Annotated in this window: 45 protein-coding genes, 1 tRNA gene and 2 pseudogenes (2 of these 48 cut by a window edge); 27 read left to right on the top strand and 21 right to left on the bottom strand. The window is 57.5% G+C overall.

The genetic code is table 11. From position 1 onward, the window contains the following. Positions 1-114 carry the end of an RES family NAD+ phosphorylase gene (locus Q1A52_RS03455; RefSeq protein ID WP_300010890.1) on the top strand. The gene continues 540 nt to the left of window position 1, outside the view, so the window shows 114 of its 654 coding nt (coding positions 541-654); its start codon lies beyond the left edge, outside the window; it ends in the stop codon at positions 112-114. A 51-nt stretch (positions 115-165) separates the two neighbouring features. Here Q1A52_RS03455 and Q1A52_RS03450 read toward each other — a convergent pair whose 3' ends face one another. From Q1A52_RS03450 to Q1A52_RS03430, 5 genes are all read right to left on the bottom strand, one after another. Continuing rightward, positions 166-2,778: a S8 family serine peptidase gene (locus tag Q1A52_RS03450; RefSeq protein ID WP_300010887.1), complete on the bottom strand. Its 2,613-nt coding sequence runs from the start codon at positions 2,776-2,778 to the stop codon at positions 166-168. Then, positions 2,747-3,913 (bottom strand): AAA family ATPase, encoded by a 1,167-nt coding sequence (locus tag Q1A52_RS03445; protein WP_300010885.1) that lies wholly within the window; start codon positions 3,911-3,913, stop codon positions 2,747-2,749. Before Q1A52_RS03445 ends, Q1A52_RS03450 begins: the two co-directional genes overlap by 32 nt. Positions 3,914-4,007: 94 nt before the next feature. Continuing rightward, entirely contained in the window at positions 4,008-7,085 is a 3,078-nt protein-coding gene (locus tag Q1A52_RS03440; protein WP_300010881.1) for a DEAD/DEAH box helicase family protein, read from the bottom strand. A 190-nt stretch (positions 7,086-7,275) separates the two neighbouring features. Further along, on the bottom strand, positions 7,276-7,698 hold the full coding sequence (locus tag Q1A52_RS03435; protein ID WP_300010877.1) for a tyrosine-type recombinase/integrase: 423 nt from the start codon (positions 7,696-7,698) through the stop codon (positions 7,276-7,278). Next, complete coding sequence (locus Q1A52_RS03430; protein ID WP_300010875.1) at positions 7,607-8,212, bottom strand: site-specific integrase; 606 nt, start codon at positions 8,210-8,212, stop codon at positions 7,607-7,609. Before Q1A52_RS03430 ends, Q1A52_RS03435 begins: the two co-directional genes overlap by 92 nt. 365 nt (positions 8,213-8,577) lie before the next feature. Here Q1A52_RS03430 and Q1A52_RS03425 point away from each other — a divergent pair, with 365 nt between their 5' ends. The 5 genes from Q1A52_RS03425 (at position 8,578) to Q1A52_RS03405 (ending at position 20,090) form a co-directional block, all read left to right on the top strand. Then, positions 8,578-9,405 carry a hypothetical protein gene (locus Q1A52_RS03425; protein ID WP_300010872.1) on the top strand — a complete coding sequence of 276 codons (828 nt, stop codon included), beginning with the start codon at positions 8,578-8,580 and terminating at the stop codon, positions 9,403-9,405. Between the two features lies 1 nt (position 9,406). After that, positions 9,407-12,064: a hypothetical protein gene (locus Q1A52_RS03420; RefSeq protein ID WP_300010869.1), complete on the top strand. Its 2,658-nt coding sequence runs from the start codon at positions 9,407-9,409 to the stop codon at positions 12,062-12,064. Next, entirely contained in the window at positions 12,061-17,511 is a 5,451-nt protein-coding gene (locus tag Q1A52_RS03415) for a CHAT domain-containing protein (protein WP_300010866.1), read from the top strand. Before Q1A52_RS03420 ends, Q1A52_RS03415 begins: the two co-directional genes overlap by 4 nt. After that, positions 17,508-18,053 carry a D-Ala-D-Ala carboxypeptidase family metallohydrolase gene (locus Q1A52_RS03410; RefSeq protein ID WP_300010863.1) on the top strand — a complete coding sequence of 182 codons (546 nt, stop codon included), beginning with the start codon at positions 17,508-17,510 and terminating at the stop codon, positions 18,051-18,053. Before Q1A52_RS03415 ends, Q1A52_RS03410 begins: the two co-directional genes overlap by 4 nt. Positions 18,054-18,134: 81 nt before the next feature. Further along, the gene (locus tag Q1A52_RS03405) at positions 18,135-20,090 is read left to right on the top strand and encodes a S8 family serine peptidase (RefSeq protein ID WP_300010860.1); all 1,956 of its coding nucleotides are present in this window, start codon (positions 18,135-18,137) and stop codon (positions 20,088-20,090) included. A gap of 8 nt (positions 20,091-20,098) precedes the next feature. Here Q1A52_RS03405 and Q1A52_RS03400 read toward each other — a convergent pair whose 3' ends face one another. Then, positions 20,099-21,286 (bottom strand): phosphatase PAP2 family protein, encoded by a 1,188-nt coding sequence (locus Q1A52_RS03400; RefSeq protein ID WP_300010857.1) that lies wholly within the window; start codon positions 21,284-21,286, stop codon positions 20,099-20,101. Here Q1A52_RS03400 and Q1A52_RS03395 point away from each other — a divergent pair. Both Q1A52_RS03395 and Q1A52_RS03390 read left to right on the top strand, forming a co-directional pair. Next, the gene (locus tag Q1A52_RS03395) at positions 21,277-23,007 is read left to right on the top strand and encodes a hypothetical protein (RefSeq protein WP_300010854.1); all 1,731 of its coding nucleotides are present in this window, start codon (positions 21,277-21,279) and stop codon (positions 23,005-23,007) included. The genes Q1A52_RS03400 and Q1A52_RS03395 overlap by 10 nt on opposite strands. Positions 23,008-23,138: 131 nt before the next feature. After that, the gene (locus Q1A52_RS03390; RefSeq protein WP_300010851.1) at positions 23,139-23,939 is read left to right on the top strand and encodes a UbiA family prenyltransferase; all 801 of its coding nucleotides are present in this window, start codon (positions 23,139-23,141) and stop codon (positions 23,937-23,939) included. Here the strand turns inward: Q1A52_RS03390 and Q1A52_RS03385 are convergent. Beyond that, entirely contained in the window at positions 23,932-24,894 is a 963-nt protein-coding gene (locus tag Q1A52_RS03385; protein WP_300010845.1) for a hypothetical protein, read from the bottom strand. The genes Q1A52_RS03390 and Q1A52_RS03385 overlap by 8 nt on opposite strands. Positions 24,895-25,192: 298 nt before the next feature. Here Q1A52_RS03385 and Q1A52_RS03380 point away from each other — a divergent pair. The 6 genes and pseudogenes from Q1A52_RS03380 to Q1A52_RS03355 form a co-directional block, all read left to right on the top strand. Next, a pseudogene (locus Q1A52_RS03380) lies at positions 25,193-25,333 on the top strand (IS3 family transposase); the annotation flags it as partial. A gap of 81 nt (positions 25,334-25,414) precedes the next feature. Then, entirely contained in the window at positions 25,415-26,302 is an 888-nt protein-coding gene (locus Q1A52_RS03375) for a LysR family transcriptional regulator (protein WP_300010843.1), read from the top strand. Positions 26,303-26,364: 62 nt separating this feature from the next. Next, complete coding sequence (locus Q1A52_RS03370; protein WP_300010840.1) at positions 26,365-27,099, top strand: DUF1499 domain-containing protein; 735 nt, start codon at positions 26,365-26,367, stop codon at positions 27,097-27,099. Continuing rightward, positions 27,096-28,124, top strand: coding sequence for a zinc-binding dehydrogenase (locus Q1A52_RS03365; RefSeq protein WP_300010837.1), 1,029 nt, complete (start codon positions 27,096-27,098; stop codon positions 28,122-28,124). The genes Q1A52_RS03370 and Q1A52_RS03365 overlap by 4 nt, the downstream gene beginning before the upstream one ends. 17 nt (positions 28,125-28,141) lie before the next feature. After that, complete coding sequence (locus Q1A52_RS03360; protein ID WP_300010834.1) at positions 28,142-29,032, top strand: serine hydrolase; 891 nt, start codon at positions 28,142-28,144, stop codon at positions 29,030-29,032. A gap of 127 nt (positions 29,033-29,159) precedes the next feature. Further along, positions 29,160-29,483 (top strand): hypothetical protein, encoded by a 324-nt coding sequence (locus Q1A52_RS03355; protein WP_300010831.1) that lies wholly within the window; start codon positions 29,160-29,162, stop codon positions 29,481-29,483. A gap of 214 nt (positions 29,484-29,697) precedes the next feature. Here Q1A52_RS03355 and Q1A52_RS03350 read toward each other — a convergent pair. From Q1A52_RS03350 to Q1A52_RS03340, 3 genes and pseudogenes are all read right to left on the bottom strand, one after another. Further along, positions 29,698-29,832 (bottom strand): annotated as a pseudogene (locus Q1A52_RS03350) (pentapeptide repeat-containing protein); the annotation flags it as partial. A gap of 11 nt (positions 29,833-29,843) precedes the next feature. Beyond that, complete coding sequence (locus Q1A52_RS03345; RefSeq protein WP_300010828.1) at positions 29,844-30,383, bottom strand: pentapeptide repeat-containing protein; 540 nt, start codon at positions 30,381-30,383, stop codon at positions 29,844-29,846. Positions 30,384-30,877: 494 nt separating this feature from the next. Then, on the bottom strand, positions 30,878-31,828 hold the full coding sequence (locus tag Q1A52_RS03340) for a tyrosine-type recombinase/integrase (protein WP_300010825.1): 951 nt from the start codon (positions 31,826-31,828) through the stop codon (positions 30,878-30,880). A 226-nt stretch (positions 31,829-32,054) separates the two neighbouring features. Here Q1A52_RS03340 and Q1A52_RS03335 point away from each other — a divergent pair, with 226 nt between their 5' ends. Continuing rightward, a complete protein-coding gene (locus Q1A52_RS03335; RefSeq protein WP_300010822.1) occupies positions 32,055-33,341 on the top strand; it encodes a hypothetical protein in 1,287 nt (428 codons plus the stop codon). On the opposite strand, the gene Q1A52_RS03330 is transcribed toward Q1A52_RS03335, so the two are convergent. Further along, positions 33,317-34,159 carry a methyltransferase gene (locus Q1A52_RS03330; protein WP_300010819.1) on the bottom strand — a complete coding sequence of 281 codons (843 nt, stop codon included), beginning with the start codon at positions 34,157-34,159 and terminating at the stop codon, positions 33,317-33,319. The genes Q1A52_RS03335 and Q1A52_RS03330 overlap by 25 nt on opposite strands. A gap of 502 nt (positions 34,160-34,661) precedes the next feature. Then, positions 34,662-34,747 (bottom strand) — tRNA-Leu (locus tag Q1A52_RS03325). 218 nt (positions 34,748-34,965) lie between these two features. Between Q1A52_RS03325 and Q1A52_RS03320 the strand changes: the two genes are divergently transcribed. Further along, positions 34,966-35,949, top strand: a complete 984-nt coding sequence (locus tag Q1A52_RS03320; protein ID WP_300010816.1) for a complex I NDUFA9 subunit family protein — start codon at positions 34,966-34,968, stop codon at positions 35,947-35,949. Here Q1A52_RS03320 and Q1A52_RS03315 read toward each other — a convergent pair. Next, entirely contained in the window at positions 35,946-36,749 is an 804-nt protein-coding gene (locus Q1A52_RS03315; protein ID WP_300010813.1) for an undecaprenyl-diphosphate phosphatase, read from the bottom strand. The genes Q1A52_RS03320 and Q1A52_RS03315 overlap by 4 nt on opposite strands. Before the next feature lie 221 nt (positions 36,750-36,970). Here Q1A52_RS03315 and Q1A52_RS03310 point away from each other — a divergent pair, with 221 nt between their 5' ends. From Q1A52_RS03310 to Q1A52_RS03270, 9 genes are all read left to right on the top strand, one after another. Next, a complete protein-coding gene (locus Q1A52_RS03310; RefSeq protein ID WP_300010810.1) occupies positions 36,971-38,404 on the top strand; it encodes an NAD(P)-dependent oxidoreductase in 1,434 nt (477 codons plus the stop codon). Between the two features lie 234 nt (positions 38,405-38,638). Then, positions 38,639-39,172 carry a hypothetical protein gene (locus tag Q1A52_RS03305; protein ID WP_300010807.1) on the top strand — a complete coding sequence of 178 codons (534 nt, stop codon included), beginning with the start codon at positions 38,639-38,641 and terminating at the stop codon, positions 39,170-39,172. After that, on the top strand, positions 39,165-39,599 hold the full coding sequence (locus Q1A52_RS03300) for a GFA family protein (RefSeq protein ID WP_300010804.1): 435 nt from the start codon (positions 39,165-39,167) through the stop codon (positions 39,597-39,599). The genes Q1A52_RS03305 and Q1A52_RS03300 overlap by 8 nt, the downstream gene beginning before the upstream one ends. Next, positions 39,596-40,030 carry a GFA family protein gene (locus tag Q1A52_RS03295; protein ID WP_300010801.1) on the top strand — a complete coding sequence of 145 codons (435 nt, stop codon included), beginning with the start codon at positions 39,596-39,598 and terminating at the stop codon, positions 40,028-40,030. The genes Q1A52_RS03300 and Q1A52_RS03295 overlap by 4 nt, the downstream gene beginning before the upstream one ends. Continuing rightward, positions 40,027-44,559 (top strand): glutamate synthase large subunit, encoded by a 4,533-nt coding sequence (gltB, locus tag Q1A52_RS03290; RefSeq protein ID WP_300010798.1) that lies wholly within the window; start codon positions 40,027-40,029, stop codon positions 44,557-44,559. Before Q1A52_RS03295 ends, gltB begins: the two co-directional genes overlap by 4 nt. Before the next feature lie 50 nt (positions 44,560-44,609). After that, entirely contained in the window at positions 44,610-45,338 is a 729-nt protein-coding gene (mtgA, locus tag Q1A52_RS03285) for a monofunctional biosynthetic peptidoglycan transglycosylase (RefSeq protein ID WP_300010795.1), read from the top strand. Positions 45,339-45,394: 56 nt separating this feature from the next. Beyond that, complete coding sequence (locus Q1A52_RS03280; RefSeq protein ID WP_299780369.1) at positions 45,395-46,060, top strand: glutathione S-transferase family protein; 666 nt, start codon at positions 45,395-45,397, stop codon at positions 46,058-46,060. Between the two features lie 9 nt (positions 46,061-46,069). Then, a complete protein-coding gene (queG, locus tag Q1A52_RS03275) occupies positions 46,070-47,122 on the top strand; it encodes a tRNA epoxyqueuosine(34) reductase QueG (RefSeq protein WP_300010792.1) in 1,053 nt (350 codons plus the stop codon). Between the two features lie 64 nt (positions 47,123-47,186). Next, the gene (locus tag Q1A52_RS03270; protein ID WP_300010789.1) at positions 47,187-49,193 is read left to right on the top strand and encodes a hydantoinase/oxoprolinase family protein; all 2,007 of its coding nucleotides are present in this window, start codon (positions 47,187-47,189) and stop codon (positions 49,191-49,193) included. Between the two features lie 4 nt (positions 49,194-49,197). Here the strand turns inward: Q1A52_RS03270 and Q1A52_RS03265 are convergent, their stop codons facing one another. From Q1A52_RS03265 to msrB, 3 genes are all read right to left on the bottom strand, one after another. Next, on the bottom strand, positions 49,198-51,255 hold the full coding sequence (locus Q1A52_RS03265) for a methyl-accepting chemotaxis protein (RefSeq protein ID WP_300010786.1): 2,058 nt from the start codon (positions 51,253-51,255) through the stop codon (positions 49,198-49,200). 103 nt (positions 51,256-51,358) lie between these two features. Next, on the bottom strand, positions 51,359-51,871 hold the full coding sequence (msrA, locus tag Q1A52_RS03260) for a peptide-methionine (S)-S-oxide reductase MsrA (protein WP_300010783.1): 513 nt from the start codon (positions 51,869-51,871) through the stop codon (positions 51,359-51,361). Further along, on the bottom strand, positions 51,868-52,317 hold the full coding sequence (gene msrB, locus Q1A52_RS03255) for a peptide-methionine (R)-S-oxide reductase MsrB (RefSeq protein ID WP_300010779.1): 450 nt from the start codon (positions 52,315-52,317) through the stop codon (positions 51,868-51,870). The genes msrA and msrB overlap by 4 nt, the downstream gene beginning before the upstream one ends. 173 nt (positions 52,318-52,490) lie before the next feature. On the opposite strand from msrB, the gene Q1A52_RS03250 reads away from it, so the two are divergent. Next, complete coding sequence (locus tag Q1A52_RS03250) at positions 52,491-52,976, top strand: glutathione peroxidase (RefSeq protein ID WP_300012155.1); 486 nt, start codon at positions 52,491-52,493, stop codon at positions 52,974-52,976. Between the two features lie 2 nt (positions 52,977-52,978). On the opposite strand, the gene Q1A52_RS03245 is transcribed toward Q1A52_RS03250, so the two are convergent. Both Q1A52_RS03245 and Q1A52_RS03240 read right to left on the bottom strand, forming a co-directional pair. Continuing rightward, the gene (locus tag Q1A52_RS03245) at positions 52,979-53,962 is read right to left on the bottom strand and encodes a GlxA family transcriptional regulator (protein ID WP_300010776.1); all 984 of its coding nucleotides are present in this window, start codon (positions 53,960-53,962) and stop codon (positions 52,979-52,981) included. A 74-nt stretch (positions 53,963-54,036) separates the two neighbouring features. Continuing rightward, positions 54,037-54,906 carry a DMT family transporter gene (locus Q1A52_RS03240; RefSeq protein ID WP_300010773.1) on the bottom strand — a complete coding sequence of 290 codons (870 nt, stop codon included), beginning with the start codon at positions 54,904-54,906 and terminating at the stop codon, positions 54,037-54,039. 176 nt (positions 54,907-55,082) lie between these two features. On the opposite strand from Q1A52_RS03240, the gene Q1A52_RS03235 reads away from it, so the two are divergent. Continuing rightward, positions 55,083-55,673 (top strand): ATP-dependent Clp protease proteolytic subunit, encoded by a 591-nt coding sequence (locus Q1A52_RS03235; RefSeq protein ID WP_300010770.1) that lies wholly within the window; start codon positions 55,083-55,085, stop codon positions 55,671-55,673. Here Q1A52_RS03235 and Q1A52_RS03230 read toward each other — a convergent pair. The 3 genes from Q1A52_RS03230 to Q1A52_RS03220 all read right to left on the bottom strand — a co-directional run. Further along, entirely contained in the window at positions 55,670-56,236 is a 567-nt protein-coding gene (locus Q1A52_RS03230; protein WP_300010767.1) for a flavodoxin domain-containing protein, read from the bottom strand. The two genes, Q1A52_RS03235 and Q1A52_RS03230, sit on opposite strands and share 4 nt — an antisense overlap. A gap of 336 nt (positions 56,237-56,572) precedes the next feature. Further along, entirely contained in the window at positions 56,573-56,860 is a 288-nt protein-coding gene (locus Q1A52_RS03225) for an HU family DNA-binding protein (RefSeq protein WP_195821270.1), read from the bottom strand. Positions 56,861-57,000: 140 nt separating this feature from the next. Continuing rightward, positions 57,001-57,671, bottom strand: the end of a protein-coding gene (locus Q1A52_RS03220) for an AMP nucleosidase (RefSeq protein WP_300010764.1). Its footprint extends 793 nt past the window's final position; 671 of the gene's 1,464 nt are visible here — the last part of the coding sequence; its start codon lies beyond the right edge, outside the window; the stop codon is at positions 57,001-57,003.

The following is a 57,671-nucleotide window of genomic DNA, read 5'->3' as shown; positions in this document are numbered from 1 at the left end:
GATGTTGTGACCCCGCCCAAGCAGGGCGATCATTTCCGGTATCACTGGAATGGGGATCGCATCGACTTTATCCAGCAACTCACCGGTGATCGTCCAATCCTGCAGATAGACTAGGTCGGTCGAGGAAGGGTCTCACGATTCCGACTGCCTTGCTGTGGTGCACCCTTAGCCAGCGCGCTGCAAGCGGACACGCAACGCTTCTTCGATTTCATCTCGAATGTCGAACTGCGTCTCAGCCTCTAATTCGAGGGTCACCGCAATCGCAAAACGTATCTCCTCATCCGGGCTGAGCCCACCACCCGAATTATCACGGCACTGAACCCGGATGGGAAGCACCGCATCCTCTGCGTAGCGCGGCACGATCGGACCACTGTGAATAAGGCGTCGCGACCAGACCGTCCCGCGCTTGATAATATTTGCGTCGAGCTCGCGCGCGCGCATGTCGAGGCTCCAGCCCTGATCCTCAATGAGATCACCAAAAAGATCGGTGCCATGGGGAACCGCTTCCAGGAGTGCAAGCCGGTATCTGGCTCGGGTTGCAAGCACCGGCGAAAACCAGGCAATCGTTACCCACATCGAACGCCCCAGGCGCTCTCCGGCAAGCGAAGGCGGAAGCGGCACGTCAAAGAGTGCCGCCCCGTCCTTGCGAATTGTTGCAGTCCCAACCAGCGTTGCGCCATAGTCCGGTGCTTCGCGCATGAAATCTTCGTTCAGCACTCCATGCCCGAAATGTCGGCATACCTCCTCGCGCGCGCTGGAATGATTGCCATTCAGCCGTGCCCGCTCCGCTTCGTAGTAAGCCGTGGCGTTCTCCGGCCACCGCGCAGCGTTCACCGAGAGAGCCTTGGTGATTAGAGCAAGATCGCGCCTTCCAAGATCAACGCCATCAAAGGGACCGTCCTCGACCATTAGCTCAGTCGCTGCATTGACGTGCGCGCGCGTCGCCAAGGCATTGCTGCAGCTGGTTCCGCGGACCCGATATTTAGAGGGCGCGCCTCTCTGGACAGTCGCTGCATAAAGGCCCGACCGCTGATATTGATTGGGAACCGTCAGCCGCAGATGCGCACCCGCTGGCGACATACGCAGCTCATGCTCCCCGCCCGTGTGAACATAATCCGGTTTGATCGACCGAAAGGCTCCAAGGCCAAGACCTGATGATACGGCGGTGCGCACGCCCTCGCCGCCCTCCAGAGACACCATCCCTGCCGGCAAAGGCAATGTCGGATCGGTCAGATCATGTGACGCCGCGCCGACGGTGACAACATTTACGGCCTCGGCCGGCGCAAGAAGCGTCCGGTCATGACGTGCTCCCCGCAAAGCCGCCTCAATATGGGCTTTCTGTGCATCCTGATCGGCATCTTCGAAATCAAGAACCCTCATATTGGGAATGACAAGATCGTCAGGCACATTGCCCGCCGAAACCATAAAGAGGATGCCCTGGTTTTCCGCCCACCAATCCAACAGCCGCGCGAGAGAACTTATGCGGCCCGCGAAATGCGACCCTCGCACCCCGATTGAGAAGTTGACGATGAAGGCATCTGGCGCCAGGGGCTCATCTCCCAAAAATGCCCGCGTCAAAGCGACATGGACCAGATCGACAAAGAGCTGATCATTCGGAGACGAGGCCCCGTCTGCCCCATCGACAAGCACAGGTATGGCAAGAAGCCGGGCCCCGCTCAGCGGCGCGCCATCAGCCACAAGATCGCCCCTGAGTATCAGTGAAGCCATAGACGTTGCATGACGGCGATGCTGAACCTGCGACAGGGGCACCAGATCATGGACATCTTCGATATCGACGCCGCCATTGAGCGCCGGGTGACCGGCAATCGGTGTGCCATCAAGCAGAACCGCACGGACGGGCGCATTGGCATCAAACTGCGTCAGCGCGCCAAAATCGGCATCCGGCTCATCATCCGAAAGATCGGGCAGGGACTGACCAATCGTCTGTGGCAATACAAATTGCAGCCCGTCGATGGTCGCAAGCCCGTTCGGGGCAAAGGGGTTTTCCAGCATGGCGCGCACAGCGCCTGACGGCATGTCGATCAGAACCGCCTCATAGATAAAGCCATCGAGATTGATCGAGCTGGTCCTGACGACCTGTCCGCCCAGAGCCTCAACGCGCGCCCGCGTGTCGTTTTGCCAACGATTTCGCTGTGCCTGGTTGGCAGTCGGCCAGATCTCCAACTCGAGCCGCACGGGCTCCGCATCATCCTCAGAAAGCTGCTTTAGAAGCTCGGCCTGTGCCTGAGGCGTCAACCTGTCTTGCGGCCCCCAGGGGCGGATATCCGCAAGCATGTCAAAGAGCTTCCACCAGGGTGCCAGCCCGTATGGCTTCTCTTCATCGTTTTGATAGGCGCGCCAGAGCTGCAACATACGCTGAAGATCGGCTGCCGATGGCATCGTGGCATAGAGCGTGGGTGCCGCGGCACCCACATATTCATCGACGAGCTCATCCGGGATCTCATATGTATCATCGAGCCGGTCCTCGATGAGAAGCTCAAAGCCGATGCGCGCTGCCGCTTTTTGGAAATTCTGAATCGGAAGCAGTGTTTCAAATACAAGCGCCCGTTCTGGCGCGATTCCGGTCGGGTCCTGGCGCAAAAGAACGTCCGGCGCATCGCCCTGAAAGGCCTCTTCCAGGCGCCTGAATGCCTCTCCAAATCGGGCATCCTGACCCTGACGACCTGCCCCACGTGGCCGCCGCCGTCTGTCAGGCACACCTGTCAGCCGAACCGTCAGTTCGGGATTAGGCAGCCGTAGTATCGGTCGATCTGTCATCCCCAGTCACACTTCCATGCTGTGAGGCCCAAGCGCTGATGCGGTCCTTGACCAATGTACGGAAGGTGACGTTGCCTTGTGCGAGCGCGCGACGTCTGTGAATATCCATAAAAAAGTCTTCGGCCTCGGAAAAGTTTTTGGGACAAATCGCGGCGCGCAGGCGCTTTGCGGTGTACCCAAAATTATCGTTGAACTCCTTCATCCGGAGCGCAAAATAATCTGTCATCTGATCGTCTGTCGGCTTCCCGAGTTCCAGCTTGATTTCAAACCGGCGCCATGTGGCACGGTCAAGCAGTTCGGGATGGTTCGTTGCGCCAACAAGCACGCAGTAAGATGGCAAATCATCAAGCTGCAGCAAAAGCGTCGTCACAACGCGTTTGATTTCTCCAGTCTCATGAAGGTCTCCTCTTTCCTTTCCCAAGGCATCAAATTCGTCGAAAAACAAAATGCACGGCTCTGTACGCACGAAATCAAACATCCGTCTGAGGCGCGTTGCAGTATCGCCGAGATAACTTGTGATAATCGCGTCATACCGCACAACGAACAGCGGAAGCGCCAACTCGTAAGCCAGACTTTCGGCCAGAGAGGTCTTGCCGTTCCCTGGCGGCCCGACGAGCAACAACCGGTGCCGCGGCTCCAGCCCTTGTGATCTGAGAACATCGGCACGGTGTTGCTCCTCAATGAGTTCACTGCAGGCCGTCTGGACCTTCTTGTCCAGAAACAGGTCCGACATTGGGCGATCAGGGTCCCGGCGTTGTATCCCACCGGAACCGTCTCGAAGCCGCATGGCCGGCTGAGAGGAGCGCCCGTTAACGCCCGGCTTTGGCGGAACGGTCAGTGCCTTGGATATCCGGTCTGCAACGCCCGTATGTTTCTTAGACCGTTCGTCCGCGGCGATCGCCTCGGCCGTCACGCGCACGGAATCAGCGTCACCGGAAACGCCGGCCTTCACCAGATCTATGATGAGATCGCTTCGCGCCACGAACTGCCCCGAATTACCATGCAAATCACTGCTCAAGCAAATCATAGACGGATTTGGAGTAAAGTCACCCGATATCTGGGTTTTCGCGCGGATTCCGGAGAAAACGTGCTGATAAGGGGGACGCTGCGCGTTGCCCCCGTTGCCCTCATCCATGCTATTTGTGGCGTTGACGCTACTAGCGGGTTCTGAATGATCCCATGTTCTAAGGCTTCTGATCCTGGGTCACCGCAAGTGAGGATATGTCTCGCTATTCGGCGCAGAAAATTCGGAGTTGAACCCCGACTGACTGGCAGGCGGAATATGTCGATAGGACCAAGTGATAGAATTGGAGAACGTGCGGCTCTGGCTGGGGTTTGGCGAATTCAACCTTAAGCTTGGCGAGCGAAAGCATCCCGCCAGAACAGACCAACCAGATCGACCGTTCGGTCGCCGGGGATGTTCGCAAGCGCTGGAAGGCGCTGCGGAAGGCCTTCGAGCCGCGTCCGTGTCGTTTGCGATCGACCGTCTGGGTAATGGGTGCATTGCGCTTTGACAGCCGCCAACGACCATCGAACCGAGTCTGGCTACCCGGTAGGGCAACCCCGTCGCTCTTCAGGTAAGCGAGATTTTTTAGACCCTGTGCGCACACGTCGTAGAACGCCGACGCCGACACTCCTGGATTGCCGCTTTTCCATTTGCCAGCGACCGCCACCGCCGCTGAACTTGCCAGTGTTTCATTTAGGCCGAGAAAGTCGCCGACCTCATCCTGAAGATCGTCGCATACCAGATCAGGAAAGCTGTGCCCGAACAGCGCAGGCCCGCGATCGGGCCTGAGCGCCCTGTCGACAAATTCAAACAGCGAGCCTTCCGCCCAACTGTCGACATGGCCGTGGACCAGCTCGCCCTTTTCTGATGTTACCGCACCGAGTCCGGGGATCGCGGTTATCAGATCGAGTACCAGACTTGCGGGGCCCTTTGGGTCGGTGAGGTGGAGGTCCATTCGGTAAAAGTCACCGCTGACATACGTGTGTGTGAGATCGCGGGTAATGATCCGGAAAGGCTGAAGCTGGTTCAAGCGACGGGTTAGTGAGATCTTCGGATTGTCTTTGGTCTTGATCCGGCTTAGTCCGGGCGACACCAGCCAGTACTTTCCCTTCTTGGCGTTCCAGTCGATCCAGACCGGATGCTCCTCTCCATCGATTTCTAAGAGAAAGCGGAAACGCGCTGGCGCCTTGGGGTCGTTGTCCTCCTCGACCGCGACACAAAGATCGTCAAACCTGACCGCCGCTGTCTCGCCCTTGGCGACGAATTGATCGTCCATCTCAACCAGATCGACGAGGATGTTAAGTGGCTCCGTGTCCGCCGGAACTTTGTCCGGAACGGCGAAGCGGGTGAAAATCGATGCGGTCTGTGCGGCGGCATCGAGCTGCGTATCCACTGCACCACACCATTCAGCATATTCCTGGGCGGTCAGCTCGTTGCCTTTACCGTCGCGTACGCGTGATCGCGAAAAGCCCACCGACCGCCGAATCCCATCTTCGCCTACCTTGTGGTGAATATGGCCGGTCGCGCGCGTTACCACGTTGAGATGCTCGCCCATAAATACACCCGACCGATCGAGCGAGCGTGCCGACAAACTGCGAGATCGCAGAGCCACCGGCCCAAGATCGGTATTTTTTACGTTCATGAATGAAATGCTGTTAGCGGTTCCGTCGGGCAGAAGTGCGCGCAAATCCTTGGCGTTGACGCGCGGACCGACACCATCGAGATCGTTGATCCAGAGCCCCGCGCTGTCGAAGAAAAAGAGGCGCTTTTCCTTCTTCGCGTATATCGTCGCCTCAAGACTGGGTGCCTGGAAAAGGCTGCCGGACAGGAACGGTGACGGCGTCAGCCGAAGTGTGATGTGATAGCGGCAATGACCGTCGATTGTCTGGCCGACGAGAGCTTCGTGGCGATCTTCGCTAGCAAGTTCGGCCTTGATGGATCTTTGCAAGTTGTCCAGGTCGATGTTCGGGTCGATGGTGAATACGACGGCCGCTTTCGGGAAGCGAAGATCGTCATGGAGCCCCGGATCGTCCAGATCGGGTCGTTCGCGGAAACGTCCCATAACGTAGTCCAGCTCAGGCAGCGCTGCGATCAAATCTTCCAGGATCGCCGCATCGTTCCGGACGAACGGTTTGTTGCCTTTTTCCATCGATGCAGCGTCAAAGGCGAGAAAACTCTTCCACTCGTCAGATATTGCTCGGCCCTTGGGTGCGAGGACATAGGCGGCCGGTACTGCGTCACCAATCGGCCCCGGATGACGGATCAGTCTTCCAATTTGCTGGACCAGCATACGCGTGTTGGTGAACGGTTCATAGAGCGCGAGCATGGTGCATCGGGGATCGTCGATGCCTTCTATCAGCATGAACTGGTGGACAAGAAAGCGTTCGGTTCGGGCCGCCAAGTTTCGTGGCACCGCGTCGAATATGCCTTCATCGTGCCGTGCCTGGAAGTTGTGATGGATGGCGATGACCCCATCGGTACGACCCGCTAGCCCGACGGTCAGTGCCTGGTGCATTTCGGTGACCGACTCCTCGCTGTCGCAACGCACTATGACCTTGCTGGCAACCGTGAAACGGCCGTCGGCCACAAGTGCGTCGACCTTGGCGATCAGTGCATGGGCATAGTCGTCCGCCGAGACGGGCAATAACTGTTCGTCAATTTCGACGCCCCGGATAAGTCCCTGATCGACAGCGTCGGCAAAGCTCAAAAAATGGATGTGGTTGTCATCGACGTCGAAGATTTTCAGATCACCCCGAAACGGCGTTGCGCTGAACAGGACAGTTGGCACAGCGAAACCGCGGACGACACGCGCCCAGCTAGGTGCCGGCTCGCGATGGCCCTCGTCGAAGAGAATTGTGCCGATCAGTCCATGAAGCTGCTCAATGTTGTCGTCGGCGTCGATTTGCTGCATCGCCTGCACAGTACTGACTACGACGATCCTCTCACCGGCATGATCGTTGAGCCGTTGAACCAGGTTCTCGATATTGCTCGGTCGAACATTCCATACACTGTCGGGCTTCCAAGCCGGGTCAGCCCCGATTTTGTCCCAGAAACGTTCAGCGAATTCGGCGGTGAGTTGCGCAACCAATGCCGCCGAAGGGCACACGACGAGAACCGGCTGGTCCTTGGCACGTTGGCACGCGATTGCGGCCATTACGCCGGTTTTTCCCGTGCCGGTCGGCATGTTGACGAGGCAGGCGCGGTTGGACTCTGACGCGAAAAACGCATCGACTGTATCGAGCGCCGCATGCTGATGTGGCCAAAGCTCAAGTGCTGTTCTAGACAATTCGGCCTTTACCAAAAGTTGTTCTCCTCAAAAAACTAAGAAATACTGATAGCTTAACTCATCCTGCGGACGAGAGAACGGAAACATTTCGCTAGTGTTCAAGATCCAGCATAGGGCTGATCTGAATTAGGCGGATTGATTGGGGCTCTGTTGCAACTCGAACAGATCCCGGCGAGGGCCATAAGGCCTTTTACGGAAGCAAATGTCAGAGCACATCGAGGACATCGACCCGCACCAGCGCTCGCCGTAGCGCGTGGTTAGAAACCCGCACGTAGATCTCGGTTGTCTTGAGGTTCGCATGCCCGAGGAGCGCCTGCACTATCCTGATGTCGATCCCTTCTTCGATTAGAAGCGTCGCAGCTGAGTGCCGAAACCTGTGCGGGGTCAGGTGTGGTTCGATCCCAAGGCGCTTAAATATCGCTCGCAGTCGCTTGCGGAAGGTGGCCGCACGGAGTCGACATCCCACTTTGTTGAGGAACGAGCAGCGGCGAGGCAGGGGAGCCGTCTTCAGAACGCACCTGGCAATAGCGCTGGAACTACCCTTGCAGCTCGCGGTTCGGCACGAAGACGCTCCGTTCTTTCCTGCCTTTGCCTTGCACGAGTATCTGGCTTCCGTCCGGCGACACATTGCGGACCGTCAGGTTCGTGAGTTCACTGATCCGCAAACCTGTAACGATCAACAGCTTGATGATCAGGATCGTAACGGCATTCTGAGCGTCCGGTATAGCGTGGCCCGCGCTAAGGCTCGACCGCGCATCGATTGCGCCTCCACCGGCCCGAAGAACCGCTTTGAGCGTGTCGCGATCAATTGGGCGCGGCAGTCGCCGCGGGATTTTCACAGAGATGTGGACGTCCGCGAACGGGGAGGGCAGGGCGCCGTTCCGCTCTGCGCGCCAGGCAAAGTACGACTTGAGGGTGACGAGCCGGCGTTCGATGGTCGCGGGCTTGGCAGCAAGCTCATCGCGCAGATAGCGGTGGTACGCGAGGATGTCGTCTTTCGACAGCGGGTCGGTGAGCCGATGTTCGTTGGTGAAGCGTGCGAAGGTTCGCAGATCCTGAGCATAGGTTCGGAGCGTGTGATGACCGAGACTGCGTTCATCGCGGCGGGAGTTGACGAAGGCGGTGTGATTGAGATGGGGCATGCTGAACTCCTGTTGAGGTGTTCAGGCAGTTCATCACGGTCTTTGAAATCGTCGAAACCGGGCCCAAGAGCGGTCACGATAATGGGACCCATTATCCTATCGGCTCGAAACCGTTACTGGAGACGGTAGCTGCCTTCTAAGTGCACAGATGCATGTTTCTTGTCCGCAAGTGTCGGCTTCAATTTCTGCGTTAGTATTCCGTCAATAAACCAACTGAATGCCAAACAGTAGTTGGAATAGCGGCGAATTGAGTCGAATTCTTCCTCAGCTTTAGAATTGATCGAGATTTGCCGTGGGTAACCATCATGACTGGGAATGGTTCAGCACCAAAATTGACGAAGCCATCACAATCTATGCTCCTTAGAATGAGAGCGGGCTTCGTTTGGTCGATTTGGCGTGCTCTTCGCCGAACTCTGTATATCGAGATACCGCGCCAGGAGGCACAGCTTCTTGCGAACTGGAAACTTGAGCACCCGATCAACGTACCGGTTTCCGAGGTGCGTTCCGCCTGCAAAACGTTGGTAGATCGTTACCGCTCCCAATTGGAAGTCGCTTTCTGGCGGTCACCTCGTTCAGATTTAACCCGGTTTCCATACCCGTCGGGCGTCGAAGATGTTGAAGCTGAGCTCTTGGCTAGCATTACAAAGCGATGGCCAACTGAATTGTCGATCGAGCCCCGCGTAGAGGCTATGACTACGCAGTTGATGGATTGTTTTCAGCGCAATCTTGGGGTGAACCTGCCGCTACAGGCAGAAATCGCGCAATTCTGTGCGGAGCGTCTCGAAGCCTCGGAGGACCGGATCAGGGCAGCAATTGATCAAAGGCAGGTACAAGAAGAGCTGCGTAGGACCCGGGAGCGGCGTTTCAGAAAGGCGAAGGCGAACGTTGACGTGGCGGTCAGGGCCGAACTCGATCATCTGAAGAATGGCTCTAACACCTGGACACGAAACCTCATTATGCAGCGAATTGAGCCTAAGTCGCTGCGTAATTTGTTCCGCTTCGCGGGCAAAAGACGGGTTAACTACGCCGATCTCGGCGCGGGATTTGTAAACAATGACTATCACCTTGAAGACCAGATGTTCTTTGGGGTCGATCTGGTCATCTCTCCTGATGGACACCTTGGTTTTGAAGTAGAGCCATCGCAGGGAGGGGGTCTCTTGAACGCGCTCCGCCGCTGGCAGGAGTGGCGTTGATATGGCGTGGTTTTCTTTTCTCGACTGGATCGATGTCTCTCAACATCTTGCCGATAAGGCGCCGCAAACGCTCGCTGTTGGCGATAGCCCGTCGCTGGTGTTCCGTGACTATGTTCGCGGTCTGAACAAGGATGCAGCATGGACAGACGCGCGTCACGACCTGGCCGTCCTCGACAGGATGGCGACGCGGGAAGATGCCATGCGGGTCGGCGTCCGGGTGGACAAAAGCGGCCTTGTCGCAATCGCCGTACAAACCACGGATGAGGAGAGAATTGACGGGGAAGAACCGGACGCGTCGGTCGCATATGTCGCATATGACGCGCGCCTGACGGCGCTGCTGATCGTCAACTTTCTATCGCGGTGCCTGTCCGGGGAGGATCGCTTGCCGATGATTGACGGCATGCCGGAGCAGAAGATTGTTGTTCCGACGACGACGGTCTGGCCGGTTCAGGTAAAGCCGAGCACAAGCAAGGCCAAGACTACGCCGGAAAAGAGCGCTGCCAGCGCGGTGATACGCCGCGCGTTGAAGGGAACGCTCACAAGCGAAATCATCACACGCGACACGCCGGGCTGGACGCCCGCGCTTCAGCAAAAACGCCCGGCGATAGACGCGCTTTCACAGCAGTTCATGTCGACCGTCGAACAGCATTATCACCGGATAGAAGGCAGCCTACGAAACGAGGCGGCAGATCGTTTCCCCCATATCGAACTGCGTACATCGGAGTCGCTTGTGAAGCGCCTTTACCATCACGTGACCAAGGTGGCGCTTTTTCTTGGCGGAACATGGCTGACGTTCATGGTGCTGACCTGGCTTCTGAAGAATGTCCGTTGGTTCTCGGTGACCTTTAACGAGCTGCTGGTCTGGACGTTGTGCCTTGTCCTCGTGACCCTGACGTTGCTTTACGCGACCCTAAAGACGCACGGACCTGATCTGGGCGGTGGCGGGTATGTCTCGCCGTTTTTCCGAAGTCCTGCAAGGTTGTGGGCGTTGGGTCTGGTCCCGCTCGTTCTCGCATGTGTTTTTGCTGTCGCGGATGTGGCAGGTCTCTTGGGTTTTGGACAGGATGGATATGGTTCAGGGTCGAACCCCAAGTCCACGGAAAGACGTGCGGACTATGGAGTTGCGATCAAGAATGTCATCTGGGTTCTGCCTGTGCCACTGCTGGTCGCGTTGCTTCAGGCGCAGGGCACGTTTGGAAGCATCGTCGCAACAGAGAGCAAGATTCAGCGCCAGCGGCGGGTGATTACGCGGCTTCAGGACGTTCTGCGTGACGGACAGCGGGCTACGAAACGGCTGGGTCTTCTTGTCGCCGGGCAGAACGGAGGCGCTTTGGCGATCTGCCCGGCGGACTTTGAAGGGCTAATGACCCGCCTTACGCGGGCGTCGAATGAGTACAAGGCCCGGCACGACAACGCGCAGAAGCGCTTTGAGGCAAAGACCGGCATGGCTGCCCTTGTCGCGTTGCTGGCGACGGTTCTTCAGGGGGTGGCCACGTTCCGACCGACCGACGAGACGACAAGCGCCAGCTTTCTTCTGAACGAGCTCAAGGCTCAATACAGCCCGCATGATGCGGATTGCCTTGTGGAGTACCCGGACACAGAGAGCCGACACGCATCGATGGTCGATGCAGTCTTCATGATGCAGGTTTTCGGATGTCTCGACGTGGCTGAGCGTAAAGCCACCGTGCGCGCCGCCGAGTCTGATGAGCGGTTTTCTCGGTTCGATATGCGACTTGCCTCGATGGAGGCCAACCTTGGCAAGCTTGTCGAAGGGCCCTGGTCGCCACCGGACGCGCCCGATGTCGCGGTGGACGTCGACGTTGAGGGTCTGAGCGACGCTTTGGAGAAAGTTTCCGATGAGCTAGCGGCGTTTCAGCAGACGCTGTCGGTTCCGGTCGCACTTGACCGGCGTCGGTTCAACGAAGATCTGGAGCAGTTGCGCCGCGAATTGGGGGCGTCGGCGACCGATGTAAGCATTGGGGTTTCGCTGTCGACGTCGGGCATCGACGATCAGATCTCCGCAGTCGAGGAGCAGCTGAAATCTATTCCTGACCGCACAGTTATGGTCACCTTGGATGACACTGCGCTTCCGGGTCAGGTGGACGACGCCAACAAAAAGATCGACGAGCTGACGGCTGCGCCCGAAGAAGCCGACAAGCAGAACGTCGCGGGAGAACCGGAGACAGTTACCCGCATCACGTACGACTTTGATCAGGTGTTGGAAGTGTGCGACCTCCATGGCGAGTATCGTTTCGACAGCGATGACCATGTGATCCGCTTTGCGGATCGGGCCGATGTTGGCTGGTTTGATGAAGGAACCCGGGACGCAGCGGGGGGCCTTCTGGATCGCGTGGTCAAGGCCCATGTCAACGGCTCTCTGATTTATGTCTTCGGCATTGCCGACCCGACCGGCTCGGCACTTCGCAATCAGCTTCTTTCAAAGCAGCGCGCCGAGGCTGTGGCGGCAGCTGTGCGGAATCACGCGAGCTTTGTTGGCAGTGACGTCGGGGGGCCGATCCCATTTGGGATCGGGGCGAATGGATGGCTGCTGGGGCTTGGATTGCCAACGTCGATTGACGACCCGCTCTACAGGTCAGCGCACATTTTCGTCTGCCAAGAGGCGATCGGAGAATTCGTGAAACTGGAGGATAGACCATGACAACGAAAGTACTTGTGCCGGGTCAGGCCCGGGGGCCGGGGTCCAAATCTGCGAATGATCTTCTTTCGGCTGGCTCGGCAAGCGTCGAGATCGTTCTGGGTGGGTCACGAGGCGCGGACGGCAGTGTCGAGGCTATGGACGTCCCCGACGAACATCTGATCGAGGTTGAACTCGACAATGGAATGGTGCTGTTCCGGCGGCTGGATACGCTGGAGGGGATGGAAGAGAGCGCATCGCGCTCGGACTCCGATCTTGCGCTGTTGCCGACGCATATTGAGTTGCAGGGCAACGCCTCGCGCGGTGAGGGGCGCGGATTGGCGGTTCGGCTGTATCGTTTTTTCACCGGCGATGCGGTCGTGAAGGCCACGGTCGAAAGCGCCGCAAGGGCAGTAGAGGGCAAGTTGGAAAGCAACGGTGTGGACGTGCTGTTTCGCCTCGGGCGCGACGGAAGCTTCACACCTGCGGACGGCCTTTCGGACGGTCAGAAGATGGCGGTTTTCATTCATGGAACCTTTTCATCCACGGCGGGAAGTTTCGGGAATCTGATCCCAACAGCCGGTGAGCCGGGAACGGACACCAAGGTCGAGCAAAAACATTGGTCCATGCTCGCAGATGCCTTTGCTGATACCGCTGATACAGCCGCCACGCATATTTACGCCTTCGAGCATTGCACCCTAACCAAGAGCCCGGTGCAAAATGCCATTGCGCTCCTAAAGGCGTTGCCGCGTAGCGCGGAACTCACGTTGTTGTCGCATTCGCGCGGCGGCCTTGTCGGCGATCTTATCGCCAGGGCAGGGCGCGTGAGCGGCGAGGCGTTTGATGAACGCGATCTCGGCATTCTTGAAAGTGCAAGGCAGAAAGCCGGGGATGCCACTCCAGCGGAGATAGAGGCCGAAAAGGCTGACCTCAAAGAACTGTCGCGTTTGATTGCCGATCGACGCCCCCGGATTGACCGTTTCGTGCGCGTTGCCAGTCCGGCCCGCGGGACGATCCTTGCGTCTGATCGTCTTGATCGCGGCCTGAGTGTGATCTTCAACCTGATGCGTTTGATTCCAGGGCCACAGCGCTACCTGCTGGAACCTGTCCGACAGCTTGCCCAAAGCGTTGCTGCACAACGCGCAGATTCGACCGTTCTGCCCGGACTGGAAGCGATGCGGCCCCAGTCGCCCCTGGTCGCACTTTTGAACCGGCCTGATGTCAGTGTGGATGGACCGCTCGCTATCGTCGCCGGTGACACGGTGCCGCGTGGCGTTCTGCGTGGCCTCGCGATCTTTGCGACTGATCTGTTCTATCGCGAGGACCACGATATCGTGGTGGAAACCACGTCGATGTCGGCGGGTGTGCAACGCGCTGGCCCGTTGCATCGGCTGATGGCGTCTGGGCCCGATATCGACCATTTCAGCTATTTTCGCAGTGCCGAGACGGCGAGTCATATCGTCCGCGCCCTTCTCGGCGACGCCGAAGAGGCTGGCTTTCGTCCTCTCAATGCGCCGGACGACCCCGAGCGGATGCCGGCGACCTCCAGTCGCGGGACGACTGTGCGCAGCCTTGGCGAGCGGCCCGTGGCGATCTTGCTGCCTGGTATTCAGGGCAGTCAGCTGGGCGAGGCCAATGGCAATATCGTCTGGCTTGATCTCCTTGAGATGGGTCTGGGCGGCATCCGCAAGATCGGCGCGCGCGGAGGCACGCCGACGCCCGATGTGCGATCCGTCCGGTCGATACCGCGTTACTATGGCTCGCTGTTGCGGAATCTCGGTCAGTCACATGATGTGATCGACTTTCACTATGACTGGCGACAATCCATCAACATCGAAGCTGACAGGCTGGCCAAGACCGTCACACAAGTTCTCGATGCGACAACGTCCAAGAGCCAACCGATCCGGTTGATTGGCCACTCCATGGGCGGGCTGGTCGTGCGGGCCATGATTAAACGCCATCGCGCGGTTTGGGATCGGATGTTCGACGGGCGCAAGGGGTCTCGGTTTGTGATGTTGGGCACGCCGAACGGTGGGTCAGCCGCGATGGCGTGGGCTTTGTTGGGTCGCGACAAGATGATCAAGCTGTTGGAGACGGTCGACGTTTTCACGTCAATGCCTCAGCTTTTAAAAGAGATTCAGCCAATGCCGGGTGCGTTGGAACTTTTGCCGACAGATGTTGGCGGTCAGTTCTTTGATGCCGAGACCTGGAAGGCGTGGAACGTCGACGGCTATCCGCTGCCCGAACAAGTCGCGTTGTCTGCCGCGCAGACGACGGTTGCAGCCCTGAAGCTCAGGTCGCAAGACCGGCAGCGGATGGTCTATCTTGCTGGCAAGGCCGATGCGACGCCGGTGGCCATTGAGGTGGTCGGGCGAGGGCGTAAGCGTCGATTGCGTCTTCTTGCCACCCGCAATGGTGATGGCCGTGTTCCCTGGCGCACCGGCATTCTGCCCGGTATCCGGTCCTGGTTTGCGCCCAGTACGCAGCATGGTGACCTGTGCCGCGACGAGCGGCTGTTCCCGGCCATTCACGATCTGGTCGTGCGCGGCCAGACGACGCTGCTGTCCCAGACGCCACCCACCGCGCGTGGTGGCGACCGGCTGATCGAGATGCCGCCTGAGAAGCCCATCTATCCGACCGAGGAAGAGTTGCAGGCCGCAGCACTCGGCGCCGATGTCCGGCGATTTGATGCGGTGTCTGCGGGGGCGCCGGTGGCAAAGATCGGCATTCGGCACGGCGACTTGCGCTCGCACAACGGCATCATTGCCCTGGGGCATTATCGCGATACACCGCTTCTCAGCGCCGAAATGGCGCTTGACCAGATGCTTGATCGCAAACTGCTGCGCCATCGGGACCTTGGGCTTTATCCCGGTAGCATAAACTCGGCGGAAGTGTTTCTGCGGTCGACCTCGGGCGATGGGCCCGATGGGGCGCTTGTCATGGGGCTTGGTATCTTTGGCGAATTGAGCAAGGCGCGGCTGATCTCGACTCTAACCCATGGTCTGCTTCGGTATGCGCTTCATCCCGACAGGGTGCGCACCGAAGGTGGCTGCAAGATCACAACCCTTCTCATCGGGCATCGCGACAGCCGGCTGTCGACACGCGACTGCGTGGTCTCGCTCCTTGAGGCGCTTCGCGGCGCCAATCGGGACCTGCCCGAGACACACCGGATTCGCGAGGTGGAAATCCTGGAACTGTACGAGGACGTGGCGATTGCGGTGGCCGAGAGTTTGGACACGGAACGAGCAAGCCATTCGTGGGACGAAGATATCCAGATCGGGTCCGTCGTGCGGACGGGCGTTGCGGGACGCCGCCGGGCCCATCGGAGCGACAACACGGCATGGGATCAGAAGATCCGGATCACGCTGGATGCAGAGAGTGCTTCGCGTTTCAGATACGAGGCGCTGTCGCAAAGCGCGCTGGTGTCGCAGGCCGACGTCACGATCGATCGCGCGACAATCGATGGCTACGTTCGCGGCGAGACCCAGAGCACCCGGGCGACAACCAATGCGGGCAAACTGCTGTTCGAGTGGATGGTCCCGCGATCCATGAAGGCGATGGCCGCTGACGGGCGTCCGTTAACCCTGATGCTTGATGCAACGACGGCGGGATATCCGTGGGAGTTGATGGAGGATCACTTTGACAATCGCGACTCGCTGATCGCGGTCGATGCCGGCGTTATGCGGCAGTTTGTGGATCGCCCGTCACCGGACCGACCGCCATTGGCGCGGACCGACAGGGTGTGCGTGATCGGCGATCCCGACAGCTACTTCAACAAGCTCAAAGCCGCCGCGACAGAAGCGGCAAGCGTGCGCGACAAGTTTCTGATGGCGGGATGGAGCAACGATGATGTGCAGACCACCATCAACGATACGTCTCGTATTGATGAACTGCTGGATCTGTCCCGGAACCGTGTCCTGCACTTTGCCGGCCATGGGGTTCACAATTGGGGTCCTGACAAGTTGACCGGGCTGGTGATCGGAAAGAACCGCATCTTTGGGCCGGACCGCGTCAAACAACTTCGCTTTGCGCCCGAATTTGTCTTTCTGAACTGCTGTCATGTCGGCAACGCCTATGATTCAATCAGCCCCGAAACGGCCGCCGACGCCAACGGCAAGAGCGCGCCACATCAGGCCCGTGACATGCGCGCAGAACTGGCGGCCAACATGGCGTTCAGCTTTATCTCCCTCGGCAGTAAGGCCGTCATCGCGGCGGGTTGGGAAGTGGACGACAAGGCGGCAGAAGCCTTTGCGGACGCCTTCTACACGTCATTTCTGGAAGGGCAGATTTTTTCGGAAGCCGTGCGGGCAGGGCGGGAGGCTGCTTACCGGTCATCACCGGGAAAGAACACCTGGGGCGCCTACCAGTGCTATGGCGACCCGCAATTCCGGTTGCGCCGATCCTCTCTTCCGGTCGACGTCAGAACATCCGGCAAGCATTTCAAGACGGCTGGACAGGTGACTTCGGTGCTCCAGTCCTTGCGAGCCGACACACGCTACGCAGCAACACAGGAGGCCCGCGACGAGCTTCAATTGCGGCTTTCAAAGGTTGAAAGGCTGGTCGACAGCAAGCCGGATTGGCAGGACGAGCCGGAACTTTTGGAAGCGATGGGTCGATGCTCGGCACAGCTTGGTAACTCTTCCGACGCAATCCGCCGTTTCGAAAGCGCGCTGAAGTGCTCGCGTCCGGGTTACTCGCAGGAGATGGTCGACAGGCTTTGGGAGTTGCGCACGCGTGTCGCGACTGCGACGCGCATTGTTGCCGAGCAGAAGAGCGGGGGCGGGGCGCGTGAATTGCGCGCCGTTGAAAAAGACACGCTCAAGAAAATGGAGGCACACCTGGCGACGTCCCTATCTCTGGCGGGCGTCTCCGGGGCGTGGCGTCGTCATGTTCGTCTGGGAGATACCCACCTCAGGCTGGCGTCTGTTCTGACAGGTGCGGCAAAATCGGCGATGATCGAAAAGGCGTATGCGTCTTACGTGCAGGCTGAAATGGCCACGCAGGAGCGCAATACCAATGCCACCGGACATGCCCGGATAAGACTGGCGTTTGCGGCCTTCCTGAAAGATGGCGCGGCAACGCTGACCGAAGATGGTGCGTCGGTCATCAAGTCCATTCTCGCCGACATTAAAGACACGACCGACGCCTCGCCGACATTTGAGAACGCCCGTCTGAGAGCCGAGGCGCAGCTTTTCGACCTGCTGGATGATGGCGGCGATACCGAAGGGCACCAGGCCATGCTGGTCGAGACTTTTAACAATATGTTCATCTCCGGCGCTTCACCGGGCCAAAGGCAGGAAACGCTGGGCGACCTTCAGACTGTAGCCGCCCTGCTGCGCGGTCGGGTTCCGTCGGTGGCCAACCAGATTGAGCGCATTATCGGCGACCTTGTCGGGACGGGCGGCACACCTGTGAAAAATGCCTCTACCCGCTCGGAGTCCACAGAACGCGAGGAAAAGGAAAAGATATGACCACAGATCAGACCGAAGGCGGCGAACGCGATATTGTCCCGGCCGAGCTCCTTGACAGTGTTCTTGGACAAAGCTTTTCCCGGGCCGATACACCTGAGATGGTCGCATTTCGCGAATTCTTCGCAGAACAATCTGCGCGCCACTTTTCGGCGGACGAGTTCATGGTTCTCGGGCCGTCGCATCACGTTCCGGGGGGCGCCTGCGAGGGCAAGAACGCTCTCGCACCCAGCAGTCTTTGGAACAATGTCGTGCCGCTGATTGCGGCGATGGATGCAATTCGCGATGAGTTGGGCGAGCCCGTCAGGATCACGAATTGCTATCGTTCATCCGACTACAACAGCTGCGTTGGTGGCGTGTCCAACAGTTATCACAAGACCTTCAAAGCCGCGGATTGGGTGTGCGGTACGGGCACAAGCGCCGACTGGGCCGCTGCTGCCGCCCGTGTCCGCGACCGTGGTGCCTTTACCGGTGGAATCGGAATTTACGAGACATTTGTGCACGTAGATGTTCGCGGGCAGAGCATCGACTGGGACAATCGTTAAGTTCGAGGTCGCACCTCGTCGGTTGACGAGTCGGCCCAATATGGTCGTCAATGAATATGACGGATGAAGTTGGAGGGAAACATGTCGGACGGTTGGTTCTGGGACGGCTATTTGCACTGGGCTTACGACCTGGAGCGGTATGATCCTGAGTTTGAATCTCGGGATGGAGACCCCGATTTATACGAGCCTATCTTTATCCGACTGTGCATTTCCGAACCGTTTGGGGACAAGGTCGAGAAGGTTAGGGCCAAGCTCGAAGATATACTGACGAATCACGATCCGGCTGACGGGTATCGAAACCAGGTCGAGGACATTCCGCTTCTGAACTTTCTGCCCGACTTTGGCTATGATCTCATCGAGCTGGTCATCGGCTTTCAGCATGCGGTGGTCGAGGGAACCCTGCCGGAGTTCTTTATCTATCGCAGGGTCGCGCGGACGCTGCGTGAGCACAACAGATACAAGAACACTTTCATGGTGCTCGACGTCGGTGCGCCCGCACGTGTCAACCTGCGCCCGAAGGTGGCCGGTCCTCCGCCGATCAAACCGGTCCTTCCACCACCTGCCATAGGCGCGGTCATCGACAATGACATCGGATACCTTCACCGGTCCCTCTGCGACGGCAACGACAGTACCCGCATCGCCGCGATCTGGCTGCAGGCCCGCGAGCAGTTTATCTATACGGCCCCCTCTCCATTTCCGCAGATCCACATCGGTCAGGTGCTGACACTCGATGACGTCACCGATCTGATCAAACGCTATGGCCGCAACGAGCGGCAGGCATATGCCACCGTGAACACAGGTTTGCATACGCGGGCAGCGTTCAAGCAGCCGCCACCGATTGCAGCACATGGCGCGATGGTGACAAATCTGGCGTTCGGAGACGGGGACAAAACGGGCACCAGCGATGTGCCCCTCCTCGCAGTACAACTGCCTCCAGAGGCCGCTTACGATACAAGCGGCACGACGAGCGAGAGCTACATTGTCCAAGGTGTACGCTGGATCTGCTTCTGGGCCAGGGTTCTCAACGAAGATGTCCCGGTCATCATCAACGTTAGCTATGGTGTCCTTGCCGGGCAGAAAGATGGCGGCAAGTTTCTCGAAGCTCAGATCGCGCGCGAGATAGAGATCGCAAAGAAATACCCCGCCAATGGCGGCAAAGGTCAAAGTGTCGAGGTTGTCTTCGCCTTTGGAAACAGCCGCAACACGCGTCAGGTCGCCGATTTCACCGTCGAGCCGGGCGCCACCGAAACGCTGACGTGGTTTGTCCCTGCCAACAATCCGGGCCCTGCTTTTCTTGAAGTACGGGCGGTTGCGTCACGGGGGCCCACACGGCTTGTGGATTTGCCGAGCGATGTCACGGTTTCCCTGAAGCCGCCCGGAGAGCCAGCCATCGCCGTCACCGGCACCGAGGGCCAAGCCGAGGTTTCGGCCGTTCCGCCGGTGAAGACTGTCGAAGGTACGGTCCCGGTACGACTCTACAACACCCCGCATCGCAAGGTCGCGGACAGGCCAGAACAACCCGGTTACACACTTGCGGCCATTGCCCCGACGCGGCCCCGGTCCCACAACCAGCCTGCGGCCAAAGCCGGGGATTGGGCGCTATCACTCAGGAACGATGGGGCCGACCCGGTTCGCATTGTCTTGCAGGTTCAGCGCGGTGATACGGCGCCGGGGTTCCGCAGTGGCTGGCGGCAGTCGCGCCTGGAGGGGCGCATGGTGTCGGTGGTAGAAGACGGCGTGGCGGGTCAAACTGTCGAGCCGCCGCTGACGAATGCTGGGACCAGCAGCGCCTACGTTAACCAGGCGTCCTTTGAAACGGCTGGCGCCGGTCGAGACGTGTTCAGCAACACCGTTCCCGCGCCATATTCCGGCGAAGGTGCGGACTGGACCCTTTCCATCAACCCCAAGGCTTTGCCGGTCGTAGATCGCGCCTTCACGCAGGGCGTAGCAACAGGCGGTGCATATAGCGGAACGCGGGCGAGACTGTCGGGGACCAGCGCGGCAGCCGCGCTGAGAACCCGAGAGCTGATCAAATGATTTAGGGACTATTCCGCCATGCTATTGGCAGCCGCCTCCAACCGTGCGCGCCGCCAGATTTCGAGTAGAATTGGATCGGGTGCCGGCGGCTTTACCGACGGTGTCCGAACAATATATGCGCCGCCCTGTGGCCTGGTTGCGAAACGCGCCGCGGTTATTGAGAAATCCACTGCTGCGAATTCCAACGCTGAAATCGTGTACAATCCGGATTGATTCTTCTCGGTCAGCGCATTGACGATGAATTCGCCAACAGCAATGCCCATGGCCGCTCCGACGAAATTATCCACCGGAAAGTGCAGGCCGGCGATCGTCCGGTTTTCAGCAATTCGATTGGCCAGCCGCATCAGGAGATAGTTGTCGAGGCCGCCGTCCCGATCAGGATTTCCGTCTTCTTCAAATGCCGCAATTGCGTTGTATTCCGATCGAGAGGGCGTATTCGTTGTAAGCGCATGCAGAATCGTTGCGACAGCAAAGGCTTCCAGCGCATGGCCGCTGGGTAATGTGCCGTGCGTCGGTGTCGGGATTGCAGGCTGCACATGTGGACTGAATTGGATCGGGCGCGGCGCATCGATGTGATGCTTAATTGGCATCTCGATATAGGTCGCCCAACTCAGAACAGCGTCTAGAAGCGCAAGCGTCCAGGGCGTGCGAAAGTCGTCGAGGAACGTCAGCGCGCCAAAGAAGGTGAGCGTGTCCGTTTGCTGGAGCATGATCTCCTCGAGACGCTCATCCCGCGTCGGCGCCCATGCTTTGACCAACCCCATCTGACTCGCGAGGAGCTTTTTGAGAGATGCGCCTGCAGGCATCGTTGCCTCGACCAAAGGACTTTTCGTGTTCGCTCTGAGCGTAACCGTTTGATTTGTTGTACCTTTTGGCGGTAGGTCCAGTGGTGCGAAAAGCCGGTTCAGAGCATTATTGACAATGTTTTCGCGGAAAAACGGTTCCATCCGCTCGAAGGCTTCGAAGCTGGGATCGGGAGGTGGCGGATTGCCAGTGCGCAACTTCTTGAACTTGAACGCCGGATCCCATGGGGACGTTATACCTTGCATCGTGGTTTCAAGAGCCGTACTCGTGACGATGTCAGTGACGCCGCCTGCATGAAACACATCGTCTAGAGCGGCGCGGCCATTTCGTCCGTTGCGACCGTTCCTGCCATTACGACCATTGCGGCCATTCCGTCCGTTCAATGAGCTCATTGGTTTTCTCCCACCGTAGTCCTGAGTTGTTTGAATGTCCCCGCTCGTCTACACTCGGTCAATATTTCATAGATTTTCCTGCGTTCAATAACGGAATACTGACGCTGAATGTAATTCTTGCTGGTGAAGTGGGTTCGGTTTTGAGTGAAATCGACGACAGTCTAGTAGTCACCCTTTTTGGGCAGTTCTCGATTATTAATTCGAGAGCGGAAGACATTACGCCGCGCGGCAAAAAGCCTGGTGCGGTAATTGCACTTTGCGCTTCGGGCCCAAACATGAAGCGGTCGCGGCGCTGGATCGAGCAGACACTTTGGAGCGATCGCGGCATTGAACAGGCAAAGGGCAGTCTGCGCCAGACGCTGTTTGACCTGCGGCGTGGGCTTGGAGCCTACTCCGAGGTTCTACGCTCGGACCGAGCGTCGGTCTGGCTAGATGTGACTAAGGTGCAGGTTATCCCCCCGGAAACAGGGAGGGCCTTTCTCGAGGGGTTTGATGCGCCGGATCCGCAGTTCCGGGATTGGCTAGCGCGAAGACGGTTGAAACATGGCAGGCCGGGCGTGGTGGATCCACTTGTTAGCGGCATGGTTCGCATCCAGTGCGGTCTGCCCTGGACCGCAAAAGAGGCCGAACCTTTAACAGCACGGATTGTTAATGATCGTGTTGGCGGGATCATTTCCGGTTTCATCGCACAGTCTACTCGCAGTGTGCTCCACGCAGATGCAGATTTGATCGTGCGAACGTCGATAGAAGAAGCTGGCAAAAAGTTGATGTTAGCCGTGCAAGTGGTAGATGCGCGACGTGACGAACTTATCCACACCGAGCACTGCATCGTCGATAATGTTGTGCAACTGCTTGAGGACAGCGTGGAGTTTGGCCGCTTCTGTTGGCAAGTGGCAGATACTGCATTGGAGCAATTGGCTCAGTTGCGTCGAAGTTCAGACGCGGCAGCTATGCGCGCAGCGTGGTCGCAGGATGCAGTTCGGGCCGTATTGACCTTTGATCATAAAGTTATGCCAAAAAGCCTCCACATATTGGACGAAGCAACAGAATTGATTGATGATGGTCTGTTCCATGCACTGAGAGCGTGGGCGCAAATGTCGCTTATCATGGAAGGGAGGTTTGAAGAAACAACTGAGACCATCTCTTCAATCCGTGCGCTGCTCGACCGGGCGTCCAAGGCGTCGCCGGGCGACCCGGTCGTAAACAGTCTTGTAGCAAACGTCTCAGCCATTCTCCTAGCTGATTTTGAAAGGGCGTCCAGTCACGCTGTCTTGGCGCTGAAGTCGCAGCCGAACAACATCTTTGCAGTTCAGGCCAAGTCCTTGGCTCTATTCCATATTGGTGCCTATGAAGAGGCATATCTGCTTTCGCGTCAGAACCGTGACGTCGCCGAACCCACAAAGTATGGAGCCATGTGCAACTTGCATCATGCGCTTCTCTGCTTGCGAACACGTCGTTCGGAAGAAGCAGTGCTTGTTTCCCGTGCTGCGGTAGAAGCTGTTCCTAGCTACCGTGCACCTAGTCGACAACTGGTGGCGCTTTATGCTGCAAGTGGAAAGCTTGAAAAGGCAAAAGCACAAGCTTCCCTACTCAAAAGCGTAGAGCCCGATTTTACGACGGAGAAGCTATTAATGGATGAAGCTTATCCGGCCAATACCCTACGAGAGGTTGGCGTGATTAACCGCGCGAAAAGGCACCTCGGGGATTTCGAGCCTGACTAAACCCGCGACGAAAAACAAGACTCCGTGCGTACCACCAGTACTTGTTCCAATGTATTCAAGCGGATAAGACTTCATTTGCAAGGTTTGTTGGCCTGTATTAGCTTGCAGTTAGGTAACGATAACTAGGAATTATGAGTTCGGGCGCGAACATACGCAGAGCATTTTCAACTGCCCGCCCGACCCGAGCATTCCTGCTTTTTGCAGCGGTTCTGCTAGGATTCTTGTACGTTCAAACGCCGCTGTTTCCTGCTACCTTCCAAGCAGCTCCGATGTTGTTGATCGCAGCCGCAGGATTTTGCATCAATGATATCTTTGATCAAGAACAGGATCGAATAAACCACCCCGAACGAGCGCTATCTGAGTATCCGGCGCTTTCACACCTGGTGACCACAACATACATCTTCTTGTTCGTAGGATCGATTATGTTGATCGCGATCCAACCGCTGCCACTCGCAAAATTTCTTTGGTCTCTGCTGTTTATCGCGCTGTCGAACTACAGCTTCATCAAACGGAATTTTCCAAGTCTGAAGAACGTTTATATTGCTTTCAGTTCCACTGTACCTCTCGCTATCATCGATTTCTCTAGCGACGAGCTGTTCAGCTCTCCATGGCTTTTCGCACCACTGGTACTGGCGGTCTTCGCGCGTGAACTTGCCTGCGATGTACCGGACATCAATGGTGACGACGCAACCATCGCTGTTCGACTTGGGGAAGGTACGAGCTCGCGATTAGTCTTCGCTTGCTATGCCGTTTCGTTGTCGCTTTTGACCTTCCTTTCAAACGGCGAGCGTCAGTTCGTGATAGCCGCCGTCGGATGGGGACTGCTCGCTCTCTACTCGGTCTTCAAATCAAAATACCGCTGGTCAGAACGTCGTTTGATCCTGTTCTCAGCTCCGCTTGTGATTTGCCCGGCCGTCCTGGTCCTCAACTAGCTAGAACGCGTGCGATCGTGACAACCAAGGCTACAGTGATCGTAAGGGCTACTGGCAGTTCACTCAGGGCAACCCTTTGACGATAACGAAATTCCTCATTCAAATACTTCTCGTAGTCTATCGAGTGCTTGTGCTTAGCGAACTCTGACTCATCAGACTCCGCCATCTGGTCGGCCAACCATTGCTTACGCTGTCGGATCGATTTCAAGTACAGCCGGTTCACGACCATCCTGGGATAGAAATTGAACAATACTACCACAGGCAGTGCGAGCACCATTGGCAAATAAACGAGTGGCGCCAGCAAGACAGCGAATTCGCTGCTCAACACGTAACCCATCCTAGCGTGAAAGTAGGTGTGTATGACGGTCATAACGAGCGTCAGGAATGTGAAGATATTCACCAGGTAGATCAAACGTGGAAAGGCCTCGGTATCGAGAAGATCGCTCTTCGGATCCACGTGTTCGATGGATCGAAGAAGGTGACCAACACACCACAGTTTTCGACCGATGAAGCCACCACATGAGTACTGAAGAGCCGTGAAGACAGCAAAAAACAAATGAACAACAGGTTCACCTTGAAATGCAAGCAGAGAGTAGATCCCGAATCCGCCGACAAAGTATGTACCAAACTGAGCCAGCCCAAGCCGGCCGCTTAGAAGCCGACCCTTCCAAAATCGGTAGTCGACTTGTTCAGAAACCTCGTCAGGTAAGGCCTGCTCAATGAGCTCCGGCACAGTTCTCAATACCAAGATCGACATCAAGAAAAGCGCTACGCAGGCTGTTCCTGCAACAAGTCCTCCATACTGGTAGACGAACACCTGCATGGTCGAACTCGCCGTGCCTTGATCATACCTGGCGCCTAGCAAAAAGTAGCCAACAGCAGCGTAAGCAATGCAAAACAGCAATGCCGCCCAAAAGCTAAATAGCACACTCCAAAAGCCGCCAGATGTCCGCATAATTCCTAGTTATCGTTACTAGGAACCTGTCGTTGATCATGCGGCAAATATTGGGGGTTTCGGATCGGTTTGTTACCTCACGCGAGCAAAGCAGACCTAAATTCCAAAAGACAACCGTGTCTGGTGAGCGGGACAAAACCGACGTTGAGTTTTTCCACTTCGCTGACGCAGCATCGCTTCGCGCTTGCCGCATGTCTGTCGCTCAGATGCAGCATACGTCGCCAATGCGGCCATTCAACCTCGCTTTTCGGCCAAGATGCCGTGCGGATTGTGTTAACCATTGGATTGACGCGCAAGCAGCTTTCCAGCTAACCGACTGTGCAGCATCGTTGGCGTCAGTCCGCGTGGATTGCGCGCCTTCCGCAGCCGTCCTGCAAGCCGCAGGCAACGGTCTGATCTGGTCACCTTGGCACACATCAAGGAACAGTCGCGTTTCGCGGACCAAGTATACATTTTTCAATGCTAAACTGCGAAAAGACGTTGGTTTTTGTATCTCGGCGGCCGTTGTATAAACAACTTCATGAACTGGAACTCAATATCGTTTGACTGGAACCAAGCCCGTGCCTTTCTGGCGGTAGCCGAGGAACACTCTCTGTCTGCTGCCGCCGAAGTTCTGGGCGTAACGCAGCCCACAATCACACGACAAATTGCAGCTCTCGAACAGGAACTCAAAGTTGTACTGTTCGAGCGAGCGGGACGCTCGGTGTCGCTAACACCAGTGGGGCTGAAACTTCTTGATCATGTGCGGACAATGGCAGGCGGTGCGAACATGGTGTCGCTTGCAGCTTCTGGTCAGGCAGAGGCCATCGAAGGGTTAGTGCGCGTTTCGGCAGCGGACATGACCGCAGCTTATGTTCTTCCGCCCATTCTCGATCAACTGAAAGAGCTTGCGCCCAAGCTCGAGCTTGAGATCATTGCAGAAAACAAGCTAAGCGATTTGCTTCTTCGAGAAGCCGACATTGCCTTGCGACATGCTCGACCGGAGCAGCCTGACCTCTTCGCTAAGCTCGCCTGCGAAGACATCGCAAGGTTTTATGCGGTCGCCAAGTACGCTGAAAACTTTGGTCAACCCAGGCTAGAAGACGATTTTTCACATCACCAGTTCGTTAGCTTCGGAGATGTCGAAGGCATGCTCGGGCACCTGACGGCAATTGGCCTGACGCTGACAAAACAGAACTTTAGATACGCGTCCCAGTCTCAGATTGTTGAGTGGGAGATTGCGCGCCACGGGCATGGCATTGCGATCATGACGGATCGGATCGCTTGCAAGTTTCCCGATTTTCAACCTGTCCTGACCGAAATTGACCCCTTTACGATCTCGACATGGCTGGTCGCACATCGCGAGTTGCAATCCAGCAAGCGGATCCGATTGGTCTTCGATCTCCTAGCGGAGAGTTTGTCGCCTTAGCCGCTCAAGCCAGATCGCTTATCCGCACGCATTAATCAAACAAATACGAAGGGAGTTTCCCTATGCATCTTGCTGTTTTCTTGCCTTACCTGATCATCGGATTTGGCCTTGCTTTGGGACAAGCACGTTTGCGTCCTGCAATGCGCCCTTGGGGCATCTGTATGATAGGTGCTCTAAGTGGGCCCGTCATCATGACCGCGCTTATCGCCGTCGACCAGATGCCGTCATGGTATCTTATCGGTTCATCGGTTGCTCCCTTCGCCGTCGTTTTCATCATGGTCGTCAGAGACTTGAGCTATCCGCCTATCAACGACGTGACAACTGACACGTGCAATCCGCCCCTGTTCACTGCTGCTCTTCGCTCAGCCGGAAATAAGGGGCGCGACATGACCTATCCGCAGAGCTTCAAATCGAAAGCCCGGAAAGCCTTTCCATCTATTCGGTCGTTGAAGTTGAATGAGCCCGCCGACCGCATATTTGACAAAATTGTCGATGTTGCAAACCGCCAACGCGGATGGCGTGTGCACTATACAGACGCTGCAAAAAGGACCATGGAGGCGGAGGCAGTGACGCCGTTCCTGGGCTTTGCCGATGACATCGTCATTCAGGTCACTGAACAAGAGGGCATGACTCAAGTCGACATGCGCTCGAAGTCCCGTGAAGGGCTTGTGGACGCGGGAACGAATGCCAAGCGTATTGCAGGTTTTCTTGAAGGTTTGCGCCAAAGCGGTGCTGGCGATCCCGAAAACGCAAATCTCTTACCCACCACCATTACAAAAGGGGGCGCTTTGTCATGAACAAGAATGCATCCAACCACATCGTCGTGCACAAGCGTGGCGGTCCCGAAGTATTGTCTTGGGAACCCGTTCAGGTCCGCACGCCCGGTGCTGGCGAAGTCCGCGTTCGCATAGAGGCGGCTGGCGTCTCCGGCTACGATCTGATGATCCGTGGCCATTGGTTTTTGGGGTTTATCAAAACGCCATATACGCCCGGCGAAGACTTTGTCGGCATTGTAGATGCCATTGGACCGGATGTGTCCAACTTCACCATAGGCCAAAGGGTTGCTGGCTGGACGTTCGGACAGGGTGGCGGCTACGCGGAGATGATCGTCCGCCCTGCCGAGACTCTGGTTTCAGTGCCGGATGGCGTTGCGCTTGTCATGGCGGCCGCGATCATAACCAACTACCTCACTGCATCGCTCGTGCTGGAGAAAACGGCCAAGGTGCGTCCGGGTGAGCGGCTTTTGATCCATGGTGCGGCCGGCGGTCTGGGTTCGGCGCTTCTGCAACTGGGCAATTTGGCCGGGTTCGAAATGTTCGGCACTGGGAGCGAGAAATCCACGGACTTCATTGCCGACAATGGCGCTGTCCCCATCAACTACAGAACCGAGAATTTTGTCCGCCGTATCCGAGAACTGACCGGCGACGGGGTGGACGTCGTGATTGATGTCGTTGGCGGGCCCTGTCAACTCTGGCGATCAAGCCGATGCCTCAGACGCGGTGGACGGTTGGTCATGCTTGGAATGGCATCCATCTATGAATCCGGTGCAGCGATCATTCCGCTCAGCCTGTTGACCGCTGGCACGGTGGCGCTTTGGCCAAATGGCGTCAGTGTGCCCATGTCGCCGAGCATGTTGAGCTTTCCGGCAAAAAACCTCGACTGGTACAGGGACACGCTGACGGACTTGCTTGAAAAGGCAGCTGCAGGCCGTCTGCGCCCTGCCATTGCAGCAGAGATACCCGTGCCCGAGGCACCCCAATCACACGCGATGCTCGAAACAGGTGGATTGGTCGGCAAAGTCGTGTTGACCAACTCAAAATGAAGTCTGGGCCAAACTCGATGAACTCACAGCCAATATACCACCACTGGATTACCACCCACGGTCGCGAAGGCGGGAATAGCCCTACCGGAGCGTTGTTTCCTTACTGGAGTTTCACAAAGACGGCCATCTCAATTTGCGCGCTGAAGCTTGTAGATGCTTGCTACTTGAGGCTGGACGCACTTGTGCCTGGTCAACCATTTACCCTTCGACAGCTGCTTCAGCACACATCAGGCTTGCCGGACTATGAGCCGCTGAAATCATATCGTGCGGCGGTTGCCGGAAGGGAGGATCCTTGGTCCCGCCAGAAATTGTTGGAAGCGGCAATGGCCCAAGGCATGCTTTTCGATCCTGATCAGGGGTGGTCCTATTCCAACATTGGCTATCGGTACGTTCGCGAACTGATTGAAGAGACCACCGGGATGCCAATTGGCAGAGTGATTTCGGACGTCATTTGTAAACCCTTGGGTTTGCAGAGCGTGAACTATTGGGAAACACCCGAACAGACGGCTTCACTGATCTGGGAAGCCGCTGAAGGTTATGATCCACGTTGGGTCTTTCATGGCTGCCTGATCGGCTCTGTTTCGGATGCAGCGTATCTTCTACACGCGCTCTTCCAAGGTGAGCTGCTTCGTGGCCAAGCCTTGGACGATATGCTTGCGCGGCATGTCATCGGCGGAACAATTCCTGGGCGACCATGGACAGAGTGTGGCTATGCGCTTGGCCTGATGTCTGGCGCGGTCGGCGAAGTCGGGCGAGCGATCGGACATTCAGGAGGGGGCCCGTTCAGCGTCAACGCGGTCTACCATTTCCCGGACAGGCCTGACCCCGTCACAGTGGCCTGTTTCACAAGTGGGCGGGACGAAGGCGTGGCGGAATTCGAAGCCGCCAAAATCGCGAAGCGGGTCTAAGGCTTGTCCATTTCGTTGGTTCGTCTCGCCATCGCTATGTGTCATGTGCCAGCTAAGGGCCGTTGTCAAAAAGCTAAAACCGTTCCCATCGATTGTGCGGCGGAAACTCCCGAAAGGTTAGAACGCGGTGAAAGAAAAGAAATCATATGATCTTGAGATCAGCACTGGTGATGAGAAGACCAAAGAAGAGATGATGGGCGTTGTAGAGCGCGCCGCGAGGGCGACGGGATTGTACATCTCTCACATCGGAGGTTATTCGCGCGTGAAATTCCCCAACTCCGTTCATTGGCACTTCAAGAGGCACAAGAAGGAGCCGGGTTTGATTGATGCCACGTTCTGGAAGGAAGGTGCGAAATTCTGGCTGATTGTCAGAAACAACGAGCCGCAATGGGTGCATGACACTGCGCCGTTGCTTCAGAAAGCATTGGATGACGAGTTGGCAAAACTCTAGTTGGAGCTCTCGATAGCAGTAGCGTTCCGCGGCACGGACCTAGCCTCAGAGGTGGTCGCGGAAAATCGGACCAGTTGTTAAGGTGGATCGTTTGACGAAAGAAGTGATCTGCAATGAAGAAACGAAAAAACCATTCTCCTTAGTTTAAAGCCAAGGTTGCGCTTGAGGCGACTTGACGTCCTTTTGCTGTGTCAAGCAGCGTTATGGTAGCCATCTAGAGAACCACTAAGCCAAGTTGGCCAAGCAGATCTGCCGCCTGCCGTTTTGAGATAATCGCACCTTTGAAACGCCGCGCATCGTGCAGTTTTACGCCACCTAAGTCAGCACCGCGCAAGTCCGCATTCTCAAACCAGCAGTCGGCTAGATGCGAATTGCTAAAGGAGCAGTCTTCAAAACAGTGTTTCTAAAATCGCAGGCTCTCATCTCTGCGTCGCTAAAGTCGACTTGATTCAATGTCTTGTTTCGGAACGAAAACCCAGGGATAATGGCCAGCACTAACAGCACGTCTTCAAATTCAATGCCCATGGACTGCACTTCGCTGAAATCGGCTCCTGTCATCTTGCACCGTTTGAGACTGGCAGTGGTTAACGTGGCTCCCCGCATATTTGTGTTGCTGAAGTCCCCACCATCGATTGTGCCGTCCAAAAACCTGGCCCCCTGAAAGCTTGCATGCGCAGCACGGCAGCCCTTAAGAACAACCCCTTCGAGAATCGTCCCGTCGAAGGATGAGCGCATCAGATTACATCGCTCAAACTGCCAACCGGACAAGTCAAGTTTTGATAAATCCAGTTCTTCAAGATTGCAGTTTATCAGAGTAAATGGCTGTCCTCTCATGCTGATACGCTCAATATCGGCCCGAGAAGGGTTAATACCTGATAATGTAGTTTCTTCTAGTGTCATGCCTTTTCCTTACGGAGTGCCTTGGACCAAATTCGACAAGCACGAACAATGATTTCGAACCGCCAATGGGTTGGAACGTAACGCGAACAAAAGCGCCTCGCAGTACTCTCGCCCCGGTGTTTTTTGGTTCCAATAAGTCATTCGTGCACCTACCTGGCCACTCACAAATCGCCCTTTTTTGGCACTCATAGAAACAGTTCTAGTGACCTGACTTCGCGAGAGCTGTAATTGGCGCAGCCACAGCGAATTCACCTTTTGTCCGCAACCTGTAAGTTGCCCCCAAAGATCGTCGCTGCGCTGGTCATCAACGACCGGTTTTCCTATTGCGCGACAGCATCCCGACCAATGCGCTTGCAGCGAGTTTCGCGCTGCAAGCGCACGCAGCACAAAAACGAGATGACAGGGTTGGGGCTCTTTCCCGCCATTTGCCGCACTGAGCACGAACGACCGCAGTCCGGATGGTTGCGCGGGCGCCGTGCTCAAGGTGGTGCGATCTAGAGTACAGTTGCGCGGTCAACCGTTGCCAACGTGTCGGCTGCGGTAACGGCAGAGCTCAACGAGTTGTCCGACACTTTGGTATAGATTTCTGTGGTAGCGATGCTTGCATGTCCTAGCAGCCTCTGGACCAAACGAATGTCGACCCCTTCTTCGATCAATAGGGTTGCCGCCGAATGCCTGAATCGGTGTGGGGTCAGATGTGGCTCGATACGAAGGGAACGTGACAGCGTCCTCAATCGTTTTCGATAGGCCTGTGCCGTTAGACGCTCACCGTTTGTGTTTGCAAATAGCCAGGCCCGCGATCCCTGTGTATCAAACTTGCATTGCCAATAATGCCGGAAATCTTTTTGCAACCGATCGTTGGCAACGTAGACAGTTCGTTCTCTATCACCTTTGCCGCGAACTCGTATCCGAGTGGCGGCACCAGTCACATCTTGAACCCGCAGTTCTGTCAGTTCGCTAATTCTAAGACCAGTCACCACGAGAAGCCGCGCCATGAGACCGGTCACTTTTGTGGTAGAGACCTCTCTCGGAACTTGGGGCCCCGCCACTGGATCGAGGTCAATTATGTGCTCGGCCGACTGGAACAATGCGCTTAGGGTAGGGCGATCCACAGGACGCGGGAGACGCTTGGGGATTTTGAGATCTAGTCGGAGTCCTTCAAACGGGGAACGCTCTTCAGAACAGACACCTTCGCACCACTTATAGTATGAACGGAGTGTAACCAAACGCCTTCGGATAGTAGATGGGCTGGCACCTTGCTCCTCTCGAAGATCCTTTTGAAACGCAATGATGTCGCATCCGGATGGTTGTTCTACTAGACCGACTTTGGCTCTGAATTTTGCGAATGCGGATAAGTCCTGCCGGTAGGCTCTTAGGCTATGTTTGCTCAGCCCGAGCTGTTCTTGGCAATACTCTTCGAATTCTTTGATCTTGATTTTGGTCATGTGCCCTCGCCATTGATTTGGGGCCGCTGTCGTGTGCCGTCAGCTTCCAACCCCATCCAGAGCGCACAGGAATCTACCAAAATTGCTTTGGCAACAGCCAGGTATGGGGCATGCTGGCCTCAAAAGCATGGTGACTTACTTTTCTTGCAACTGTAGGCTGACGGGAGATTTTAACCCAAGCAGCTACCTATTTCGGCTGCTGTAACGATAACCGAGAATTATCTTCATGTCGCTTAGTGACATTTCACGGTTTTCCAGTGGTAGCCTGGACGACCTAGCAAAGGGAAAGCGAGCAGTTCTATATGAAGAGCTTGCGGAGTATTTCTATCTATTTGCCAGACGCGGGGCCTTACGGCAGTCTTCTGTCCAGCAGGAAATTGACTACCACATCGGCAACTTGGTCTTGGTAAGCCTGTATTTCGACGTTGTCCTCATCCAGACAGCGACGATTTTCAACGCTACCGATCCGTTTGTGAGAAAGGTGGCCGACGGCGTTCTGGTTCATCCGAAGTTCCGCGAGATGTTGGATGCGAATGCTTTGAAGATTGTGGGTTGGGGCGGCAATACTCCTCGCGACATGTTTCAGGCAGCAGAGGGGTTTTCAAGGTCTGCAGCGGATAGTGCTCCCAATGCAGATCGCTTCGACGCCGTTGCTTCGGTGTTCAACTCTCAAAGTACTGTTTCAAGGACTTCAGATCAGCCTGACGCAGACATTGACGTCCTGTTTCGAAACCGGCTTGAGCAGACTACGATCATTCGCCGTCCGGAAGAGTTAGCAGCCGTCAATTCAGCGTTAGAGAAGTCCATGGAAAAAACGGGTCAACTCGTCGCAGTTTCCTTTAATCCTGAGCTGAACAAGTTGGAGCTATCTTCGCAGGGTGCGGATGCCGTAGGTGTGAGCTTCATACAATCGTGGCATGACCATCTAACTTCGGAAATCCCGGGGGTTATAACTTATGCTCCGCTTACCAACCCAGTGTTTGTTGATCAAAAAGTGGTTGTTTCACAATCTGTTATCCGCTCTTTCCTGTACTCTCCACAGATCTTCGCTTCTTTCCTTGGAGGATACTTAAGAGCGAAAGATTTCAACGAGATTCTAAAGCGGCCATACTCAGACTTGATGGTTGTCAAAAACGGTGATTGGGCACGCTTCGTTGACGCATATCATGAAGCGATTGAAGTTGTTTCCAGCAACGTGGGACATCTCACTCACGCCGAGCTTTCCGCTGATCAGTTTGGTCAAGACAGCACATGGGCAACAAACATAAGTGCTGCTGTCGACTCGAGCTCTGACCAAGCTGATGTCAACGCATTCATTGAAAGTCTCGCGATGCTTTCAGGGCTTATCTTCTCAATACCATTCCTTGGTGCTGCCGCTAAATCAGTTGGATCGTTGTTTGGCAAAACGGTGAATCAGACGTTCCATACGTTACGACAGAACGCGACACTTGAGATTTCGCCATTCATAAACAAGCTCTTGCGGCACTATCAGCTGGAGGGCGTCCGGGCTTGAAACACGAACTCGGTCATCGTGTAGAGGAATTCCGGCGAGTCGAAAATACAGTTCTCAGACATATCATCGAACAATGTGGACCATTGAGCAGCTAACTGGCGCTCACCAATTGCTGCTGTCCGGTCAGAGATCATCCGGCCGTTTTCAGCAATGTAGGTTCTTTGATGTTGATCGACCGGATGAACAAAAGAAAACGACTGGGCCAGGGTATCGAGATGCACGAAGCCGCACTCAGTGAGCAACTTTGGTAGTTGCCTCGCAAAAAATGGGTCGTAGTAGTCATCATTTGCGATTGATCCACGCTCTTGGATAGCTGTCATCAAGCTAAAATACAGGCCGCGGTCAACTGGCCAAAAGAAGTCTGAACCTAGATCACTGTCTTTAACTATGAACCTTCCACCTGGCTTGAGCGCGTGTCTAACGACGCTTAAGGCAACTTCCGGGCGATCTATGTAGCACAGTGAATTGAACGCCGTTATCGCGTCGTATTTGTGTTCCTCACGTAGGTCAAACACGCTTAACTGATCGAAGTTAACCCTATCCCGATGATGGTGTGAGTGTCGTTTGAGTTCAGCCGCCTCCAATGCAGCCTCATCCAAATCAATAGCGTCGACTGAGCCTCTGTGGCCGACCCTGTCTGCTATCAAGAACGTCCAGCTTCCTGTTCCGCAACCCAGATCCAACACACTGTCACCTGCGCGCAAGTCGATCTTTTGTACCAGTTCTGCTCTCAAGCGTGACTTGATAGCATGATGGTTCTCGAGCCATTTGTCCTCAGAGTAAGGCTTTCCAGAACTACTTTTGAAACGGTCACTCACTACTGATAATTCTCGGTTATCGTTACCCTCAGGGCATTACACCAGTCGGCTGCGAACGGTAACGTTAGTTTTCTGCCAACGTAGTGGAAAGCCTTTGCATATTGGATCTTGAGATATTCAACCGGACATCGACCGCTCGTTTTTTACAGATTTCGTATATGCATGCTTGGGTGGAGACTACCTTATCGCGCAATTCAGTGGGCAAGTGACCCTCGAGAGTCCCTAAGAAACAGTCATCCTTGTTGGCTTCCGTGATCAAGTTGGCTGCAAAGACTGACGCGCTTTAAAGTAGACAAGGGACTATGGAGTCGATTGCACAACTGAAAAAGAATGCGTTAGACGAACAAATGAATTCTCTAAATGTACGGTAACAGGTCTTTGCCATTGTCGAACATCGACAGAGCTCAGCCGCGCAGTATGGTCGAAGAATGGGGAATATTCGGGGAACGAAGGAGATTTACGCACGATATCTCGTTGATTTCGTGAGATAAACCAAAGTAATTGGTGCCCAGGAGAGGACTCGAACCTCCACGTCCATACGGACACTAGCACCTGAAGCTAGCGCGTCTACCATTCCGCCACCTGGGCAGGTGTCGTGAGGCTTGCCTTTAAGCCGATGTCGCTGGGGTGTCAAACGGAAACTGGTGATTTTGCGAACCATGCAGGTTCAACCTTGCCTGGGTCATTCGGCGGTCCCTCACGCTTTATCTGCCACTCGTCATTCGGGTGTTGTTTGCTGATTTGCGCCTTGTTTCGAAGGGTATGCGGGGGTACATCGTGATAGACGGCGTTGAAAGAGGCTCATCATGTCGAAACTGGTCACGATCTACGGAGGATCCGGCTTTGTCGGGCGTTACATCGCGCGACGGATGGCCAAGGCGGGGTGGCGCGTGCGTGTCGCGGTGCGGCGCCCTAACGAGGCGATTTTCGTCAAGCCCTACGGCGTTGTTGGGCAGGTTGAACCAGTGCTGTGCAATATCCGCGATGACAACTCGGTACGCGCGGTCATGTCCGGTGCGGACGCCGTCGTCAACTGTGTTGGTATTCTGGCTGAGAGTGGCAAGAATCAGTTTGATACTGTGCAGGCCGAAGGTGCCGAACGGGTGGCGCGTATCGCGGCAGAGGAGGGTGTCGACCGGCTGGTGCACATCTCTGCTATTGGCGCGGATGCCGCTTCTGAAAGCGACTATGCCCGCACGAAAGCCGAAGGAGAGGCCGGCGTTCTTGAGCATATGCCCGAAGCGGTGATCTTGCGCCCGTCCATTGTTTTTGGCGCCGAGGATCAGTTTTTCAATCGTTTCGCGTCGATGAGCCGTCTTGGCCCGATCCTGCCGGTTGTTGGCGCGGAGACAAAGTTCCAGCCGGTATATGTTGATGATGTCGCGCGGGCGGCCGAATTGGCACTGACCGGCCACGCGTCTGCAGGTATCTATGAACTTGGTGGCCCGGATGTCGCAAGCTTCCGCGAATTGATGCAGCAAATGCTTGAGGTGATTCACCGGCGCCGGTTGGTTGTGAGCATTCCGTTCTTTTTTGCCCGCATCATGGCGTTTGGTTTTGACATGCTGCAGGCGGTGACGCTTGGGCTTGTTACCAATTCGATGATCACACGGGATCAGGTGCGTAACCTTGCAAATGATAATGTGGTCAGTGACAACGCAAGGGGGTTCGCCGCGCTGGGTATAACGCCGGTGTCTCTGGCGTCTGTGTTGCCAGACTACCTGTGGCGCTTCCGCCCGTCAGGCCAGTATGATGCGATCAAGGATTCCGCGAAGAACCTGCGCACTTAAGTGTAGGCGTAGATCAGCAGTGCGATGCCCAGAATAACGCGATAGATCACGTAGGGTGTGAAGCTGACGCTGTGCAGCAGTCGCATCATGATGCTCAGTGCCAGCAAAGCCGATGCAAAGGCAAAGACGGCAGCAATCAGGCCATCGCGGGCCACCGCCCAATCAGCTTCCTGGACGACATCAAAGCCGAGCAGCACCCCTGAGGCCGCAATGGTCGGAATAGACATCAACATGGCCAGCTTGGCAGAGCTTTCCCGGTCGTAGCCAAGCCTGCGTGCGGCAGTGATCGTGATGCCCGAGCGTGATGTACCGGGAATAAGGGCCAACATCTGTGCGAGCCCCATGGTTACCGCGTCCCTGAGCCGCCAATCAGTGGCCGTACGATCATATGCGCCGGTCTTGTCCGCCCAATAGAGCACGATTCCGAACCCCAACATGGCCCAGCCGATGACGGTGACGGATCGCAGCATGTCATCGAGTCCGGCCAGTTTGACCACTGTTCCCGCAATCACCACCGGAATGGTTGCCGCTACAAGGCAAAGCGCGAGGAACGCACCTTGCGTATCGACACGCCCGCGAAGTAAGCGCAGACTGCCTTGCAAGGCAATCTTCACATCCGCCCAGAAGTAGAGCACCACGGCGAAGAGTGTGCCCACATGCACGGCTACATCAATGGCCAGACCCTGATCCGGTCTGCCGGTGATCGCTGGCAGCAAGACCAGATGCCCCGAAGAACTGACCGGCAGGAATTCGGTCAGACCCTGAATGGCTGCAACAAGGAAGAGGTGGAAGAGCGTCATGAAACGGTCCGGGCTGACTGCAGGCCTTTGTGGTATAAGGTCGGGGAATCAAATGAAAAGCCTGAATAAAGGACCGGATCGGAATTAGTTTTCGCTTGGGAGAGCTTTTTTGCGCCGATAGATGCCAAATTAAGTGATTATAGGTAACCTTTACTGACTTTATTTTCCTTTTGAGTTCGCGTATGCGTGCGGTTCTGGGACTTACGTGGAGGACGCGAGCTGTGGCTGAGCAACCTATGTTGAAATTCGTGACGGTCGGGCGCGATATGCCCGAAAAGCGTGACGCAGGTGTGCGCCGCGAAGACTTCAACGAGATTTATGCCGAGTACGCAGAGGCCAAGGCGCAAGAGCAATCAAGTCGCTGCAGTCAATGCGGTGTGCCCTATTGCCAGAGCCATTGTCCGCTGCACAATAACATCCCCGACTGGCTGAAGTTGACCGCTGAAGGTCGCCTGCAGGAGGCCTATGAGGTCAGTCAGGCGACGAACACCTTCCCCGAGATTTGTGGCCGTATCTGCCCGCAGGACCGGCTGTGTGAAGGCAATTGTGTGATCGAACAGTCTGGCCACGGCACCGTGACCATTGGCGCGGTGGAGAAATACATCACCGATACTGCATGGGAGAAAGGTTGGGTGCAGCCCATCGCGCCGCCGCAGGAGCGCGGCGAGAGTGTGGGCATCATCGGTGCTGGACCCGGCGGGCTGGCCGCCGCCGACGTGCTGCGCCGTGCCGGCGTTCAGGTGACCGTTTATGACCGCTACGACCGGGCTGGCGGGTTGCTGACCTATGGCATTCCGGGCTTCAAGCTGGAGAAGGATGTGGTCATGCGCCGCAACAATCAGCTGCAGCAGGGAGGCGTGACATTCGAGCTGAACACTAACGTGGGCGAAGATATCAGCTTTGCTGATTTGCGCGCCAGACATGACGCGGTGATCATCGCCACAGGTGTCTACAAATCAAGGGAAATCGAAGCGCCGGGTGTCGGTGCAACCGGCCTTGTGCGGGCGATTGATTTCCTGACAGCTAGCAACCGCAAGAGCTTTGGCGACGCGGTGCCGGAATTCGATTCCGGGGCTCTGAATGCAGAAGGCAAGCGCGTAGTCGTGATTGGCGGTGGTGATACCGCGATGGACTGTGTGCGGACTTCGGTCCGGCAGGGCGCGACGAGCGTGAAATGCCTTTATCGCCGCGACCGGGCGAACATGCCGGGCTCGCAGCGCGAGGTCCAGAATGCCGAAGAAGAGGGCGTGATCTTTGAGTGGCTTTCGGCGCCGAAGGGCTTTGTCGGCGATCGGGTCACCGGCGTGATGGTGCAGAAGATGCGCTTGGGCGCCCCGGATGCGACAGGGCGGCAGGCGCCCGAAGTGATCGAAGGTGCGGATTATGTGGAAGATGCCGATCTGGTAATCATGGCGCTAGGGTTTGAGCCGGAGGCGCTGCCCACGCTTTGGGACCAGCCGGAGCTTCCCGTCACCCGCTGGGGCACGATCAAGGCGGCGTTCACCACGGGTGCCACGGACCTCGATGGCGTCTATGCCGTGGGCGACATCGTGCGGGGTGCCAGCCTCGTCGTTTGGGCCATTCGCGACGGGCGGGATTGCGCCGAAGCAATCCTGAAGCGGATGGAGGACACCGCGGCGATGGCCGCGGAGTAACTCCTGCCCGCAGACGCAGCTTCCCAACCGATCACAGTGTAATACAACACACCTTAAAGGACAGCCATCATGACCCAAGAGGGCAAGAGAGCCATTTTGACACGATCTGCAGCACTCGCGTTGCTTCTGTCAGCGGCTGCCCCCATGGTATTGGCCGAAGATCGCGTACGGGTCCCGAACGCCTGTACAGCTGTGGCGACCGTGCACAAAAACAGCTGCGTCACAACGTCCATTATGCAATGTGCGAACAGTAGCTGGCAGGCGCTGACCTTTCGGCGCGGCAAGCCCCTGGGCACGACCCATTATGATCGTGACTGGGCGTTTGTGAAGTGGGAGACACATGACGCCAACAGCCTGACGATGGAACATGTGCCCGGATCAGGCATCAGCATGAACATTCGTGACCTGATGGACATTGGCTATCACGAGGCGCAGGGCGAATTTGTGCTAACCACGAACATCATCGACGGCCAACCCTATGTATTGAGCGGTAGAACCGAGTATTCGGGCACCAATGTGACGGTCGGCGATGAGGAATTTCTGGTCTTCAAGGCCGACCGCCTGTTTGAGCGTGAAGCAGGGGCAGGCGGGTTGGCTTTCAACGTGGACGTGCTGGTATCGCTCAGCCGCGAGTTGGTGATCGAAGGCAAATGGTCTCGACGTGTGTTGGATGGGGACGAAGAGGCGCTGGATTACACGCCGCGGGCAATTTACGAACGCGGCGATCCGGGTTTCCTGGCCGCAACCTCGGAGTTTGGCTGTGAGTGAGGCGGGGCAAATTCTAAATGGACGGTGCCTGTGCGGCGCGGTCACAGTCAGCGTCCTGTCGGACAACCCGCGCCTGCGGGCGTGCCATTGCGATATGTGCCGCCGCCACACCTCGGGCATGTTCATCTCGGTGGATACGCTACCGGGCACTTTGACCGTCGAGGGTCCAGCGGAGAGCTTTGTGTCCTCGGACTGGGCGGAGCGGGGGTTCTGCGGAAAATGCGGGTCCACTCTGTGGTACGGCACGCTGCATGACGGCATACGTCACCCGGCGGCTGGCCTATTTGAGAATGCTGCCGGTGGGCAGATGAAGCTGGAGTTCTTTATCGACCGCTGCCCCCAGGGCTACGGGCTTGCCGGCGAACACAAGCGGCTGAGCACGGAAGAGACCATCGCAATGTTTTCGGGTGAAGGAGAGGGCACATGAGCCGGATCGCAAATGCAAGATGTCTCTGTGGCGCAGTGAAATTCTCTGCCCGGCTGCCGGATACGGAGATTCACGCCTGCCATTGTGCGCAATGCCAGCGCTGGACCGGGGGCGGCCCGCTCCTGACGGTGCGCGTGCAGGAGGTTTCGACGACAGGTGCCGACGCGATCCGGGCCTACCACGCCAGCGCCCATGGCGAGCGCGCCTTTTGTGGCATCTGTGGTACAACCTTGTACTGGAAGATGCAGGGGCACGATATCGCGTATTTGCCGGTCGGATTGTTCGAAGACCAGAGTGGTCTTGCGGTGGGCGACGAGATTTTTGTGGATCACCGACCCAGCTGGCTGCCAGCCTGGCCGGAGGCCGCACAACGTGACGAAGCCGAGATGCAGACCGAGCTTGCCGCCTTTCTGGAAGGAGACGCCAAATGACCAAATATGATGACGCCTGGGTGGCCCGTGAGGATGCCAAACGTACCTATATGGCAGAGCACGGGCTTTATGCCGAAAGTGAGGAGCATTCTTCTTGCGGCGTGGGTCTGGTGGTTTCCGTCGATGGCAAGAAGAGCCGCGGCGTGGTGGAAAACGGGATCAAGGCGCTGAAGGCGATCTGGCACCGGGGCGCTGTGGATGCGGATGGCAAGACTGGCGATGGCGCCGGCATTCACGTGCAGATCCCGGTGGAGTTCTTTTACGATCAGGTCAAGCGCACCGGCCACGATCCGCGTGCAAATGAGATGATCGCCGTCGGGCAGGTGTTCCTACCGCGCACGGATTTCGGCGCGCAGGAGACCTGCCGCACAATCGTCGAGACCGAAGTGCTGCGCATGGGCTACTACATCTATGGTTGGCGCCACGTGCCGGTGGATATCTCCTGCCTCGGCGAGAAGGCCAACGCCACGCGGCCCGAGATCGAACAGATCCTGATCTCCAATGCCAAGGGCGTGGATGAGGACACCTTCGAGCGCGAGCTTTATGTCATACGGCGGCGTATTGAAAAGGCGGCGCTCGCGGCACAGGTGCCGACGCTTTATATTGCATCGATGTCCTGCCGGTCGATCATCTACAAGGGCATGATGCTCGCCGAGCAGGTGGCGGAGTTCTACCCTGATTTGATGGATGAGCGTTTCGAGAGCGCCTTTGCGATCTATCACCAGCGCTATTCGACGAACACCTTCCCGCAGTGGTGGCTGGCGCAGCCGTTCCGCATGCTGGCGCACAACGGCGAGATCAACACGCTGAAGGGCAACCTCAACTGGATGAAGAGCCATGAGATACGCATGGCGTCCGGTGCCTTTGGCGAGATGGCCGAGGATATCAAACCCATCGTCGCCTCCGGGTCCAGCGACAGTGCGGCGCTGGACGCGGTCTTTGAGGTGCTGGTGCGGGCGGGGCGGAATGCGCCAATGGCCAAGACGATGCTGGTGCCAGAAAGCTGGTCGAAGCAGGCGGTGGAATTGCCGCAAAGCTGGCGCGACATGTATTCCTACTGCAACTCCGTCATGGAACCCTGGGACGGGCCCGCCGCCTTGGCGATGACCGACGGGCGCTGGGTTTGCGCCGGGCTGGACCGCAACGGTCTGCGGCCGATGCGCTATGTGGTCACCAACGACGGCATGGTCATCGCCGGTTCAGAAACCGGGATGGTGCCGCTGGATGAGGCGACGGTGGTGGAAAAAGGCGCGCTCGGACCCGGGCAACTGCTCGCCGTGGATATGGCCGAGGGCAAGCTCTATCACGATCAGGCCATCAAGGATGCGCTGGCAGCGTCGCAGCCGTTTGGGGACTGGGTGGGCAAGATCAACGACCTCGAAAAAGCGCTCGATGACGTTTCCGAACAAGCCCTGTTCAGCGGGGCGGAGCTGCGGCGCCGTCAGGTGGCCGCAGGCTATACCGTTGAAGAATTGGAACAAATTCTGGCGCCTATGGCGGAAGATGCCAAGGAAACGCTGGCCTCAATGGGCGATGACACGCCCTCTGCCGTGCTCTCGGGCCAATACCGTCCGCTGAGCCATTTCTTCCGTCAGAACTTCAGTCAGGTGACCAACCCGCCGATTGACTCCTTGCGCGAATACCGGGTGATGAGCCTGAAAACGCGGTTCGGCAACCTCAAGAACGTGCTCGATGAAGACAGCAGTCAGACCGAGATTTTCACGCTCGACAGCCCCTTTCTGGGCAATGCGCAGTTTGACGAGCTGATCAGGCATTTCAACGCGGATGTGGTGACCATCGACTGCACCTTTGCACCCGGACGCGGCAACCTCAGCGCGGCGCTCGAAGCGATCCGCGCCGATGCCGAAGACGCTGTGCGCTCGGGCGCCGGGCACATCGTGCTGACTGACCAGATGTCGGACGCCGACAAGGTCGGTATGCCGATGATCCTCGCCACCTCTGCGGTGCACAGCCATCTGGTGCGCAAGGGGCTGCGGACCTTTACCTCAATCAACGTGCGTTCGGCGGAATGTGTGGACCCGCATTACTTTGCCGTGCTGATCGGCGCGGGGGCGACCACTGTGAACGCCTATCTGGCCGAAGATTCGCTGGCCGACCGGATCGACCGCGGGCTGCTCGACATGAGCCTGACCAAGGCGATTGACCGCTATCGCATAGCAATTGATCAGGGCTTGCTGAAGATCATGGCCAAGATGGGGATCTCGGTGATTTCCTCCTATCGCGGCGGGTTGAACTTCGAAGCCGTAGGGCTCAGCCGGGCGATGTGCGCGGAGTATTTCCCGGGCATGACCAGCCGGATTTCGGGCATTGGTGTCAGTGGCATTCAGCGCAAGGCCGAAGAGGTGCACGCCAAAGCCTGGGGCGGTCCGGCCTCGGTGTTGCCGATTGGTGGGTTCTACAAAGCGCGGCAATCGGGTGAGACCCATGCGTGGGAAGCGACCTCGATGCATATGATGCAGATGGCCTGCAACCGCGCGTCCTACGAGATGTGGAAGCAGTATTCCAAGAAGATGCAGAGCAATCCACCGATCCATCTGCGCGACTTGCTGGACATCAAGCCACTTGGCACGCCGGTGCCGATTGAGGAGGTGGAAAGCATCACCTCCATACGCAAGCGTTTTGTGACGCCGGGCATGTCGCTGGGCGCGCTGTCGCCTGAAGCGCATAAGACGCTGAACGTGGCAATGAACCGGATCGGCGCGAAATCGGACAGCGGCGAGGGCGGGGAAGACCCGGCGCATTTTGTGCCCGAACCCAATGGCGATAACCCGTCGGCCAAGATCAAGCAGGTGGCGTCCGGGCGCTTTGGCGTGACGGCGGAGTATCTGAACCAGTGCGAAGAGCTGGAGATCAAGGTCGCGCAGGGCGCGAAGCCCGGCGAAGGCGGGCAGCTGCCCGGCATGAAGGTTACCGACCTGATCGCGCGGCTGCGCCATTCGACCAAGGGGGTGACGCTGATTTCGCCGCCGCCGCACCACGATATCTATTCCATCGAGGATCTGGCGCAGCTGATCTATGACCTGAAACAGATTAACCCGCGCTGCAAGGTGACGGTGAAGCTGGTCGCGTCCTCCGGTGTGGGCACGATTGCCGCCGGTGTAGCCAAGGCCAAGGCCGATATCATCCTGATTTCCGGGCACAATGGCGGCACGGGCGCCTCGCCCGCGACCTCGATCAAATATGCCGGATTGCCGTGGGAGATGGGCCTGACCGAGGCGCATCAGGTTTTGTCGATGAACAACCTGCGCGACCGGATCACGTTGCGTACCGATGGTGGTTTGCGGACGGGTCGCGACATTGTGATGGCGGCGATGCTGGGGGCCGAGGAATACGGCATCGGCACTGCGGCACTGATCGCGATGGGCTGTATCATGGTGCGGCAGTGTCAGTCGAATACCTGCCCGGTGGGCGTGTGTACGCAGGACGAAAGCCTGCGGGCCAAGTTCAGCGGCAATGCTGACAAGGTGGTGAACCTGATCACCTTCTATGCGACCGAGGTGCGCGAAATCCTTGCGTCGATTGGCGCGCGGAGCCTTGACGATGTGATCGGGCGGGCGGATCTGCTGGCGCAGGTCTCGCGCGGTTCGGCGCATCTGGATGATCTGGATCTCAACCCGCTGCTGATCACCGTCGATGGCGCGGCGGAGATCGTTTACGATCGGGCCAAGGCACGCAACGCGGTGCCCGATACGCTGGACGCGGAGATCGTGCGCGACGCGGCGCGGTTCCTTGAGGATGGCGAGAAGATGCAACTATCCTACGCGGTGCAGAATACGCATCGGACGGTCGGCACCCGCACGTCGAGCCATATCGTGAAGCAGTTCGGGATGCGCAACACACTGCAGCCGGATCATCTGACCGTGAAGCTCAGCGGCTCTGCCGGGCAGTCGCTGGGGGCTTTTGCGGCACCCGGGCTGAAGCTGGAGGTGTCGGGCGACGCCAACGACTACGTGGGCAAGGGCCTGTCGGGCGGCACGATCGTGGTCCGCCCGCCTATGGCCTCGCCCATCGAGGCATCGAAAAATACGATCATCGGCAATACCGTGCTTTACGGTGCTACAGACGGGCATCTCTTTGCCGCCGGTCGCGCAGGCGAGCGCTTTGCCGTGCGGAACTCCGGCGCGAAGGTGGTGATTGAGGGATGCGGCTCGAACGGGTGCGAGTACATGACTGGGGGGGTCGCTGTGATCCTTGGTGATATCGGTGCCAACTTCGGCGCGGGCATGACCGGCGGAATGGCGTATCTCTATGACCCCGAGGGCCGCGCGCCCGCGCTGATGAACATGGAGACCCTGGTGACCTGCCCGGTCACGGTCGATCACTGGCTGGGACAGCTGGAGGAATTGCTGGAGATGCATCTGAGCGAAACCGGCAGTCGGCGGACCGCGGACATTTTGCAACACTGGGAAAGCGAGAAGGCGCATTTCCTTCAGGTTTGCCCGAAGGAGATGCTGGTGCATCTGCCTGCACCGCTGGGCATTGAGGATCAGGCGGTCCCTGCCGAATAGAAAACGGCGCGGCGGTTCACAAGACCGCCGCGCAGGCTTATAGCTGGCCTATGGCAAAACGCGTCACGAAAAAGAACACGCGGTCGCGCAAGACACCGGCCCGTCAAAACCCGCTGCGGCGGGTTTTGCGGTTTCTGACCCGCGCAATTCTTGTGCTGGCGGTTGTGATTCTGGGATTGATTGCGCTGGGGGCTGTAGTGAATCCGCCGACAACGCCTTACATGTTTGCCCAGTCCCGTGCCCTTGGTGGGGTATCGCAGGATTGGGTGGAGCTTGACGATGTCTCCCCGGTGATGGCGCGCGCGGTCGTGGCCGCCGAAGATGCCAACTTCTGCACCCATTGGGGGTTTGATCTGCCCGCAATCAAGAAAGCAATTGAAGATGGCGGAACCCGCGGAGCGTCAACGCTGAGCCAGCAGACGGTGAAAAACGTCTATCTCTGGCACGGACGCAACTACACGCGTAAGGCGATGGAGGCGCTTTTGACACCGATACTGGAAGCGATCTGGTCCAAACGCCGCATTGTCGAGGTCTATCTGAACGTCGCCGAATTCGACAAAGGCGTCTTTGGCGTCAAAGCGGCAGCACGCCATTACTTTGGCGTTCGCCCCGATCAACTCTCGGGCGTTCAGGCCGCGCGCCTTGCGGCCATATTGCCGGACCCAAAGGGACGATCCGCCAGCAAACCCTCCGCCTTCGTGCAGAAAAGGGCTCGCGCGATCCTTTCCGGGGCAGCAACAATCGGCAAAGATGGCCGCGCTGCCTGTTTCGAGAGTTGAAACCGGCGAGCGTTGCGGGCATTGAGGAGGGGTTACGCAACCACCCGGAACTCTCGATGGCACGCCTGTTTCATGTCCCGCTCTCCCCATTTTGTCGCAAGGTGCGCCTGAGCCTCGCGGAGAAGAAAGTCGAGGTTGAACTGGTCGAGGAAAAGTACTGGGAGCAGGACCCGGATTTCATGAGACGCAACCCGGCTGGCAAGGTGCCTGTCTTGCGGCTTGACGGGGTGATGATGGCTGAAAGCGCCGCGATCTGCGAATACATTGAAGAGACGCGCCCTGACCCCGCGCTGATGCCAAAGGACGCCGTTGCCCGACAGGAAGTGCGCCGCCTCGTCAGCTGGTTCGATGACAAGTTCCACCATGAAGTAACGTCCAAATTGCTCTATGAACGGGTGAACAAGAAGGTGATGGGCCACGGCTATCCCGATAGTTCCAACGTCAAGGCCGGTGCCAAAGCGATCAAGTATCATCTGGATTACATGACGTGGCTGCTTGACCACCGCCGCTGGTTGGCGGGGGATGTGATGACACTGGCCGACTTTGCAGCCGCCGCGCATCTGAGCGCGCTGGACTACATCTCTGACGTGGATTGGAACCGATCTGACGTCGTCAAGGACTGGTATGCCAAGATCAAGTCGCGGCCAGCCTTCCGGTCCATTCTGGCCGATCAGGTGCCAGGATTTCCGCCACCGAAACACTACAATGATCTCGATTTCTAGTAACATGTCATGGGCAATCGTTTGCCTGGCCTGACGGAACGCCTGAAGGCGGAAGCGGATGCTGCCGGGTTCGTGGCGTGCCGCATTTGCAGGCCGGACGCGGTACCCGAGGTGACGGAGCGGTTGAACGCCTTTGTCGCAGCGGGCTATCACGGCCAGATGACGTGGATGGCCGAGCGGATGCATTGGCGCGGAAATCCCGCTGCGCTCTGGCCTGAGGCGCGGTCGGTCATCATGCTGGCGGAGAGCTACACGCCAACCCATGACCCGCTGGCCATACTGCAGGAGCCTGATCGCGGCGCCATTTCGGTCTACGCGCAGGGGCGAGACTATCACGACGTGGTCAAGAAACGCCTGAAACGGCTGGCCCGCTGGCTTTTGGCCGAGGCTGATGAGCCCGCAGAGGTCAAGGTTTTCGTGGACACCGCGCCGGTGCCGGAAAAGGCGCTGGGTGCTGCGGCGGGGTTGGGCTGGCAGGGTAAACATACCAATCTTGTGAGCCGTGAGTGGGGCAGCTGGGCTTTTCTGGGGGCAATTTTCACTACCTTGGAATTGCCACCTGATGCCGCAGAGGTCGATCATTGCGGGTCTTGTCGGGCGTGTCTGGACATCTGCCCGACTGACGCCTTTCCAGCGCCCTACCAACTCGATGCGCGCCGCTGCATCTCCTATCTGACCATTGAACACAAAGGTCCAGTAGACGAAAACATACGCACGCGTATTGGAAACCACATCTATGGATGTGACGACTGCCTTGCGGTCTGTCCGTGGAACAAATTTGCGATGACCGCGCGGGACATGCGCTTGACGGCCAGACCGGAACTGACCGCGCCGCATTTGGCAGAACTGGCTCAACTCGATGACGCCGCATTTCGGCATTTGTTTTCCGGATCGGCGGTGAAGCGCATCGGGCGGGATCGCTTTGTGCGCAACGTTCTTTATGCCATCGGTAACTCCGGGCTGCTGGAATTGCGCCCTGCCGCCGCTGCGTTGGTCGGTGATCCGGATGCGACCGTTGCGGATGCTGCGGTCTGGGCGGTGACACAATTGGACGCGAAATGAGGCGAAGAAGTCAGCAAAGCAGCACCAAAGGTCCGATTGCGAGGAATGCAAAGGAGAGCGCCTGGTGGCGTATTTATTGGGCGTAGATACAGGTGGCACATACACCGACGCCGTCCTGCTGAAAGATGAGACTGAGGTGATTGCGTCCGCAAAGGCGCTGACCACGCGCGAAGACCTTGCCATCGGCATTGGCAAGGCTGTTAGACTGGTACTCGAAACATCGGGGATCGCGCCCGAGACCATTTCGCTGGCCTCGCTGTCGACGACGCTTGCAACCAACGCGCTGGTCGAGGGGCAGGGCGGGCGCGTCGGTTTGATTTACATCGGGTTTCGCGCGCGGGACCTGGACGCTCATGGTCTGTCAGATGCGCTGAAGGGCGACCCCCATTTGATTTGCGCGGGTGGGCATGATCACGCTGGTATGGAAGCGCATCCATTGGACGAGGGTGCGATCACCGACTTCCTGCGCGCGCATCGTGATGGGGTCAGCGGGTTTGCCGTGGCGTCGCAATTTGCCACCCGCAATCCGGCCCATGAGGTGCGCGCGGCGTCGCTTGTGGCTGATATCACCGGGCGCCTGGCTTCTACCTCACATCAACTGTCGGCGCGGCTGAATGGACCGAAACGCGCAGTTACCGCAGTATTGAACGCACGCTTGATTGGCATGATAGAGCGATTGATCGGTCGCGCCGAACAGGTGCTGCGCGATCTGGAGATCTCCGCGCCGTTGATGGTTGTACGTGGAGATGGCGCGTTGATGTCAGCAGAGCAGGCGCGGGCCCGTCCGATCGAGACGATTTTGAGCGGTCCTGCAGCCTCGATTGTCGGGGCCCGCTGGTTGACCGGCGTGCAGAACGCTCTGGTCAGCGACATTGGAGGGACAACCACGGACATCGCCCTGCTTCAGAACGGAAAACCTGCCATTGATCCAGGTGGCGCGCAGGTCGGTCCCCACCGGACGATGGTCGAGGCGGTGGCCATGCGGACAACCGGTCTCGGGGGTGACAGCGAAGTACGGGTCATCGGCGAGGGTCTGAAGGGTGGGCTCAACCTGGGGCCGCGTCGCCTGTTGCCGGTCTCGCTGCTCGCGGTAGACGCTCCGAAAGCGGTGCATGACGCGCTTGATGCGCAAATGCGCAATACGGTGCCAGGCGAATATGACGGCCGGTTTGTGCGTGCGGTGCCGGGGCAAAGCCTTGAAGGTCTTGGCCCCCGAGATACCGCGTTGCTGCGCCGGATTGGTGACGCCGTTTGCCCGCTGGCCGACGTTGTTCGCGTTCGAATCGACACAGGCGCATTGTCCCGGCTTGTTGATCGTGGACTTGTTCAGATTTCTGGTGTGACGCCGTCCGATGCCAGTCATGTCTTGGAAAAGCTTTCCGGGTGGGATGCGGACGCCGCGGAAAAAGCACTGATGTTGATGGCGCGCCGACGACAGGGTTCAGGAGATGTTTTGGCGAAGAGTGCCAAATCACTGGCCCGGATTGTTGTTGACCGACTGACACATCAGACCGCTTTGGCTCTCTTGGAAACGGCGTTCGCGGAAGAGAGTACTTACTTTGGCGATGCGCCGCAGGCCCTCGCCCGCCACACTTTGATGCAAGCCGGCCTGCAGGACCATCGCGGGTTGGTGCGGCTCAGCGCCGGGCTCAACCTGCCGGTCGTGGGTCTTGGCGCTTCGGCGGCAAGCTATTACCCTGCGGTTGGCGTCTCCGTCGGCACGGAGATGATCTTGCCCGAACACGCCGATGTTGCGAATGCCATTGGCGCCGTGGTGGGAAGGATATCAATGCGATGCAGCGGATCCGTGACAGCCCCCAGCGAAGGCCTTTTTCAGGTGCACCTCAGAAATGGTCCGGTTGAAGTCGCTGATCAGGACGCTGCGCTGACTTTGTTGGAAACCAACCTGCGGGAGGAAGCCCGTGCAAAGGCTCATGCCGCAGGCGCTGAAGATCTTCAGATCACCACGACCAAAGACATTCGTGTTGCAGGTGTCGAGGCTCGTGAAGTGTTCATCGAAGCGGTTTTGACGGTCGAGGCCAGCGGTCGACCACGCGTGGCATCCGAATGACCTATCAGGATGCTATGCGGTGAAGGTCTTGAACTGAGCTTTCCGATGTTTCAGAGCTAACTCTGAAGGATGCTGTGATTTTACCAAGAGAGGCGACTTCATTTGCCAAAAGCTGCGTTGCGGCGTTGGTTTCCTCGAACATGGCTGCATTTTTCTGGGTCACATCGTCCAAGTTGCTTATGGATGCTGTGATTTCCCCCAGCCCGCTGGATTGTTCCGTCGCTGCGGCAGCCATGTCGCTGACCATATTGGCGACCTCGGATACGAACTCTTCAATTTCAGAGAGCGATTCTCCTGTCTTGGATACCAATTGAACGCCTTGCTCCACCTGTTCTGCGGAGGTGGAGATCAGTTTGGCAATCTGAGTAGCGGCCTCAGAGGACCGTTGCGCAAGCGCGCGAACCTCGGACGCAACCACTGCAAAGCCTCGTCCGGCCTCACCGGCTCGGGCCGCTTCCACGCCTGCGTTGAGGGCCAGCAGATTGGTTTGGAATGCGATATCATCGATCACCGACGTAATACTGGAAATCTCGGATGAGCTTTTGGAAATTGCATCCATCGCATCACGTGCGTCGCTCATGACACTGCTGCCAACCGATGCGCGTGACTTGGTTTTTTCGACAACAGTGCGCGTGCTTTCCGCCGTTTCAGCGGTTGATTTGACTGAGGCAGCCATTTCACTGATCGCTGCCGCTGTTTGCTCCAGTGCCGCGGCTTGGCTTTCGGTACGACTGCTCAATTCCCGCGACGCAGTGGTAATTTCTTTCGTGCCTGAACCGATTTCGTCACTGCTGTGTACAACGCCTTTCACGGTATCGCGGAGGCGTGACTGCGCAGTGTTGAAATCAACACGCAGCATTTCGAATTCATTGGCAAAGGCTGCGTCAATTGATGCGCTGAGATCGCCTTGCGCCAATCGACTCATTGCTTCCTGCAGAATCGTCACGGCAAACATCCGGTTGCTCACATCCTGCGCGTATTTGACGATCTTGTAAGGCTTTCCATCGGCGCCAATGATTGGATTGTAAGAGGCGGTCAGCCACACCTTTGACCCGTCTTTGGCTTTGCGGCAGACTTCGCCTGCGATGATCTCACCCTTTGCCAGCCTGCTCCAGTGGTACGCGTATTCTGGGCTGTTGGCCTGCTCTTCGGTCAGGAACATGCGGTGGTGTTTGCCTTTGATTTCTTCCAAAGAGTAACCAACGGCGTTCAGAAACAATTCATTTGCATCCAGAATATGGCCATCGGTTGTGAATTCAATGCAGGCCTGAACCCGGCTGATCGCATCCACCTGTTCATTCGAACGTTTGCGGTCTGATACGTCATAGGCCAGCATCACGATACCGGCTTGAACGCCCGCTTCGTCAAGAATGGGTGAGTAACTGCATTGTACCCACATACCCGTGTCTGCCTTCGAGTAGCGACGAAAGCGACCGATGCGGAATTCGCCATTGCAAACAGCATCCCAGAATTCACTATATTCCGCGGTTTTAACATACTTCTCACCCGCAAGCATGTGATGTGGTTTTCCAAGCAGCTCATCCCGCGAATAACCAAAAACAGACAAGAGGTTGTCATTTGCTTCGACAAAGTTGCCTTCAAGGTCAAAGACGGCCTTGCACTGATCGCCTTCGATCGCAGCCAACTGTTTTTGTGTGTCGATTGATGCTTGGTATCGCCTTGTCACATCTTGCGCGATCAGTATGGTTTCCTGATGTCCGGTATTCTCGTTTTTAACAGCGGTATACGCCCCTTCCAGCCAAACCAACGCGCCTGATGGCGTTTTGTGGCAAAGCACTCCCTGCTTAAGAATCCCGCTGTTCCCGGTTGCCGAGAACTCGATAACTGCCGAAGAATCGCCGGCAAAATCCGATTGCGAACAGCCAAGGATATCTTGTTTTGTGCATCCCAAAGCCGTGCAAAAGGCCGCATTCGCTTCCACGACCCTGCCTTCTTCATCAAACCGAGCAACCACATGTGATTGATCCAATGCCGTCGACAAAGCCTGAGTGCCGCCAGACTCGGTAGCGGCCCCGGAATTGGTACGGGAAAAAAGACGCATCGTATTCTCCTGTTTTAGCCACTCTTGTCTAAAGCAGGGTTCCTTAAGATCGTCTTTATGTTTGCGGCACGGTATTCATATTCATTAGTGTGGGACGCCCCTCTCACTCGGCAGCTTCGGACCTTTTGGGGAGCACCCAGCCCGGGCGCGCAAAGTGACAGGTATAGCCATTGGGAATGCGTTCCAGATAGTCTTGATGTTCAGGTTCGGCTTCCCAGAATGCGCCAACCGGGTCCACTTCGGTCACCACCTTGCCGGGCCACAGGCCGGAGGCTTCGACGTCAGCGATTGTGTCGAGTGCGACGTCCCGCTGATCTTCGTCCACGTAGTAGATGGCTGAACGGTAGCTGAGGCCGATGTCATTGCCTTGCCGGTTGGGGGTGGTCGGATCATGTATCTGGAAAAAGAGTTCCAGCAATTGGCGATAGCTCACCTGTGCCGGATCAAAGATGATCTCGATCCCCTCAGCATGGGTGCCGTGGTTACGATAGGTGGCCTGCGGCACGTCCCCACCGGTATAGCCCACGCGGGTTGAAATTACGCCCGCGCGCTTGTGGATCAGATCCTGCATCCCCCAGAAACATCCGCCTGCAAGAACAGCCCGTTGATGGCTCATGCCACATCCTCCACCTGATCAATGTATTCGCCGTAGCCCTCGGCCTCCATCTCGTCGCGGTGCACGAAACGCAAGGATGCCGAGTTGATGCAATAGCGCAGCCCGCCCCGGTCGCGAGGTCCGTCGGGAAAGACATGGCCCAGATGGCTGTCACCATGGGTCGAGCGAACCTCCGTGCGGGTCATCCCCATGGTGGTGTCGCTGAGTTCGGTGACATGTGCAGGCTCGATGGGCTTGGTGAAGCTTGGCCAGCCACAGCCGCTCTCGTACTTGTCAGCAGACGCAAAAAGCGGCTCGCCGGAGACGATATCAACGTAAATGCCCGGCTCCTTGTTGTTCAGGAGTTTGCCGGTGCCCGGGCGCTCGGTCCCGCTCTGCTGGGTCACGCGGTATTCCTCAAGCGACAGGCGCGAGATCGCTTCATCTGTCTTTTCATATTTGGGCATAGGATGCTCCTTTTGTCCTTTGCTTAGTAAATGGGTCAAAAACGTCGGAGTTAAAGAGAAAAACACCTCCGATCACGCAGGCATGACTTTGCGCTCAGCCGCCCTAAATGTACCACCAAGCGAATAGGGAGAGCCTTATGAAACTTCTTTGCAGCATTTTCCTCAGCCTCTGGATGGCAACGGCAGCTTTCGCGGGCATGTCCAGCCACGTGTTCCCATCCATTGATGGGGGTACATTGAACACCGGGGATTGGGCGGGGCAACCGGTGCTGGTGGTCAATACCGCGTCACAATGCGGGTTCACCGGGCAATATGATGGGCTGCAGGCGCTTTATGATACCTACCGCGATCAGGGGCTTGTGGTGCTGGCGGTCCCTTCCGACGATTTTCGGCAGGAGCTGGGCAGCGCTGAGGAGGTCAAGGAATTCTGCGAGTTGAATTTTGCGCTGGACCTGCCAATGACCGATATCACCCATGTTAAAGGCACAAAAGCACATCCGTTTTACCGCGATGTTGCCGAAGCCACCGGGTTCACGCCGCGTTGGAACTTCAACAAGGTTCTGATTGGTCCGGAGGGTGATGTGGTTGGCACCTGGGGCTCGGCCACGAAACCGCAATCTGCGAAAATCACCGGGGCAATCGAGGCGCTGTTGCAATAGCGTCAGATGCTGCCGCGCCAGACCAGACGGGCATCACCACCCTCCAGCCCGGGGCTGATCCCATAGGCGGCGCGGTAGCTCTTTGAAAAATGCGACAGCGATTTGAAACCACAGGCGACGCAGACCTCCGTCACCGAAAAATCGGTTTGCCGCAACAGATCACGCGCTTTCTCCAGCCTGAGCTTCATGTAGTAGCGCTTTGGCGACACGCCGATGTACTTGGCGAACAGCCGTTCAAGTTGCCGCGTCGAGAGACCGATCACACCTGAAATCTCGTCCGGTGTCAGCGGGTCTTCGATGTTGTTGTCCATGATCTGCAGCGCCGTGGCGAGCTTGCCATTGCGCACCTGTGTCCGGCTCTGCAGGGTGGCGCGTTGCGCGTGGTCGGGCAGGCGCGGATCGGTATAAACCATCTGATCGGCAACCCATGTGGCCAGTTCGGTACCGTGATCTGCCCTGATCCGCTCCAGCATCATGTCCATGGAGGCCGCCCCGCCCGCCGTGGTGAAGACCCGCCCGTCGATGGAAAAGATCGCGTCCTCCATGATCACATCGGGCAGGATTTCGGTGAGCGCCGCGCGGTATTCCCAATGGGTGGTCACGCGCTTGCCCGCCACCAGACCGGCCAGCGCCAGAACATATGTCCCCGACGAGAGCGCGCCAAAATCCATGCCCTTGCGCACCTCGCGGCGCAACCAGGTGATCAGCGGTTTGCCCGTATTGCGCCCCACGTCTTCCCCGGCACAGATGACGATGGTTTCGTTCCGGTCCAGTTCGGTCAGGGCACCATCCACCGCCGTGGTCACGCCGTTGTAGGCCGCCACCGGGGCGCCCGTTTCGCTCAGCACCCGCCACCGGTAGTACGGCCCCTGTCCGGGGTGCCTGTTGGCAAGGCTCAGCGCTTCGAGCGCGCAGGCAAACCCAAGCTGCGAGAATCCCGGGATCAATACGAAAGCGTATGGTATAAGTGGATCACGCGGGGTCATCAGCGACAGGTCCAGAGCCAGCGGTGGTTTTAAACCTGACCCTAGACGGGATCGCGATGCGCAGACTGGTCGATTTACGTCTTTGAATGTCGCGAAAGCTGCACGGCGAGGATGCCAAGCGCGATGATCGCCACGCCAATCACATCGCGCGCGCCGAGCTTCTCACCCAGCAGCAAGGCGGCGATGGCCACGCCGAGAAACGGGTTGAGAAAGTGGAAGGTGGCTGCGCGTGTTGCCCCGATGCGGTTGACCAGCCAGAACCATACGAATGTAGCGGCGAGGCCGGGCACCAGCGTGGTGTAGATGAAGGCTGCAGCCAGCGGCCAGGTGGGGTTGAAGCGTGGCGTTTCGAAAACGGCGGTGGCCAGCGCCAGCGTGACGCAACCCACAAGCATCTGCAGCCCAACGATCATCAGGAAGTTTCCGCCAGAGGTTGCCCCGCGCACGGAGAGCGTGGCGATGGTCAGAGCGACCACCCCGATGCCGCAGAGCATCAGGCCGTAAAGGTCAATGCCACCAGTGATGCGCGTGCCCATGATCAGCCCGACACCCACAACGCCTGCGACAAGCCCGGCGAAGCTGAGCGGGCGCAGCCCTTCCCCCAGAAAGGCCCACCCGGCCAGCGCCACCAACAGGGGCATGGTAGAGGCGATGATGGCCGCAACCGAGGCCTCGATGGTCTGCATCGCCACGAAGTTCAGGCCGAGGTAGACCGCATTTTGCAGGATGCCGAAGAGGATCGTGGCGCGCCATTGCGCCGGCGTCAGATGCCACGACTGCCCCAAGGCACGGGCGATTGCGACGCCCAGCAGGCCCGAGATCAGGTAGCGCAGCGTCAAAGCGGCCAGCGGCGAGGCATCGGCCACGATAATGCGGGCAGAGGTGAAGGCCGAAGACCACATCAGGGCAAAGGCGAGCCCCGCAAGAATTGCTCGAATGTCCATGGGGGCCTTTCTGACGCATCTGCCTGCGGGCCGACCATTTATCATATCTCGGAGGAGGGCAAGATGCCCCGGGACTGTCCCCATATTTGCGCAGGCCGTGCATGCGCCGGATGCGATAGACAATCCCGCAGCGGGCGCTAGACTTCCCGCATAGGTTCAACTCGCGGAGAGATTCCATGGCTGACAAAATGCTCGACGATACCAGCAAGGCGCCGGAAAAGGCAGGTGATGGGCGCATCGAAGCGCTGTTCTTCAAAAGCCGCAACGTGATCATTACAGGCGAGATCACGGACAAGCTGGCGCATCGTACCGTCACACATCTGCTGGCGCTGGCCGAAGAAAGCGATGATCCGATCAATGTCTACATCTCCTCGCCCGGCGGGCATGTGGAAAGCGGTGACATGGTCCACGACGTGATCAAGTTCATCCGCCCCAAGGTCCGTGCCATCGGGTCCGGTTGGGTGGCCAGCGCCGGGGCGCTGATCTTTGTGGGAGCGGCGGCCGAGAACCGCTATTGCCTGCCCAACACCCGTTTCCTGCTGCACGAGCCGCGCGGCGGGATCGGCGGACAGGCGACCGACATGATGATCCAGGCCGAACAGATCCGGATCATGCGCGCGCGGTTCCACACGCTCTTTGCCGAGGCCACAGGGCAAACGCCCGAAAAGATCGCCGAAGACACAGGCCGCGATTTCTGGCTGACCACGCAAGAGGCGCTGGACTACGGATTGGTAGGGCAGGTGATCTCCTCGGTCGATCAGCTCTAACCGGAGGACGCTTGGGTGGGGGGCTGAGCGGACGTTGTCTCAGCCTCCAGAAACGCGACGAGTACCTCCTGCAGTGCATCCCAATCGGTGAATTCATGTTCCCCGGCGCCGGGGTCGTAGTCGCGATCACGCAGGACGACATGGCGCAGGACCTGCGTTGCAAAGTAATCGTAACTGCTGGTGCGCACCGCCCCGGCCACAAGCGCGTTCAGGTCGGATTTGAATCGCGTGCGCATCTCCATTTCGGTGATGTACTCCTGCGCTTCCTCCATGCCGTCCTCAAAGGCAGCGCTCAGGCTGATGGACAGCAGCAGTGTGTCGCGTTCCGCCAATTCCGTGCGGTGCGCGCCAAGCACCACCTCGAATGTTTCGGGATGGCGCCGCTCATGCACAGGCGCCGCCAGGATGACCTTGTCTATCGCCTCAAGCGATAGGGGAGCGGTTTTGTCAGCGGCATCAAACAGGGTCACATTGTACCCTGCCTTCTCTGCAATCCTCTGTGCGAATTCCGCGATTTTCCGGGTTTGTCCTTCGACCGTGGCGAAGACGATAAGAACGTTCATTGCAGCTTCCTCCATGCATCGGCACCGTTTGGCGGTGCCTCCAAATCCCCGCGCCGGGGCGGGATAGCAGGCGCTGCAGAGATCGGTTTGGTCTCTTGTCCGAACGAGACTCGTGGACAGAGATCAATCTGCATGACCCTCCGGCAAGAGCCGTCGCAGCCAGAATCACGCAGGTTCTTTCACGGGTTGTGATCGAAACCTGATCAGAGGTTAGGGGAAGGGAGCAGGGCAGACCTTGTTCGAGATCAAATCACTGGTTGTCCGAGGGATCATCCGAACAGGCATTAAAAAAGGGCCGCCCGAAGGCGACCCCTGAAAGTCTCAGCGGAGCGGCGGTTAGCCGTTCACGCTGTCTTTGAGCGCTTTGGCGATGGTCATTTTGACCACCTTGTCCGCGTCTTTTTTGAACTGTTCGCCGGTCGCAGGGTTGCGCACCATGCGCTCGGGGCGCTCACGGCAGTAGATTTTGCCAACGCCGGGCAAGGTGACCGCGCCACCGCCGGATACTTCGCGTGTGATCAGGTCGCATACCGCTTCGAGGGCTGCGCCCGCTGATTTCTTGTCTGAACCCATTTCTTCGGCCAGTGCCGCAACAAGTTGGGTCTTTGTCATTGGTTTCGCCATGTTCTTGTTCTCCTTAGCTGCCCGATGAGTTGGGCCTCATGTCCGAAATCTACCCGGATGTTGTGTATGAACACAACGATTAGTAGAGCTTTGCAAGGAAAAACATGCAAAATTAACCTATTTTATTGGGTTTTTCGGTCTCAGAGGAAGGCTGTCTCCTCAAAGGAACGCAATTTCCGACTGTGGATGCGTTCCAACGGCATGGTGCGCAGCCGTTCCATGGCCCGAATTCCGATCATCAAATGCCGTGCAACTTGTGTTTTATAGAAGTCTGAGGCCATGCCGGGAAGCTTCAATTCACCATGCAGCGGCTTGTCGGACACGCAGAGCAGGGTGCCGTAGGGTACGCGGAATCGGTAACCATTGGCGGCAATCGTGGCGCTTTCCATGTCGAGGGCGACGGCGCGGGACTGGCTGAGCCGTTGCACCGGGCCGGATTGGTCGCGCAGTTCCCAGTTCCGGTCGTCATGGGTGGCAACCGTGCCGGTGCGCATGATGCGTTTCAGTTCATATCCTTCGAGATTGGTCACCTGCGCAACCGCCTGTTCCAGCGCGATCTGGATTTCCGCCAGCGCCGGGATCGGTACCCAGACAGGCAGATCGTCATCCAGCACGTGATCCTCGCGCAGGTAGGCATGCGCCAGCACAAAATCCCCAAGCGCCTGGGAGTTCCGCAGTCCCGCACAGTGGCCAACCATCAGCCAGGCATGCGGACGCAGCACGGCGATGTGGTCGGTAGCCGTCTTGGCGTTGGACGGACCCACGCCGATGTTGACCAGTGTGATGCCCGACCCGTCTGCCCGCTTGAGAT

Origin of the sequence: uncultured Roseobacter sp., assembly GCF_947488185.1 — a bacterium.
Classification (GTDB): Bacteria; Pseudomonadota; Alphaproteobacteria; order Rhodobacterales; family Rhodobacteraceae; genus Roseobacter.
The sequence above is the reverse complement of the archived record's forward strand: the minus strand, read 5'-3'. Positions and strand labels throughout refer to the sequence as shown.

What these genes read in the sequence shown, in the direction of transcription:
- Q1A52_RS03340 (WP_300010825.1), bottom strand. Translation starts at nt 31,828, where the DNA reads ATGACCAAAATCAAGATCAAAGAATTCGAAGAGTATTGCCAAGAACAG.
- Q1A52_RS03345 (WP_300010828.1), bottom strand. Translation starts at nt 30,383, where the DNA reads ATGACACTAGAAGAAACTACATTATCAGGTATTAACCCTTCTCGGGCC.
- Q1A52_RS03405 (WP_300010860.1), top strand. Translation starts at nt 18,135, where the DNA reads ATGTCGGACGGTTGGTTCTGGGACGGCTATTTGCACTGGGCTTACGAC.
- Q1A52_RS03430 (WP_300010875.1), bottom strand. Translation starts at nt 8,212, where the DNA reads ATGCCCCATCTCAATCACACCGCCTTCGTCAACTCCCGCCGCGATGAA.
- Q1A52_RS03400 (WP_300010857.1), bottom strand. Translation starts at nt 21,286, where the DNA reads ATGAGCTCATTGAACGGACGGAATGGCCGCAATGGTCGTAATGGCAGG.
- mtgA (WP_300010795.1), top strand. Translation starts at nt 44,610, where the DNA reads ATGGCAAAACGCGTCACGAAAAAGAACACGCGGTCGCGCAAGACACCG.
- Q1A52_RS03370 (WP_300010840.1), top strand. Translation starts at nt 26,365, where the DNA reads ATGCATCTTGCTGTTTTCTTGCCTTACCTGATCATCGGATTTGGCCTT.
- Q1A52_RS03225 (WP_195821270.1), bottom strand. Translation starts at nt 56,860, where the DNA reads ATGGCGAAACCAATGACAAAGACCCAACTTGTTGCGGCACTGGCCGAA.
- Q1A52_RS03445 (WP_300010885.1), bottom strand. Translation starts at nt 3,913, where the DNA reads ATGGATGAGGGCAACGGGGGCAACGCGCAGCGTCCCCCTTATCAGCAC.
- Q1A52_RS03365 (WP_300010837.1), top strand. Translation starts at nt 27,096, where the DNA reads ATGAACAAGAATGCATCCAACCACATCGTCGTGCACAAGCGTGGCGGT.
- Q1A52_RS03265 (WP_300010786.1), bottom strand. Translation starts at nt 51,255, where the DNA reads ATGCGTCTTTTTTCCCGTACCAATTCCGGGGCCGCTACCGAGTCTGGC.
- Q1A52_RS03315 (WP_300010813.1), bottom strand. Translation starts at nt 36,749, where the DNA reads ATGACGCTCTTCCACCTCTTCCTTGTTGCAGCCATTCAGGGTCTGACC.
- Q1A52_RS03295 (WP_300010801.1), top strand. Translation starts at nt 39,596, where the DNA reads ATGAGCCGGATCGCAAATGCAAGATGTCTCTGTGGCGCAGTGAAATTC.
- Q1A52_RS03425 (WP_300010872.1), top strand. Translation starts at nt 8,578, where the DNA reads ATGAGAGCGGGCTTCGTTTGGTCGATTTGGCGTGCTCTTCGCCGAACT.
- Q1A52_RS03250 (WP_300012155.1), top strand. Translation starts at nt 52,491, where the DNA reads ATGGCAACGGCAGCTTTCGCGGGCATGTCCAGCCACGTGTTCCCATCC.
- Q1A52_RS03420 (WP_300010869.1), top strand. Translation starts at nt 9,407, where the DNA reads ATGGCGTGGTTTTCTTTTCTCGACTGGATCGATGTCTCTCAACATCTT.
- Q1A52_RS03235 (WP_300010770.1), top strand. Translation starts at nt 55,083, where the DNA reads ATGGCTGACAAAATGCTCGACGATACCAGCAAGGCGCCGGAAAAGGCA.
- Q1A52_RS03410 (WP_300010863.1), top strand. Translation starts at nt 17,508, where the DNA reads ATGACCACAGATCAGACCGAAGGCGGCGAACGCGATATTGTCCCGGCC.
- Q1A52_RS03245 (WP_300010776.1), bottom strand. Translation starts at nt 53,962, where the DNA reads ATGACCCCGCGTGATCCACTTATACCATACGCTTTCGTATTGATCCCG.
- Q1A52_RS03450 (WP_300010887.1), bottom strand. Translation starts at nt 2,778, where the DNA reads ATGACAGATCGACCGATACTACGGCTGCCTAATCCCGAACTGACGGTT.
- Q1A52_RS03415 (WP_300010866.1), top strand. Translation starts at nt 12,061, where the DNA reads ATGACAACGAAAGTACTTGTGCCGGGTCAGGCCCGGGGGCCGGGGTCC.
- Q1A52_RS03320 (WP_300010816.1), top strand. Translation starts at nt 34,966, where the DNA reads ATGTCGAAACTGGTCACGATCTACGGAGGATCCGGCTTTGTCGGGCGT.
- queG (WP_300010792.1), top strand. Translation starts at nt 46,070, where the DNA reads ATGGGCAATCGTTTGCCTGGCCTGACGGAACGCCTGAAGGCGGAAGCG.
- msrA (WP_300010783.1), bottom strand. Translation starts at nt 51,871, where the DNA reads ATGAGCCATCAACGGGCTGTTCTTGCAGGCGGATGTTTCTGGGGGATG.
- Q1A52_RS03390 (WP_300010851.1), top strand. Translation starts at nt 23,139, where the DNA reads ATGAGTTCGGGCGCGAACATACGCAGAGCATTTTCAACTGCCCGCCCG.
- Q1A52_RS03395 (WP_300010854.1), top strand. Translation starts at nt 21,277, where the DNA reads ATGAGCTCATTGGTTTTCTCCCACCGTAGTCCTGAGTTGTTTGAATGT.
- msrB (WP_300010779.1), bottom strand. Translation starts at nt 52,317, where the DNA reads ATGCCCAAATATGAAAAGACAGATGAAGCGATCTCGCGCCTGTCGCTT.
- gltB (WP_300010798.1), top strand. Translation starts at nt 40,027, where the DNA reads ATGACCAAATATGATGACGCCTGGGTGGCCCGTGAGGATGCCAAACGT.
- Q1A52_RS03335 (WP_300010822.1), top strand. Translation starts at nt 32,055, where the DNA reads ATGTCGCTTAGTGACATTTCACGGTTTTCCAGTGGTAGCCTGGACGAC.
- Q1A52_RS03230 (WP_300010767.1), bottom strand. Translation starts at nt 56,236, where the DNA reads ATGAACGTTCTTATCGTCTTCGCCACGGTCGAAGGACAAACCCGGAAA.
- Q1A52_RS03240 (WP_300010773.1), bottom strand. Translation starts at nt 54,906, where the DNA reads ATGGACATTCGAGCAATTCTTGCGGGGCTCGCCTTTGCCCTGATGTGG.
- Q1A52_RS03280 (WP_299780369.1), top strand. Translation starts at nt 45,395, where the DNA reads ATGGCACGCCTGTTTCATGTCCCGCTCTCCCCATTTTGTCGCAAGGTG.
- Q1A52_RS03305 (WP_300010807.1), top strand. Translation starts at nt 38,639, where the DNA reads ATGCAATGTGCGAACAGTAGCTGGCAGGCGCTGACCTTTCGGCGCGGC.
- Q1A52_RS03375 (WP_300010843.1), top strand. Translation starts at nt 25,415, where the DNA reads ATGAACTGGAACTCAATATCGTTTGACTGGAACCAAGCCCGTGCCTTT.
- Q1A52_RS03435 (WP_300010877.1), bottom strand. Translation starts at nt 7,698, where the DNA reads ATGTGTCGCCGGACGGAAGCCAGATACTCGTGCAAGGCAAAGGCAGGA.
- Q1A52_RS03360 (WP_300010834.1), top strand. Translation starts at nt 28,142, where the DNA reads ATGAACTCACAGCCAATATACCACCACTGGATTACCACCCACGGTCGC.
- Q1A52_RS03385 (WP_300010845.1), bottom strand. Translation starts at nt 24,894, where the DNA reads ATGCGGACATCTGGCGGCTTTTGGAGTGTGCTATTTAGCTTTTGGGCG.